Source organism: Leptospira ellinghausenii, from assembly GCF_003114815.1.
Lineage (GTDB): Bacteria > Spirochaetota > Leptospiria > Leptospirales > Leptospiraceae > Leptospira_A > Leptospira_A ellinghausenii.
On the sequence record NZ_BFAZ01000012.1, the window covers coordinates 1 to 57671 of the forward strand.

48 protein-coding genes and 2 pseudogenes (1 of these 50 running past the window's edge) are annotated in these 57671 nt (G+C 34.8%); 19 read left to right on the top strand and 31 right to left on the bottom strand.

From position 1 onward, the window contains the following. A partial coding sequence (gene merTP, locus DI076_RS18715) for a mercuric transport protein MerTP (protein ID WP_108961382.1) occupies positions 1 to 569 on the top strand: 569 nt, incomplete at its 5' end. 2 nt (positions 570 to 571) lie between these two features. Then, positions 572 to 790, top strand: a complete 219-nt coding sequence (locus tag DI076_RS18720) for a GDCCVxC domain-containing (seleno)protein (RefSeq protein ID WP_108961383.1) — start codon at positions 572 to 574, stop codon at positions 788 to 790. A 210-nt stretch (positions 791 to 1000) separates the two neighbouring features. On the opposite strand, the gene DI076_RS18725 is transcribed toward DI076_RS18720, so the two are convergent. The 26 genes and pseudogenes from DI076_RS18725 to DI076_RS18850 form a co-directional block, all read right to left on the bottom strand. Then, entirely contained in the window at positions 1001 to 1918 is a 918-nt protein-coding gene (locus DI076_RS18725) for a tellurite resistance TerB family protein (protein ID WP_108961384.1), read from the bottom strand. A 200-nt stretch (positions 1919 to 2118) separates the two neighbouring features. Next, complete coding sequence (locus tag DI076_RS18730; protein ID WP_167396561.1) at positions 2119 to 2730, bottom strand: hypothetical protein; 612 nt, start codon at positions 2728 to 2730, stop codon at positions 2119 to 2121. A gap of 46 nt (positions 2731 to 2776) precedes the next feature. Continuing rightward, positions 2777 to 3205 (bottom strand): hypothetical protein, encoded by a 429-nt coding sequence (locus DI076_RS18735; RefSeq protein ID WP_108961386.1) that lies wholly within the window; start codon positions 3203 to 3205, stop codon positions 2777 to 2779. 223 nt (positions 3206 to 3428) lie between these two features. Further along, a complete protein-coding gene (locus DI076_RS18740; RefSeq protein WP_108961387.1) occupies positions 3429 to 4526 on the bottom strand; it encodes a hypothetical protein in 1098 nt (365 codons plus the stop codon). A 217-nt stretch (positions 4527 to 4743) separates the two neighbouring features. After that, on the bottom strand, positions 4744 to 5229 hold the full coding sequence (locus DI076_RS18750; protein ID WP_108961389.1) for a hypothetical protein: 486 nt from the start codon (positions 5227 to 5229) through the stop codon (positions 4744 to 4746). 291 nt (positions 5230 to 5520) lie between these two features. Then, positions 5521 to 7209 carry a P-loop ATPase, Sll1717 family gene (locus tag DI076_RS18755; protein ID WP_108961390.1) on the bottom strand — a complete coding sequence of 563 codons (1689 nt, stop codon included), beginning with the start codon at positions 7207 to 7209 and terminating at the stop codon, positions 5521 to 5523. Between the two features lie 252 nt (positions 7210 to 7461). Next, complete coding sequence (locus tag DI076_RS18760) at positions 7462 to 8793, bottom strand: integrase catalytic domain-containing protein (RefSeq protein WP_108961391.1); 1332 nt, start codon at positions 8791 to 8793, stop codon at positions 7462 to 7464. 201 nt (positions 8794 to 8994) lie between these two features. Continuing rightward, the gene (locus DI076_RS18765; protein ID WP_108961392.1) at positions 8995 to 10197 is read right to left on the bottom strand and encodes an integrase core domain-containing protein; all 1203 of its coding nucleotides are present in this window, start codon (positions 10195 to 10197) and stop codon (positions 8995 to 8997) included. Positions 10198 to 10341: 144 nt separating this feature from the next. Beyond that, positions 10342 to 11502 (bottom strand): annotated as a pseudogene (locus tag DI076_RS18770) (integrase core domain-containing protein). Positions 11503 to 11784: 282 nt separating this feature from the next. Then, on the bottom strand, positions 11785 to 14118 hold the full coding sequence (locus DI076_RS18775) for a heavy metal translocating P-type ATPase (protein WP_040917522.1): 2334 nt from the start codon (positions 14116 to 14118) through the stop codon (positions 11785 to 11787). A 75-nt stretch (positions 14119 to 14193) separates the two neighbouring features. Beyond that, the gene (locus DI076_RS18780) at positions 14194 to 16884 is read right to left on the bottom strand and encodes a cation-translocating P-type ATPase (protein WP_004788207.1); all 2691 of its coding nucleotides are present in this window, start codon (positions 16882 to 16884) and stop codon (positions 14194 to 14196) included. A gap of 3 nt (positions 16885 to 16887) precedes the next feature. Next, positions 16888 to 20286: an efflux RND transporter permease subunit gene (locus DI076_RS18785; protein WP_108961393.1), complete on the bottom strand. Its 3399-nt coding sequence runs from the start codon at positions 20284 to 20286 to the stop codon at positions 16888 to 16890. Between the two features lie 14 nt (positions 20287 to 20300). Next, positions 20301 to 21632: a heavy metal-binding domain-containing protein gene (locus DI076_RS18790; protein ID WP_004788249.1), complete on the bottom strand. Its 1332-nt coding sequence runs from the start codon at positions 21630 to 21632 to the stop codon at positions 20301 to 20303. Positions 21633 to 22371: 739 nt separating this feature from the next. Then, entirely contained in the window at positions 22372 to 22557 is a 186-nt protein-coding gene (locus tag DI076_RS18795; protein ID WP_004787956.1) for a hypothetical protein, read from the bottom strand. A gap of 1323 nt (positions 22558 to 23880) precedes the next feature. Then, positions 23881 to 25134 (bottom strand): adenylate/guanylate cyclase domain-containing protein, encoded by a 1254-nt coding sequence (locus DI076_RS18800; protein ID WP_040917520.1) that lies wholly within the window; start codon positions 25132 to 25134, stop codon positions 23881 to 23883. 243 nt (positions 25135 to 25377) lie between these two features. Then, positions 25378 to 25821: an LIC13259/LIC11441 family protein gene (locus DI076_RS18805; protein ID WP_040917519.1), complete on the bottom strand. Its 444-nt coding sequence runs from the start codon at positions 25819 to 25821 to the stop codon at positions 25378 to 25380. 62 nt (positions 25822 to 25883) lie between these two features. Further along, the gene (locus DI076_RS18810; protein ID WP_108961394.1) at positions 25884 to 26225 is read right to left on the bottom strand and encodes a hypothetical protein; all 342 of its coding nucleotides are present in this window, start codon (positions 26223 to 26225) and stop codon (positions 25884 to 25886) included. 37 nt (positions 26226 to 26262) lie between these two features. Next, positions 26263 to 26913, bottom strand: coding sequence for a class I SAM-dependent methyltransferase (locus DI076_RS18815; RefSeq protein WP_108961395.1), 651 nt, complete (start codon positions 26911 to 26913; stop codon positions 26263 to 26265). A 34-nt stretch (positions 26914 to 26947) separates the two neighbouring features. Then, complete coding sequence (locus DI076_RS18820; protein ID WP_004788124.1) at positions 26948 to 30217, bottom strand: efflux RND transporter permease subunit; 3270 nt, start codon at positions 30215 to 30217, stop codon at positions 26948 to 26950. Further along, entirely contained in the window at positions 30201 to 31001 is an 801-nt protein-coding gene (locus tag DI076_RS18825) for an efflux RND transporter periplasmic adaptor subunit (RefSeq protein WP_004788048.1), read from the bottom strand. Before DI076_RS18825 ends, DI076_RS18820 begins: the two co-directional genes overlap by 17 nt. Before the next feature lie 105 nt (positions 31002 to 31106). Next, a pseudogene (locus DI076_RS20495) lies at positions 31107 to 31256 on the bottom strand (heavy metal-binding domain-containing protein); the annotation flags it as partial. Between the two features lies 1 nt (position 31257). Then, on the bottom strand, positions 31258 to 32514 hold the full coding sequence (locus DI076_RS18830; protein ID WP_004787990.1) for a TolC family protein: 1257 nt from the start codon (positions 32512 to 32514) through the stop codon (positions 31258 to 31260). Positions 32515 to 32652: 138 nt separating this feature from the next. Further along, entirely contained in the window at positions 32653 to 32991 is a 339-nt protein-coding gene (locus DI076_RS18835; RefSeq protein ID WP_134152084.1) for a hypothetical protein, read from the bottom strand. Between the two features lie 846 nt (positions 32992 to 33837). Then, complete coding sequence (locus tag DI076_RS18840; protein ID WP_108961396.1) at positions 33838 to 34392, bottom strand: helix-turn-helix domain-containing protein; 555 nt, start codon at positions 34390 to 34392, stop codon at positions 33838 to 33840. Between the two features lie 753 nt (positions 34393 to 35145). Further along, on the bottom strand, positions 35146 to 35442 hold the full coding sequence (locus DI076_RS18845; RefSeq protein WP_245918588.1) for a hypothetical protein: 297 nt from the start codon (positions 35440 to 35442) through the stop codon (positions 35146 to 35148). Between the two features lie 97 nt (positions 35443 to 35539). After that, entirely contained in the window at positions 35540 to 35854 is a 315-nt protein-coding gene (locus DI076_RS18850; protein WP_108961398.1) for a hypothetical protein, read from the bottom strand. Positions 35855 to 36632: 778 nt separating this feature from the next. Between DI076_RS18850 and DI076_RS18865 the strand changes: the two genes are divergently transcribed. From DI076_RS18865 to DI076_RS18905, 8 genes are all read left to right on the top strand, one after another. After that, complete coding sequence (locus tag DI076_RS18865; protein WP_108961401.1) at positions 36633 to 37367, top strand: ParA family protein; 735 nt, start codon at positions 36633 to 36635, stop codon at positions 37365 to 37367. Beyond that, positions 37364 to 38224 (top strand): ParB N-terminal domain-containing protein, encoded by an 861-nt coding sequence (locus DI076_RS18870; protein ID WP_108961402.1) that lies wholly within the window; start codon positions 37364 to 37366, stop codon positions 38222 to 38224. Before DI076_RS18865 ends, DI076_RS18870 begins: the two co-directional genes overlap by 4 nt. A gap of 450 nt (positions 38225 to 38674) precedes the next feature. After that, a complete protein-coding gene (locus DI076_RS20395; RefSeq protein WP_245918590.1) occupies positions 38675 to 39031 on the top strand; it encodes a hypothetical protein in 357 nt (118 codons plus the stop codon). A 509-nt stretch (positions 39032 to 39540) separates the two neighbouring features. Beyond that, entirely contained in the window at positions 39541 to 39963 is a 423-nt protein-coding gene (locus tag DI076_RS18880; RefSeq protein ID WP_108961403.1) for a hypothetical protein, read from the top strand. Between the two features lie 618 nt (positions 39964 to 40581). Continuing rightward, positions 40582 to 41112 carry a helix-turn-helix domain-containing protein gene (locus tag DI076_RS18890; protein ID WP_108961405.1) on the top strand — a complete coding sequence of 177 codons (531 nt, stop codon included), beginning with the start codon at positions 40582 to 40584 and terminating at the stop codon, positions 41110 to 41112. A 98-nt stretch (positions 41113 to 41210) separates the two neighbouring features. Next, entirely contained in the window at positions 41211 to 41804 is a 594-nt protein-coding gene (locus tag DI076_RS18895; RefSeq protein ID WP_108961406.1) for a type IV toxin-antitoxin system AbiEi family antitoxin domain-containing protein, read from the top strand. After that, on the top strand, positions 41797 to 42666 hold the full coding sequence (locus DI076_RS18900) for a nucleotidyl transferase AbiEii/AbiGii toxin family protein (RefSeq protein ID WP_108961407.1): 870 nt from the start codon (positions 41797 to 41799) through the stop codon (positions 42664 to 42666). Before DI076_RS18895 ends, DI076_RS18900 begins: the two co-directional genes overlap by 8 nt. A gap of 101 nt (positions 42667 to 42767) precedes the next feature. Continuing rightward, positions 42768 to 42956 (top strand): hypothetical protein, encoded by a 189-nt coding sequence (locus DI076_RS18905; protein WP_245918591.1) that lies wholly within the window; start codon positions 42768 to 42770, stop codon positions 42954 to 42956. A gap of 751 nt (positions 42957 to 43707) precedes the next feature. On the opposite strand, the gene DI076_RS18910 is transcribed toward DI076_RS18905, so the two are convergent. After that, positions 43708 to 43929, bottom strand: coding sequence for a helix-turn-helix transcriptional regulator (locus DI076_RS18910; protein WP_167396562.1), 222 nt, complete (start codon positions 43927 to 43929; stop codon positions 43708 to 43710). 70 nt (positions 43930 to 43999) lie between these two features. Here DI076_RS18910 and DI076_RS18915 point away from each other — a divergent pair, with 70 nt between their 5' ends. Both DI076_RS18915 and DI076_RS18920 read left to right on the top strand, forming a co-directional pair. Continuing rightward, positions 44000 to 44509 carry a hypothetical protein gene (locus DI076_RS18915; protein WP_108961408.1) on the top strand — a complete coding sequence of 170 codons (510 nt, stop codon included), beginning with the start codon at positions 44000 to 44002 and terminating at the stop codon, positions 44507 to 44509. Further along, on the top strand, positions 44484 to 45500 hold the full coding sequence (locus DI076_RS18920) for an MORN repeat-containing protein (RefSeq protein ID WP_108961409.1): 1017 nt from the start codon (positions 44484 to 44486) through the stop codon (positions 45498 to 45500). The genes DI076_RS18915 and DI076_RS18920 overlap by 26 nt, the downstream gene beginning before the upstream one ends. A 76-nt stretch (positions 45501 to 45576) precedes the next feature. On the opposite strand, the gene DI076_RS18925 is transcribed toward DI076_RS18920, so the two are convergent. Next, a complete protein-coding gene (locus DI076_RS18925; protein WP_108961410.1) occupies positions 45577 to 47628 on the bottom strand; it encodes a hypothetical protein in 2052 nt (683 codons plus the stop codon). Positions 47629 to 47817: 189 nt separating this feature from the next. On the opposite strand from DI076_RS18925, the gene DI076_RS18935 reads away from it, so the two are divergent. Beyond that, the gene (locus DI076_RS18935) at positions 47818 to 48105 is read left to right on the top strand and encodes a helix-turn-helix domain-containing protein (protein ID WP_135358410.1); all 288 of its coding nucleotides are present in this window, start codon (positions 47818 to 47820) and stop codon (positions 48103 to 48105) included. A 150-nt stretch (positions 48106 to 48255) separates the two neighbouring features. Then, positions 48256 to 48870, top strand: coding sequence for a tyrosine-type recombinase/integrase (locus DI076_RS18940; protein WP_282432611.1), 615 nt, complete (start codon positions 48256 to 48258; stop codon positions 48868 to 48870). A 29-nt stretch (positions 48871 to 48899) separates the two neighbouring features. Here the strand turns inward: DI076_RS18940 and DI076_RS18945 are convergent, their stop codons facing one another. Further along, positions 48900 to 49142: a helix-turn-helix domain-containing protein gene (locus tag DI076_RS18945; protein WP_108961414.1), complete on the bottom strand. Its 243-nt coding sequence runs from the start codon at positions 49140 to 49142 to the stop codon at positions 48900 to 48902. Between the two features lie 524 nt (positions 49143 to 49666). Between DI076_RS18945 and DI076_RS18955 the strand changes: the two genes are divergently transcribed. Together DI076_RS18955 and DI076_RS18960 are read left to right on the top strand one after the other, a co-directional pair. Then, complete coding sequence (locus DI076_RS18955) at positions 49667 to 50404, top strand: hypothetical protein (RefSeq protein WP_108961416.1); 738 nt, start codon at positions 49667 to 49669, stop codon at positions 50402 to 50404. A 163-nt stretch (positions 50405 to 50567) separates the two neighbouring features. After that, complete coding sequence (locus DI076_RS18960) at positions 50568 to 51581, top strand: tetraspanin family protein (RefSeq protein ID WP_108961417.1); 1014 nt, start codon at positions 50568 to 50570, stop codon at positions 51579 to 51581. A gap of 273 nt (positions 51582 to 51854) precedes the next feature. Here the strand turns inward: DI076_RS18960 and DI076_RS18965 are convergent, their stop codons facing one another. Beyond that, positions 51855 to 52577, bottom strand: a complete 723-nt coding sequence (locus tag DI076_RS18965) for a hypothetical protein (protein WP_108961418.1) — start codon at positions 52575 to 52577, stop codon at positions 51855 to 51857. Between the two features lie 508 nt (positions 52578 to 53085). On the opposite strand from DI076_RS18965, the gene DI076_RS18970 reads away from it, so the two are divergent. The 3 genes from DI076_RS18970 (at position 53086) to DI076_RS18985 (ending at position 56654) form a co-directional block, all read left to right on the top strand. Continuing rightward, positions 53086 to 53685, top strand: coding sequence for a hypothetical protein (locus DI076_RS18970; RefSeq protein WP_135358411.1), 600 nt, complete (start codon positions 53086 to 53088; stop codon positions 53683 to 53685). 309 nt (positions 53686 to 53994) lie between these two features. After that, positions 53995 to 54687, top strand: coding sequence for a metallophosphoesterase (locus DI076_RS18980; RefSeq protein WP_108961421.1), 693 nt, complete (start codon positions 53995 to 53997; stop codon positions 54685 to 54687). A 446-nt stretch (positions 54688 to 55133) separates the two neighbouring features. Beyond that, the gene (locus DI076_RS18985; RefSeq protein ID WP_108961422.1) at positions 55134 to 56654 is read left to right on the top strand and encodes a hypothetical protein; all 1521 of its coding nucleotides are present in this window, start codon (positions 55134 to 55136) and stop codon (positions 56652 to 56654) included. 540 nt (positions 56655 to 57194) lie between these two features. On the opposite strand, the gene DI076_RS18990 is transcribed toward DI076_RS18985, so the two are convergent. Continuing rightward, positions 57195 to 57671: the end of an ATP-binding protein gene (locus tag DI076_RS18990; protein ID WP_108961428.1), read on the bottom strand. It continues 1485 nt past the right edge of the window; only the last 477 of its 1962 coding nucleotides appear in the window; its start codon lies beyond the right edge, outside the window; the stop codon is at positions 57195 to 57197.

The following is a 57671-nucleotide window of genomic DNA, read 5'->3' on the forward strand; positions in this document are numbered from 1 at the left end:
GTTTTCATCTGAACTGGAATAGTATAACTCCGGTATTGGGAGTTTTAGGTGGGATAGGAGGCTTAGCTTCTACATTTAGTTGGCTGCAACCCATTAGACCTTATATTATTTCTCTAACTACTATAGTTTTAGGTTTCGCTTGGTATCAGAAACTTAAAACTAGAAACAGAGACGAAATAGCTTGTGAATGTGACGTAAAAGAAAATCTTTCTTTTTCACAAAGCAAGTTCTTTTTAGGAATTGTAACTCTTTTTGCAGTAGTTTTATTATCATTCCCTTACTATTCTGATATTTTTTTTCATTCTTTGAATGCAGATGCAATTATTGTAGAACAGGAAAATTTAGCGACTACCCAAATGAAAGTTGTAGGGATGACTTGTTCCGGTTGTGAGCATAGTGTCAACAAGGCTATCAAAGAACTTACTGGAGTCATAGAAGTTGTCTCCCATCATAAGACTGGTCTTCTCAGAATAAAATATGATAAAAGTAAAGTTAAACCAAGGGATTTTAAAAATGTAATCGAAAATACTCTTGGATACACCGTTTCTAGCATTACTGAAGGAGAATAACAATGGATTTAAAAAATGAAATAATGACCTTATCTGTTTTAACCTGTCCTAATTGCGGTAATCAAAAAGAAGAAGAAATGCCAACTGACGCTTGTCAACATTTTTATACTTGTAAAAATTGCAATTTTTTCTTAAAACCAAAAGTAGGTGATTGCTGTGTATTTTGTTCTTATGGAACAATTCCCTGTCCTCCAAAACAAATCGAAAAAAAATGCTGTTAAAAAAATAAAAGCGGGCACGGATGCCCGCTAAATTTTAAAATTAAATTGGGTTGAGAAAATGGCAACTAACGAACTAGACTTACCGANNGTTAGGGACTGGCATGTAGCTTGCGTAAGCAAGGCGAATGCCAGAAGGGGAATTTGGCGTAGCCCGAGCGAGGCCTTGTGCCGACGCGTAGCGGTAAGTCGCTGTTATGCGCAAGTTTAATGTTACAGGATTTTAACTTTTATCTTCTCTAGTGCAGCTAATTCCATTGGATCAACTTTTTTATCAGCTTTTATTATGGAATCTAATGTAGCGATAAAACTATTTTTTTCACTTTCAGTAAGAGATTTAGTTTTATTAAGGTATTGGTTGAATTCTTTTAAATCACAATAGAGATTTTTTATTTCAATGTCTACTGTATTAAAATCCAAATCATCTTGTGCTCTTTGATTTGCATATTCAAATATTATTTTCCTTTCTCTTGCAGTCATTCGACCGTCAACTTTTGCTACAAATACCAGAATTAATATTTCTTTTTCAAATTCTGATAGGAATTTTGTCCATTTTCCAAGGGGACTGTCTTGAAATCTTTGAACTAAATAGTTATAAGGGTCTGTAATTAATTCACCTGTCTCCAAATCACACATTGATTTTATGCCAGAAAGTTTAAATGTTCTGTGGCTTTGTCTTTCATGACAAAATGCTAATAAAGCATACTCATTTGCCCATGGTACCATTCTTTTAATTGTAATTCGTCTCTTGCTATATTGATTTTTTGCATCTACATATTCAATCAAAGTAAGAAGATTTACAGGAATAGCATTTTCTTCTTCTATTAAATAATCGGTTTCCCAATTGTCCTGTTCTGGTAAACTAATGTTACCTTTAGATATTTGTGGAATATTAATTTCATTAGAATATATATGTTTATCAGTTTCCTGTATTTCTAAATCTTGTTTTTTCGAATCAAAGTTTGATTCAGAGGATCTCTCTGAATTTTTTCCTAGTTCATTTCCCAAAAAGAATAGAGTGAATGATATGGAGAATGTAATAAAGAAAAATCCAAATCCCTCTGATTTCAATGTTCCGACCAAACAAATCAGTCCTGTGAATGTTCCTAAAAGATAAAATATTATTTTCATAGTTTTCCTTATTATTCATTAAATTTGCGCATAACGTAACTAGCTAACCAACGTAGGCTGACCCTGAGTCCCAACGAGACGTTAGGGACTGGAACGACACTTGCGGAGTGCCAGAAGCCTATGTGTCGAATACCGAGCGAGGGCTTGTCCCGAAGCGTAGCGTTAAGGCGCTGTTATGCGTAGTCCTACATGTTACATCATTAGTCATGCCTGTTGAGTTTGCCATCTATTATCCAATTTCTTAAGCTCGAATAATAATTTGAATTATTTGGATCATTGATCCATATAATGTTAGTGCTAGTGTCCTTCGGAGGTGCATAATCGACGAAAGGGTATAAACCAAGATATTCTTGGCCTTTAAAACTATGATTTTGTCCTTTTATAATTGGGCAAATTGCAACCCTGTTAGTTTTTGCATCCATATATCCACATTCCCAAGGCATCCACTTAGATTGAGTAGAATTTTCTGAAGTTGCAAAGAATAATACCTTACAGCTATTCATTCGAGTTCTAAGGACAGAAGCTGTTTTTGATGAAATCAAGCTTCGTTCTAATTGTTTATCTTCAATCCAATCAATATAGACAGAAAATCCAGATTCTTCTATAAAGGCTTTTAATCCTAAAATAAGAATTTTGTCTATATAACTATGTGATAGGAAAATATCATAGCTAGTTTGCGCATTAAAAGCCTCAGTAGATTCAGTAAGAATAGATTTAGCCAAATTACTTTTGGAAAAAATTCTAGCTCGATAGTCACGAGACATGAGAGTATCTGCTTTTTCAGTTAGGAAGGATTCCGTTAATAAAGTCACTTACACCACCTTATATTTTTTTTATCTAGTCTGGAGGAGGTCAGTATCATTCAATAAAGCAGACAGTAAGAAAAATTGTAACAGATAAGAGTAGATAGAATGGACTAGTTGAAAAAGAAGTAAAAGCTTTTAATGTAGCTTTTATATTTTCGGAAGGCTTGGGAACTCTATATACACTTGAAAAATCAAATTTTTTACTATCTAATTTAATTAAAAATTCATCATGGCAACTTCTAAAAAAATTTTCTAGGCCAAAATAATAAGCATCCAAAATCCAAAGAAAGCCTAATGGAATATAGCTAATCCAAAATAAACTTAACCTAGATTTATCTATGAGTAGAACGAGTATAGCTGCTATTAAAGTTAATGCCCAAGCTTTACAGTTAGCACTGTTGCTTGCCATTCTCGAGATAATATTTTGTAGAATAAGTATATGGGTTTGAATTGCAGTATTTTCCCTAAGTTTTTTTGACATTGTGTTTCCTTTCTTTAATATTTATTTGTAGAATTACGCATAACGAACTAGACTTACCAAGGTTGTCCGACCCAGAGTCCCGGAAACGCGACGTTAGGTACTGGCACGCAGCTTGCGTAAGCAAGGCGAGTGACAGGAGGACAATTTGCCGTAGGCCGAGCGAGGGCTAGTTCCGAAGCGTGGCGGCAAGTCGCTGTTATGCGTAGTCGTTTGGTAGAGTAATTTATCCAACTTGGATGTAATTTAAATTTTCCAATGACTGGAGTAATTCTAAATTTTGCACTTCTAAATTAATGATATTATTGTCATTAATTTTTGCTAAGAATTTGGGTTGATACTCTGGTATTTCATTTATTTTAGTTAAATCTTCATATTTTCTTATTTCGGAAAAAATAGATTCAACTATCTCTATTGATCGTTTTTCATTTTTTCGTTCATTTTTGTCTAATTCAGAAAGTATATTCTGAATTCTCGGTTCATTGACTCTGTTAATTGAGACTTCAAATAAATTTAGAATATATAATTTAAAATTCATTAACGAAAGTTCGAATATTTCAATATATTCGATATTAAGTCTGTTGTTTTGAAAATATTTTATGAAATCTTTTGTTACTTTTAGAAAATTTAACATGATTATATCTGTAAATATTTCTTTAGAGCTATCTCCTTTATTAAATTCAAAAAAAGTTTGGTTTACTTCGCAACGTTCCATGTTTTTTTTACATACTCTAAAATTATGTTCTTGGTCTTCTTTAATGTAGATTGGGGGGTTCTGATTTGCAGCTTGTTTATCTATTTCTAAAACAGAAATAAATTTTGTTTTAGAAATTATTTTGCCGGCATTATTTTCTAAATCTTCCATACTTTCAATGAGTGGTAGAGCATAAACCACAGCATTTCCTATTTTACTACCTTCAGCATTTGCCAGATTTTTTAATAAAAAATGTTGATTAGTTGTAGTACTATTTATTTTAAAGAGGTAATGTTCGTGTGGGGAATTTGAAAATATGCTTTCTGGACTTGGACTTGATTTTACGAGATCACCTTTTTTATACTGGATGAATAGCAAATGTCCTCCTAAACCTGCTTTTATTCTTACATCATAACCCCCTCCAGCATTTCCTGTTGGGTCATTTTTTCCCTCTGTAGTTATATGAAAACCTCCAGATGTTGATTTTTTATAATTTAAAAATGGAAGTTTCCATTCCGGACGCCAATATTTCCACAAGCTAATATCGTATAGAAACCAATACCATGAATCGGCAAGAGTGAGAAGTTCGTGTGTTATGTTTAATTCTAAAGTTTTTTCATGAAATTCCATTTTATTACTCTTGTTAGTGAAATTTTTTCAAACGATTACGCATAACGAATTTGATTTACCAAAGTTCCCCGACCCTGAGTCCCAACGGGACGTTAGGGACTGGCTCGACACTTGCGCAGACAAAGGGAGTGCCAGAAGCCTATGTGTCGCAGACCGAGCGAGAGCTAGTCCCGAAGCGAAGTGGTTAGCGGAGGTTAGCCGAAGGACGGTAGTTTATTTATTTTAATTTTTTAATTTCTTCAATTTTATTTTCTAATTCTTTGATTTTGTTATTGTATAATTCTATTTCATTCTTTCCATTTTTTTTTTCAATGTATGTATTTAAATTAATTCCAGTTATTGTGATAATTGTTGATAAGATTGTTGCTATTGTGATTGCAATTGGGTTTATTCTTTTTTCCAACCATTCCCATCTATCTCTATATTCTTTATAGGAATAAATTTCAATATGTAATGGATTTTTTTTGTCAAAATCGTCTGTGAGATACCAAGTATTCTCTCTAAACCTGTTATAAATTCCGGCTTCTTTGTTTCCTACTCTCATAAACAATAATTTTGTTCCGAAATTTTTAAAAAAATCTCTTTCGAAAGTAATCAATATTAACTTCATATTTGTATCAATCTGTTGGCTTTCTATTTTTGAAAATGCAATAATTTCTTGAGTCTTACCTTTTTCTTTAATGATGAATTCTGTCTGTAGCATATAATCTATTGGTTAATCCAAGTCTATTTTTGTTATTTTATATTTAGAATTGTTAAATTTTGGAAAAAATGAAAACTTCTTTTAAAATTATTTAAAAACTAAATCGTAAATATTTTTTTAAGTTTGAGAAAAATTTCACAGTCTTTCGGCTAACGAACTTGCTTACCGACGTTCCTCGTAGCTGAGCCTCTGAAGGAGGCGTTAGCGTCGGCACGACTTCTCGCCAAGCAAGAAGCGTGACGGAGAGGAAGGTGCCGAAGCGCAGCGTTTACGTGCCGTTATACGCCGTAATTAACGAAACAAAATTGGTAGCGTATATTTTCTTGCTTCGAATGTTTTATTTAGATTATCACAGCTAAGAAATCCTACGTGATTCACAATTGCTAAAAATCTTTTGAAATCATCTTCTTTTTTCCTATCAATTTCTAATAGGGAAATTAAGTCTTTGTAAAGAAACGAATATCTTTTTCCTTTTTTCTCGTGAAAAGTGTGTATTAAATACTGCCAATCACCTAATTGTTTTAAGTATATTTGAAATGTATCTGATTTAAATTTTTGATAGATTTCTATAAAACTTTTCGGATCAAGAATTGGAAATTTTCCATCTACTTTTTTTATATTTTTGATATCATGATTTTTTTCGTAGTATTCAAGTATAAACTCGAAGACTGCATTGAAAAAAGAGATAACTAATCTGGGATTAAGTGCATTATCTGCACAAGATAAATGAGTTTTTATGAATTCTTTTAGCGGAATTAATATCGCTTTTGAATTTTGATCTAAGTGGAATACCTTATTCGGTAGCAAAGATTCTATTATATCCCAACTCATTTCTTCTGATAAACTAACAGTTCTTCTTTTTACTTGGTTTGTTGCTTCTTTTGAAAATAGGTGAGACAAAATTCTGGAAAACCTATTCTTGTTTTTATTTTCCTCTGATTCTTCGATATATTCATTTTGTCTTTTATCGATATATAGTGATTTGGTTTCAAATTCGACAATAATTTTCGACAAGTTGAATGCCGAGAAATAATTATAGGATATCCTTTTGGCTATTAATTGGCTAATGTCATCTAATGACCAGGTGATATTGATTTTTTTGGCAAATACTTTATCGCTGCCGTATTCATCAAGATTTAATCGATTAAACAAATCTTCTCTGATGAATAGAAATAATCTTATATTGGAATGTTGGTAATAGTTAGATTCAACTTCTAGTAACGCTTGAAATATATTCTTTTGAATTTCATATTCTTCTTTTATCACGAAATCATCTAGTTTATCTATCATGATATCTAGTGCGATATTGTTTTCATTCAAAAATGAGTTTATCGATTGGAGAATATCGTCGAATACAATTAAAAAGTTGGCAGCTTTTGGATCTTCTGGTTTAGTTCCACGTTCGATGGATGCATAAACATTATGAACAGTTGGTTGGGAAGTATCAAATTTAGTGCCAATTGTCTTCTTCATATTTAACAATGCATCAAGTATGTTTGTATTGTTTTTATAAGAGAAGATGGATTCCAATTTCTCGCTGAAATGTTTTAGTTTTTCCGGCAATTGAATGTGAAGTTTTGACAGGTCTTCGAATATTTTTATCATTAAATAAATTTCCCATGTTATTCTATATTTGAGTAACAGGGAGCTTTTCTTTGATTGAAGGTTAATTCTATCTAATACGAATTCTTTTAAAGATTTTAAATTTAAGTCGGCTTGAATTCCGATCGTTCTCAATTCTTCCGAATCGCAATGAATCGGAATTTTTTTATCTCTCATGAGGCGAAACATTGCTGTTTTTCCCGATCCTTTCGGTCCAATGATTATTCGCTTTCTGGCTTTTGAAATTTGTATAAATGGAGATGTTCCGCAAAATACATATGCATGATCTAGAAGTTGATCATGTATGCCATCTACATCGCCAAAATGGAAATTTTTTAATTTTGATATTGGAATTGAATTTGGTAAATTTGAGATCATTTGATTTCCTTTTAATTATGGCATATAACTGCATATCACCGAATTTCCTTATTTCTGTGAATAAAGTAAACTATGCTAGTTTCTCTTATTTCCTTCATTAGGAGGATATGCCTTGGAATACTATCTATTTTGAAGCAATATGCAACGCGACTTGATCCAAAAAAATAGCATTCAAACGTAGGATTGTTTCTTCAAAACCTCGGTATTCAAAGTTAACGAAGATTATCCTATCATTTGAGTTTTGTATCAAGTTTATTTTCGTTGCTCCCAAATTAATTTTGCTGCTCTTCTTAATTCTTCAAATTTCTGTCTTTCGAGAAATGGATTTGGATTATTAAGATTATGATTTCTTTCTTTTGGACTCATTGTGTGAGTAACCATTTTCTTCCTACGCACTTTTACAATTTCATTGGGAGCACGGAGTGGGGCAGCCAAGTGAATCAAACGATTTTGACACTCATTGATTTTTCTTTTGAGATCTGCAGGATTTAAAGTCTCGTAGATAGCCTTTTCTTTTTGTTTGGTTTTCTTATCAATTTCCTTTGATTCGATCAATCTTTGATAAGGAGTTTTCGGATAATCATATTTCCTGATTGCCTTTGCCCCTTTTCTATGTTTTTCCAACAATATCATAATGGGTTGGAAGTAATTTACATACAAATTGAGATTATGATAAAGTTCCCTTAGAATTTCAGCATGTTCGGGTTTGTCATATCGCAAGTAACCTGTGTTCCTTCTTACAATTGTGTAATTCTTTTGCTCAATATGTGGATTATCATTTTTCTTATAAGCTCTTCCTCTGGTAAATTCAAGTTGATACTTTTCTTTAAACGCAACAATAGTTTCATTTATGAACTCAGCGCCATTATCCGAATGAAATCCTTTCAATGGGAAAGGAAACGAGGATTTCATTTTTATAAATGCTTTTAGCATTTGAAATTGTGTTTTATCTCTGACGAGGGTGCACGTTGTCCATACAGTAGAAACATCTGTTGCATTTAATGTCGACAGAAACCCTCCATAGGTATTGCCACCATTATGAGCAACCAAATCAACCTGAACAAATCCTGGAACCGTATGATCCCATTCTGCGAATGTTTTGATTGGTATTTGATCAATTAGATAATATTTTCCATGCCTTGTCGTTGAGTATCCTTTCCTGCCGAGTTTACGTTTCGCATCTTTCAAAAGACGATCAATACTTGAGGCACTGATTCTCATGAGTTTCTCTTTCACGGAAAGTGAAAATTCGATCTCATTAAAGGATTCCAATTTGGAGATGATTTCAGGAAGGAAAGGTGCCAGTCTTTTCCCACAAATATAATCCATGATGACCCAAATCTTCTCTAGAGCCTTTTTAACATCGTCACCATAAATAGTGGTTCGTCCAGATCGTTTCACGGACTTTGGTCTTTGTGGATTGATTGCATATTGCCTGAGAACTCTTGTGGCATAGGTCCGATTAAAACCAGACAAATAAACAAGTTCATCGACTAGATAAGATTTTTGTTTTTTCGAGCTAAGGCTGTACTTCCTCGAGAGTATCTTAATGATTGCATGTCTTTCGTCCAAAGTAAGCTCCATTTTGAACCTCCCTTTGAGTGTTTGTTTGCTTTACTTAAAGAAGAGGTAGAATGTTACTTCGAATACTTTTACTTTTGAAGCATTATTTTGATTTTAGATACTATTAATTATGAAGCAATATGCAACGTGCGATAATATAGATTATGTCGTTTAACAGGTGTTAATGCTTTGTATAGAAAGGCACATCGGTAACACATTAGATCACTCACATGGGTTACACTTTGATTCATCAATTCTATACAAAAGCTTCTGGTATTTCAACACTTTACTCGTATACAAATCTAAAATTCCAAGAATTGCGTTCGCAAAATAAAGGCGACAATGCCTGTCTGAGATCTCTTCAAAGCCAACTACCTCTCCAATGAAGGGATTTCCAAAGAAGACTCGATGGGGCCCGTACTGCGCAAATCCACTTTCGTGAACTTTATCAGTAACGATATGAGTTGGATATGCAACCTCTAAGATCTTTTTGGGAAACTCGCGAATGGACCTTTTGTATTCTTTAGCTGGAGTTAGAAATCCCAATGCTTCATGAGGTCGAACATGATTGAACTCATATCGAAAGTTATCAAAGGAAATCTGTTGAGCTTCAAGGCTTGACCTTGGTGGCAAAGCAGTTTCTTCTTTTAGAGTTCGGTGCATTCTTTCATGACGTCCATTCTGAGATGGTTTCCCAGGTTGGATCCGTTCCGGTCGAATCCCTAGTTTCAACCACCAAACAGAAAGACTTGTGAGGCCACCAATCGCCTTACTTGCAAATGGTGCACCATTGTCCGACTTTATAGCAACTGGAAGTCCATATTCTTTAAAAACCCTTTCAAAGACGGCTTTTGTTTGCTCGACATTCGTTTTGCTTAAGATTTCGCAGGCAAGTAGATAACGACTATGAGCATCGGTTATCGTCAATGGATCACAACGATGCCCGTTTCCTACGGTAAAATGCCCTTTAAAGTCGACACACCAGACATCATTAGGAGAAGCAACATCAGAAAATGGAAAGAGAGATTGTGGAACTCTCGGTCGTTTCTTCTTTGGTTTGATAAGTCCTTTTTTCCTTAGGATATTACCAATTGTTGTTTCACTGGGAATGTGTTTTAGTCTGTGGAATCGTGCTTTTAATATGGGCCGAAGTTTCTTAGGTCCCCAAGATGGATGTTCTTCTCGTAAATCTACAATCAGTCGAACAATTTTTTCAGGAGTTTCATTGGATTGAGTGATTCGTTTTCTGGATTTATCTTTGAGTCCATCGATTCCTTCCGACTCGTAGTTCTTTAAATACTTATATCCAGTTTTTCTTGAGATGTTGAAGTCTCTACAAAGATCAGCAAAACACCATTTGCCACTTTTAACAGCTGCTATAAACTTGATTCTTTCTTCTATCACTTTGGTTTCCTTCCAAGGCATCGGATTGTCCTCCGATACTCATTGTAGGTGTTACCTATGTGAGTTGTCTCTTTTGTTACCTATCTGACCTTCCCATACCCGTTTTGAGTGTACTCGTACATCCTTTACAGTTTTGTCTTAATACATACTTTACAAAAAGTATGATTAAAATCCTGATTCAGACGTTAAAGAGGATGGCATTGGGTTTTTAAATTGCAACAATTTTCCGGTGTATAAGTCGATTACTCCAAGACTGACTCCATAAAAATGAATCTTCACATGTCTATAAGAGATCTCTTCCAGACCAACTTCCTCTAATGCAAGAGCGGAAGATAAAAAGATCCGATGTCCTTCAAAATGTAGATTTCCAATATCATTCACTTCACCAATCATGATGTTTGTTGGATAAGAACCTTTAACGATCCTTTTGGGAAACTTTCGTTTGGACTTCAGATAATGCTTCGCTGGAAATGAATTCTGGATTCCTTCATGGGGTCTCAGATAGTTGAACTCCTTTTGAAACTCCCGAAATGCTTTCTGTTGGGCATCTAAACTCGATCTTGGTGGCAACGCAGTTTCTTCTTTTAACGTTTTATGCATTCGTTCATGCCTACCATTCTGCTGTGGTTTCCCGGGCTCGATTCGCTCCAATTTAATTCCAAGTTTGATCTACCAAACAGAAAGTTTACTGAGTCCAGCAAGTGCATTGGATGCAAACGGAGTTCCATTGTCCGTTCGGATGGCAAGAGGCATTCCATATTGAGTAAATAACTTCGTAAATTCATTGATTACATTGGCTGTATCCGCCTTAACAACAATCTCACAACAAAGTAAAAAACGACTATATGCATCAGTTACGGTTAACGGAGTCCATCTTTCTCCATTCCCAACAGTGAAATGACCCTTAAAATCCGCGCACCAAATATCATTGGGACCAAGTGCATGAGAAAACGGTTGTTCGATACTTTCCCTTCGGATCCTTCGTTTTGGGGCTTTGATTAGGTTGTGATTTTTAAGAATGCGACCGACAGTGCTTGGATGAGGCCACTTCTTTATCATATGAAGTCTAGCGGATAAAGAAGCCAAAAGTTTCCTTGCTCCCCATCTCGGATGTTCTTTCCTTTCCTGTAAGATTAGTTCTATGATCTTCTTTCGGGTTTGGTGTGGGTGCCGTTTGGGTTTTCTACTTTTGTCTTTTAAACCATCAAGACCATATAGCTCATACTGTTCTAAGTATTTATAGCCAGTGACCCGACTAATATTGAATTCATGGCAAAGGTCTGTGAGAGACCAACCTCCACGTTTCCACGCGACAACAAATTTCATTCTCTCTTAAAACACGTTTGTCTCCTTCCAAGCCATGACACACCCCTGGTGTGTACATCGTGTTCTGGATCGAAGAATTAAAATCTAGTGTGTAAAGGATGTATTGAGATCAATTTGTAAGGGAAGAAGCAAGTAATTGATGAGATCCCAATTTTTTCTAAGTTATGTGAGTCAAGGAGAATCTGAATTAAAGCATTATGTAAATGTTCCGAAAACGTATGCAGGTTGCCCTTGATCAGCATCCTATTGATAAAAAATCCATTTGAAAGATAGTTTAAGAACCTACACATTCATAACTTTTAATCTTAATGCGTTACCTATTACAGATATCGAACTTAAACTCATGGCAAGTGCGGCAATCATTGGATTTAACAACATTTCAAAGAACGGATATAATAATCCTGCTGCTATAGGTATTCCGATAACATTATAAGCAAATGCAAAAAAAATGTTCTGCTTTATATTCAGAAACGTTGCTCGACTCAATTTAATTGCACGAGCTATACCAGAAAGGTCTCCTTTTATCAAGGTAATTCCAGCACTTTCCATTGCGATATCGGTTCCATTTCCCATTGCAATTCCGACGTCAGCTAATGCTAGAGCAGGAGCATCATTAATACCATCACCAGCCATCGCAATTTTCCTCCCTTTTTTCTTTTCTTCGTCGATAAATTTTTTTTTATCTTCAGGTAGCACCCCTGCATGAATTCTTGTTATCCCAAGAGTTTTGGAAACGTGCTGGGCAGTCTTTAGATTATCTCCCGTCAGCATTACTATCTCTATTCCGAGAGATTGCAGTTCCGTGATTGCTGCTGGAGTATTAGGTTTTATTTTATCACGAATTACAAATATTCCAATGGGCACTTGTTCTTTTGAAAGGAAAACAACAGTTGAACCGTCTTCGCGAATCTCATTCACTTTATCTGCAAATTCTTTAGAGAGATTTTCTGTAAAAATATCTTCTGATCCGACAAAATACATACTGTCACCTATCTTTCCTTTTGCAGCCTTACCTGCCATTGCAGAAAAATCTGTGACCTTGGTTAATTCTAATTTATCTAATTTTGCTTTCTGGACTATCGCAAGAGCTAAAGGATGTTCGCTGTTCGACTCTATACTTGCGGCAATAGCGAGTAACTCATTCTCTTTTCTTCCATTTAATGGGATTATCTCTGTTAAAACGGGTTTCCCTTCAGTTAAGGTTCCAGTTTTATCCACAAATAAAGTATTTATTTTATGCAATATTTCAAGTTGTGCAGCATCCTTAAATAAGACACCTTCGGATGCTCCACGGCCAGCCGAAACCATAATAGAAATTGGTGTTGCAAGACCTAATGCACAAGGGCATGCGATAATTAAAACAGCGACAGCATTCACGAATCCGTAGGAAAGTTTTGGTTCGGGCCCTAAAAGATACCAACCGATAAATGTAGAAATTGAAATCAATAAAACTAAAGGAACAAACCATGCAGATGTTATATCAGCAAGTTTTTGAATTGGAGCACGAGACCTTTGTGCATCATTCACCATTTTAATAATTCTCGACAAAACGGTATCTTCACCTACTTTTTCTGCCTGTAAAATGAAACTGCCTTCCCCGTTGACTGTTCCTCCAATCACTTTATCCCCTGCTACTTTGGAAATTGCTAGAGGTTCTCCGCTTATCATTGATTCATCAACATCACTTGATCCTTCTAAAATTAAACCATCTACCGGGATTTTTTCCCCAGGTTTTACTCGAATTTGATCACCAGTAAGTAAAGATTTCAATGCCACAACTTCGTCGCCTGATTCCGTTATTTTCGTAGCAGTTGGCGGTGTAAGGGCAAGTAACGAACGAATTGCAGCACCTGTTTGCGTGCGTGCCTTTAATTCCAAAACTTGACCGAGTAACACTAATGTAGTGATTACAGCAGCAGCTTCAAAATATAAGAATGTCATACCCCCATGTCCTTGGAATGCAACTGGCAGTAATCCCGGAAATAAGAGAGCAATCAAACTATAGAAGAAAGCAGACAAAGTTCCGATGGCGATTAATGTAAACATATTGGCACTTTGATTTATAATCGAAAGATAAGCGCGAACAAGAAACGGCCAACCTCCCCAAAAAACGACGGGAATACTAAAAAGCATTTGCATCCAATTCACATTGTTGGCTCCAAGAAAATTGGAAAGATTTAAGAATGAAATGAGATCGCTCATTGCGCTTAAAAAAATAGGAACCGTAAAAATTGAACTTACTATGAATCTTAACTTCATAGATTTGTATTCTGAATCATCAGCCTTTTCACCGCTAGTAATAACTGGCTCTAAGGTCATGCCACATTTCGGGCAGCTTCCTGGAACACTTTGAATTATTTCAGGATGCATCGGGCAGGTATATTGGACTGGATGATTTTTTTTCTCTTGTGTAGAAATACTATGCAAGGTTTGGTCATGAAATGGAGGGATATCTTTTACAGCTAATTCCTTAAATATATAACTTGTAGGACTTTCTAAAAATTTGGTCATACATTTTTCACTGCAAAAGAAATATTTCTTTTTTTCAAAAACCTGTTTGAAATTTGAAGTTTCTGATTCTATGTCCATGCCACAAACGATGTCTTTAACTTTCATATTCTACCTTCTTAGATGATTGTCGAAATTGGTTGATTTCATGTGAATGATCAACCGAGAGTTCCCCTTCTGACTTCAAGAAAATACTTTATTATCGCTTTTGATTTTCGAAATGGCAACCTTATACATTTCCAGTATGAAGATTGGAACAATAGAGACACCTAAAAGCATAAAGCAATCTACCCAATCCAGAATAGAGGTTTTGAGAATACTCCGGAAAAATTCACTATGATGACCAAAAATCTGTACACTTGCTGTTATTAGAATCAATATTAGTAATTTCATATTGCCAAATAAATTAGTTCTCCAAATTGGTTTCTCACTTCTAATGGAAAGAGAACGAAATAATTCTATAAAAACGAGTACTGCAAAAGCATGAGTTCTTGCAATTTCTTCCGATTCATATTCCAATCCATACAAGTATACTCCCAAAGTAGTTAAAGAAGTTAATACTCCTGTTAGGCACATATTAGTTATAAAATCTTTATTGATGAGATTCTCTGTGCTTGATTTGGGTTGTGCTTCCATCACGTCCGTATCTATCGGATCTGATGCAAGAAATAATGCTGGAAGTCCATCAGTTACGAGGTTGATCCAAAGTAAATGCACTGGTAAAAGGGGAATTGGAAGACCGATTAATATGCAGAATAGCATTACTAATAATTCAGCTATATTTCCAGATAATAAATATTGCAATGTCTTTCTAATATTATTATAGATTCCCCTCCCTTCCTCAATTGCATTTACTATCGTAGCAAAATTATCGTCATTTAAAATTAAATCAGAAGCTTGTTTTGTTACTTCTGTACCATTCTTTCCCATCGCAATCCCTATATTGGCTGCCTTAATCGCTGGTGCATCATTAACACCATCACCAGTCATTGCTACGATGACGTTTTGAGACTTCCAAGCCTTTACAATTCGGCTCTTATGTTTTGCGGATACTCGGGCATAGACACATATTTCTCGAACTGATTTTTCTAAAGCCTTTTCATCCATTGTGTCTAATTCAGAAGGAGTCAGAACCTGTTTTTTATCAGATGCAATATTTAAATCTTTCGCGATTGCAAATGCAGTATCAGGATGATCGCCGGTAATCATGACTACTTTTATTCCAGCTCGATTGCATTTACGGATTGCTTCCTTTACCTCTGCTCTCGGTGGATCAATCATTCCGGTCAATCCAAGAAAGACCAAATCATCTTCCGGTAGAGTATCTTGATTACCATTAGTTACTGAATCTATTGCTTTATAAGCAAACCCTAATAGACGCAAAGATTGATTTGCAAATTCTTTGGATTGCGATTCGATTTTGGACCTGATTTCCGAAGTAAGTGGAAAAATTCCCTGGTCTGTTTGGATATCTTTACACCTCTTAAGTATTATATCAGGTGCCCCTTTTACAAATGAGTGATTTACTTGATTCGAATTTATACAGATTACGGACTGCATTTTTCTATCTGAATCAAATGGGATTTCAGAAACTCTTTCCCATTCTTTGTTACAAGCTTCAAAATTGAATCCAAGTTTTGTTGCCAATGTCAGAAGAGCTGTTTCCGTTGGATCACCAATACTGATCCATTCTCCGTTTTCATTAGAAAGATGCGAATTATTGCAAAGTATCATGCAAGAACCAAGAATTTCAGGAATTCGATCTTTCGATTTAATCTGACCTTCTAAATCGGTAATTTCTCCTTCCGGATTATATCCGCTTCCAGTGATCTGAAAAACTTCACTGTTCGTAAATATAGATTTAACAGTCATTTGTCCAACAGTAAGAGTCCCAGTTTTATCAGTACATATTACGCTTGCCGAGCCTAAAGTTTCAACTGAGGACAATTTCCTTACTAGAGCATTTTTTTTTGACATTCTCACGACACCTAGAGATAAAGCCACTGTAATGATTGCAGGCAAACCTTCTGGGATAGCAGCAACGGCTAAACTAACTGAAGTAAGAATAAGAGTAATTAACGGAATCTGCCTAAGAACTCCAATAATAAATAATAAGAAAACAACACCGAGACAAAACAGTAAAAGGAATTTACCGAACTCCTTAATTTTCAATTGTAATGGAGTTTCCTCTTCAATATTTTCATCTAACATCTGTGCAATGTTTCCGATTTCAGACTTCATTCCCGTTGCAACGACGATTGCCCTAGCTGTTCCTGTAACAATAGTTGTTCCTAGATGAAGCATATTTTTTCTTTCACCTATCGATAAACCAGTGCCAGATAACGAATGATTGTTTTTAGAAACAGCAACAGATTCTCCAGTCAATGGAGCTTCGTTGGTTTTCAATTCTGAACTTGAGATTATCCTTGCATCAGCAGGTATGATGTCACCTGACTCAAGCTCTATAATATCACCGGGGACAACTTCTAGATTAGGAATAGATTTAATATCTCCATCTCTTAAAACTTTAGCATGAGGTGTAGTCATTTTTTTCAATGCTTCCATAGATTTTTCAGCATTGTATTCTTGATAGAAACCAAGAATTCCATTTAAAACTACAATTGAGATAATAACAATACTATCAATATATTCGCCGAGAAATCCAGAGAGAAAAGCAGATCCAATTAAAATCCAAATAATTAAACTTGTGAATTGTGAAATAAATATTTGAAATCCAGAAACCTTCTTTCCTTCTTTAAGCGTATTTTTGCCAAACTCTTTTTGTCTTTCAATGACTTCATCTCTAGTCAGCCCTTGCAAAGTGCAACGCAATTCAACTAAAATAGATTCAACTGTATTTGCGTACCATTCCATACTTTAATTTGTCACTCCGCTTCTTTTCCATTTCCATTCTTCGACCGCGCAAAATAAACATGGAACAATGAATAGTGTTACTATGCTGATCAACATTCCACCGACCGATGGTATTGCCATTGGTTGCATGATATCAGATCCCCTTCCATTTGACCAAAAAATAGGGGCAAGTCCAAAAATTGTAGTAGCTGCGGTCATTAGACAGGGACGAATTCTTTTCAACCCTCCCTGCAAAACTGCTTCTCGAATTTCATCTATATTATTGAATTTTGCATTTTTAAATATGCTTTCGAGGTAAGTAGAGATGACAACTCCATCATCATCCACTACACCAAAGAGAACTAGAAATCCGACCCAAACTGCAACAGATAAATTTACATGCCATAAGGAAAGCATTATGAATCCACCAGATGCGGATACAAGGACTCCAAAATAAATAATGAAGGCGATCCACTTTCTTTCAAAACCCATATATAACATCAAAAACATAAGAAATAAACAAACAGGAATTACGATTTTCATTCGAGCTGTTGCTCGTCTTTGATTCTCAAACTGACCAGACCATTCCCAATAATAACCGGCAGGTATGATTAAGTGACCAGCACGCAACGCACCTTGAAGAGCCTTTTCGGCATCTTCTACAACACCAATTTCATCTCTGTCTCGAGTATTCAAAGTCACATAACCGGTAAGCAATCCCTTCTCACCTTTGATTTCTTGCGGACCTAAAACACTTTTTATGGTTACCAATTGAGATAAAGGTATTTGCGTAGATTTATTAATAGTAGGAACGAATATTTTTTCAAGTTCCGGAATATCATTTCTGAACTCTCTCAAGTAGCGAATTTGGACAGGATATCTTTCTCTTTCTTCTACTGTTTCAGTGACGTTCATACCACCGATTGCAATTTCGATAGCATCCTGAACATCTTTAATATTAATACCATACCTAGCAATCTTTACTCTATCAATATTAAATTCCAAATAAGGTTTCCCTACGATTCTATCAGCAATCACATCAACAGTCCCTGGCACTGACTTCAGAATGTCTTCCATCTGCAATCCAATCTTTTCGATTTCTTTCAAATCCTTACCGTAAATTTTCACACCCATCATCGCTCGAAATCCTGTCTGTAGCATGACAATCCGAGCTTGAATTGGCTGTAGAAATGTAGGGATTACACCTGGGATGGAAGAACGTTCTTGAATGTCTTTTAGAACTTCATTTTTAGTAATTTGTCTTTCTTCTGGAAAAAGAAAAACAAGTGGTGCTTTCAAAAATTTTGGCAGTCCCGAAAACCATCTCTGTACTGGAATTTTCCTCCACTCTGATTCCGGTTTCAAATTGATTATAGTTTCAACCATGCTAATTGGAGCGGGGTCGAGAGCTGATCCAGATCGACCAATCTTCCCTACAACAGAGTGAACTTCTGGAACAGCTCCAATCGCTAAATCTTGTTTACTATTTATTGATACTGCTTCAGAGAGTCCAGCTTGTGGTAGTAAGGTGGGCATATACAGGATAGACCCTTCATCAAGGGGAGGCATAAATTCATTGCCTGTCCTGGACCAAATAGAGATTCCTGTTACCAAAATCAAAATCGGTAAAATCATAAAAACAATTTTATGCCCAAGAACCCAGCGAAGTGAAATGGAATAGTATTTTCCAATAAATTTTGCGACTCCATTTTCTTCCATAGGTAGAAACTTTTCTTGCAACATTCTGCTAACGAGTAATCCGATAATACAACCGATAGTAATCGCGATTGGCCATCCAGAATATTTACCAATGTCTAATTGCAATAAAGCAAATTTTGAAATAAAAATTGAAAGAAATCCAATTCCAGCAGCTATCAATCTAGAAATTTCCTTTGAGAATTTTGAGGGTTTAAATAGATGCAAACAAATCGTAGGGACAACCGTTATTGCTAATATTACCGACGCACTTATGGCAAAGGTTTTCGTAAATGCAAGTGGACGAAACAATTTACCTTCTTGATCTGTTAGAAAAAAAACTGGGATAAAGGAAAATATTGTATTTGAAACTGCGGTTATAATCGCTCCTGCAACTTCAGTTGTACCTTCATATACTTTTTGAAAATGCGATTTTTGATTATCTCCATTTGCGATATGTCGGTATATATTTTCTGTCATTATAATACCCATATCACCTACATCACCTATTGCGATGGCTAGACCTGCAAGCGACATGATATTGGAATCAATTTTAAAAAAATACATGAGTATAAAACATAATGAAAAAGCTAATGGGAAGGTAACGAGAACAGATATTGTACTTCTTACATGCATTAGAAAAACTAAAATTACAATACTACAAAGAATTGATTCTTCCAAAAGTGCATCTTTTAAAGTATCTAAAGTTTCCTTTACAATAATTGTCCTGTCATAGAATGGAACGATCTTTACCTGGGACACTTTCCCATTCGCTAGAGTTTTTTTAGGAAGGCTTACTGAAATCAAATTGATTCTCTTTTTGACTTCATCAACTACTTCTTGTGGATTGGCCCCATATCGCATAAGAACAATGCCACCAACTGCTTCAACTCCCCCTTTATCAAGTGAACCCCTTCTAAAATCAGGACCTATTGTTACTGTTGCAACATTTCGAACAAAGACAGGAGTGCCTTCTTCTTCCTTTACTACTATATTTTCAATATCTTCAATTGACTTAATAAACCCAACACCACGAATGAAATATTCCATTCCAGCTTTTTCAATCACCTTCGCACTCACATCGAGATTAGAACGCATTACAGATTCATATAAATCTATATGAGAAACTTTGTAAGCTCGGAGCTTATCTGGATTAACATTGATCTGGTATTGTTTTACAAACCCTCCAACTGTTGCGACTTCAGAGACACCTTCAACAGAATTTAATTGATAACGGATGAACCAGTCTTGAACTGAACGTAACTCCGCCAGATCAAAACCTTCTGCTTCTACTGTGTACCAATATACCTGTCCCAGAGCAGTTGCATCTGGACCAAGAACTGGAATCACTCCGACAGGTAATCTTTGTTGAGCTACATTGAGTCTTTCTAATACACGAGACCTAGCCCAATAGTAATCCACTTCATCCTTAAAAATGACAAAAAGCATGGAGAATCCAAGTCCCGACATGGAACGAATTGTTTTTACTCCAGGAGTTCCACTAAGGCTAATAGAAAGCGGATATGTCACTTGATTATCAATATCTTGTGGCGAACGACCCGGCCAATCTGCAAATACAATCACCTGTTTCTCACCAATATCTGGTATTGCATCCACAGGAGTATTGATCATTGCATAATAACCTGCACCTACGATCGCAATACCAAAAAGAGAAACTAAAAATCCGTTTTTAAGACACCATTCGATGAGTTTATTTAATAGATTCATTTTCTTTAAATACCTTAATGCGAATGTTTTATATCTTGTTTTTTGCCGGTTTCATTCATAACACTTGGAAGACCTTTGATTTGGAACTGACTATCCAAAAGAAAAGTACCCCTTACTACTACCTTTTCATTTTCTTCCAGACCACCTAAGATGGGATAATAATCTCCAGCTTTTGCTCCTAGAATTATTTCTCGCGATTCATATACTCCTGCAGATTTTTCAACGTAAATGATTTTACGAATTCCCGTATCAAGTACAGCCGACGCAGGAATTACTAGTACATATTTACTAGCATTCCTATCATCCAAATCAATCTTAGGAATTTGCACTAGAGTCATTCCGCAAATAGGACATTGACCTCGGGTATCACGAATGATTTCGGGATGTTGGGGGCATGTATATTTACCTTCCACACCAGAAGGAGCCGCTTTTCCATTTGATAAAACAGGTACGCTAATGTTTGCACTTACATACATACCGGGTTTCAATCTTCTATTTTTATTGGAAATATTCACGATCACTTTAATCGTTCTGGATTCTTCTGAAACCGCAGGTTTAATGAGCCAAATTCTTCCTTTGAATTTTTCTCCTGGAAAACTCTCGGCGGTAATTGAGACAGATTGCCCATAACGTATAAATGGATATTCTGATTCATAGATATCAATTTCTGCCCAAACAGACTCTAAGTTTGATAACTTAAAAAGTGTATCGCCGGGTTTTACAGCTGCCTTTTCCAAAGCCATTTTTTCGATAACGGTTCCAGAAACGGGAGAATAGATTTTTACACCTTCCTGAATCTTCTTTGTTTTAATTAAATTTTCAATTTGTAAATCAGTGATTCCTAATCTGAGAAGTCTCTGCTTCGCAGAAGAGGCAAGATCAGGCATGGACTCCATGTCCTGAGATAATAATAATTCATTTTGCGCAAGAATCAAATCCGGGCTGTATATTTCGAGAATATGATCTCCCTTTTTTACTTCTACGCCTGTAAAATTTGCAAAGATTTTGTTGATATACCCATCAATTCTGCTCGTGATAGTTGTATAAGTTTCTTCATTGATTTGAATTTTCCCAAATGATTTCAGCTGAGAAGTGAGCTGTATTCTCTTTGCAGGAACTGCTTCCACTTCTGCCATTCTAATTTCTCTTTCGCTTAATGTAAGTTGGTTTGATATTTCTAAGTCTGTATCCCTAACGGCTTCGGTTGGTAATTGTCTCGTTTTAGTTTCATGGCTAGCATGTTCATTGATCACTGGTTTTTGTTCTGTTTTGTTGCATAGGACAAAAATCGAAAATAAAATCGCTACAAAAATTGTCTTTAATATATCACAAAAAAATAATTTCATTGCCTATCCTATCCTATCCTAAAGATCACTATAAATATTTTACTTTTGTTCCAGAATTTCCCAAGCTAAAATCCAGCCAATATACCAGGCCTATCCTTCTTGACTGCACTTGATTAGTCTACTCCATGAGTTGACTAATCATATGTTAACTCTTAAAAGCCGGCAATTGACCGTTTAAATCAAGTGAAATATTTTTACATTTGTTTCAGACCCAATCAATCTGCCAACTTCCAGATCTTTGAAGAAATTTCAAAATTGTTTATACCACTTACCTTTCACTACCATGGCATCTTTTTTTGCAAAACCGATGATCGTTCTAGATTTTAATCTTTAAGAACCATGTTCAAGAAGAACAAAATCTGAATTGAATTATTTTTTGTTATGCGCAACCTCAAAAAATAAAATTAGATTCGTTCTAAATATAGTTTGGAGATAACAATAAATTACCGACTTGGGAAATTCGCTTTTTGTAGCTGAATATACACTTGATTCCAAATCATAATCTTTGGATATTAAAAACGATTTAAAGAATTTGAAAAACAAGATCCTACCTTTACAACTGCAATCAATTTGATTTCCATATAAGACATCGGGTATTCCTCAGCAAAACATTGAGAGTATGACCGAACCAATTAGTCCGTTTTTTCCCATATGACGTTGCCATACACTGAATGAATGGAACCATTTTCCATTTATATTATTTTCTCGGAACCTTCCTTTATTAGGTCGCTAGATAAGGTCATTGCCAAAATTTTCCGAATGTCTTCATTGCAACAGTTCTATTCTCGTCAACACGAAAGATAATGTCTTTATTTGAATTCTTAGATTTAATCGCAAGTATAACGGCACCGGCAATCAGTTCCAAAACACCACCCAAACTCATTTTCCATCTAACAACTAATGTATAAAGCAAGTCAAAAATCATACATAGCTAAATCCATAAAAATAAGAAATTGATTTATGATACATAAGGCAGGCCGTTCTTTACTTTAATTTCGAAATTAGACCTACAAGGAAATAAATCAGGAGCGATCTGTTTTAACTGATTCGAGTTTGTCGTAATTATTATCCTGTTTGTCTGATATCTACTGCAAATTTTGGCTTTTCTAATTTTCTTGCTCCATAGACAAAGATATTTCCTTTAAACTTCATATAGAATTTCAATCAAACATTAGCTTTTCATATTAGGAGACCACGCCCAATTCTCTTATAAAAAATCTGTTAGACCTTTATTAATGTCTACAAAGGGATGGTGTAACTGTTTAACATAGCCAAATGATTCTGATCTAGATACATCTAATTTGGCAAACGAAACCCAATTCAAGCTGTTATTCTCGCTGGAGCAGGCTCTTAAGCTTTTAGAATAGAATTTCTATATCCTTATGCGAATGTTTCTTTGATTTGTTTGTTTTTACTCGGATGAGTATACTGTGCCTTAACTCTTAACGCCTCTTTTTTTGCAAGAAAGGTTAGCGTTTCTCTGTTATTAGGAATACTTAAATTCGAGTAATTTCTAAAAAATTGATCTAGTACTGCTTATCTAACGAATTATGCATCCTTGTTCACTTTTCTCCAAAACTCACTTCAGGCAATATCCGAAATTAACCCTTCCGCCGAATTTTCTTTCATTCCAACACGCAATGAATTTTTCATTTTTATTTATTTTAATAAACATTACATTGTATTCAAAAAACTAAACCGATTTTTAAGTTAGTTTTCTCCGACAAGAAAGAAGATTAAGGAAATTAATATATTCCGAATGATACAAGAATCAGAATCCAGTATTCCAATAAAGGACGTTCAATAAAAATAGAAATCACAAAACAGACCTTTACGTTTGGTTTAATAAATTTGGAGGTATCGAGCTAAACGAAATCAAGAAGATAAAGGCTTTAAAGAAGGTTACTTGAAATTATAAACGCCTAGGCGCAAATATGGCTGTGAATTTTCAACCGATATAAAAAACGCCGGGTGAAATGTTTTTTATATCTTACATTGTCTTGTGAATGCATTAGGATAATTTTATTAGCTTAAGTATGAAGAACTATTCACAAAGTGATAAAAAAATTATATAAATTTTTCGAAATATTTTTGAAGTTTTCTCCGAATCCTTTCCCAATAAATTTCTATTTCATAAATTAATCGCCAACACTCCGCTGCACGAATAAATATAAAAAATATGTCATTTGATGAAATTTCCTATTCAAAAAAACATAATCCATAATTGAGGTTTTCAGCATGGCCTACTTTATTTAACTTTAAAATCATAAATTCCATCCCAATCATCAACATTGCCATTTTTCAAAATTTCTATCCTATCTAGATATAACTTACATACATAGTCGTTTGGATTTTGAAAGTAAGCATCTTCGAAAAACATCTTAGCTTGAGGAAAATTGCCACTTCTGAAGTGTGCAAGCCCGTCCAAAAAGCAAGTTCGATTATTTTCTTTACTGATAATTTCTTCAATGCCCAAATGCGAATAAACTTCATATATTTTGCATGAATTCGTTTTTCCCTTCACTCGTACTGAATCTATTTCTCTTATATTAGAACATTTGTTTTTTATACGTTGATAGACGGTATCAGTAATCAATAATGAAGAATTATAAAACTTATTCAAACCCTGTATTCGGGCCGAAAGATTTACATTATCTCCGATAATCGTATACTCTTTTCTTTCCGATGAACCAACATTACCTGCAACCACCTTTCCAAAATGAATTCCGATAGTTATTTCTAGTTTTTCATTCCCAAAGTAATTTTCGCCGTTAAGCTGCTTCAATCTCTTTATCATTTCAACTGCAATTTTAACAGCAGTTTCATTATCTTCAGATTTAGCTTCTGGTATTCCAAAAACGACCATAAGAGCATCTCCGATAAATTTGTCTAGATAGCCATTATTGCGTAAAATGATATCAATCATTTCGACGAAAAACCGATTTAGCAGAAAGATTAAATCTGTAGGCTTTAATCTTTCTGCTAATTTTGTGAAATCCTTAATATCACAAAATAAAATAACTACCTCTTTCTCTTCTCCTTCGGTATTGATATTTTTGTTAATTATATCATCTACTATTTGAGGTGATACATACTTTCCAAATAGATCTAAGATTACATTCTTTTTATTTTTTTCGAATATCAAAACATCTCTGAAATATCCAGCAGATAATCCTAATATGACAAGAAATGGAGTTTCAACAAAATGCTCCAACATCACTGTGTGAAAATGATTTTTTGCGGAAATCATTGTGAATAGATGTGCAGAAGCCACAAGAAAACTGACACCAGCGCTAGCGATAAATCCAAAAAAGATTACAGCATATAGTATAGGAAAATAATACAATCTCATGGAAATCGCTGTCCAGATTTCATTATTGCCTTTGATTGATAATGTATGTAAAATGAAAATTGAGATTATTAAAGAAGCAATGATTGAGAATTTTGAGAAACTTAGATTTTGCTTTAATTCGGTAAAATGAAATTCAATTAATTCTTTCATTTTTTAGCCGAATGCACTCCATGAATATTCAAATATCCGACGGGTTTTAAAATACCAGATAATTTTAAAACCCGTTTCCAGAAAACTTAATAATAAGATAAAGGTTGTTACTATCATCTTTAGTACGCAAAACTTTTTTAAAATTCCTTTTCAATTCGTTATGACCATTTGACACAACGCATTCAACTTTTTCCTAGGAACAAATACTTTTGCTATTATCTGCAAAAGTATTTGTTGCTGTATTTACAACTTTTCTCCGCAATCCCTCATATCCTTCAAATACGGATTCACTATGTTATCCCCTTTAGCAATCCATTTCTTTTTTTCCATTGGGCAATAGAATAGATTTGCTTTTGATTTATCGTGATGTCCGACAACAGATGCTAATCCATCGACTAATAAAGAGTATGCATTCTTTTTATCTTGCAAGCTTTCTGCTTTACCTAATTTTTCCGCAAGAGGAATTGCTTTTTTAAAAACTTCATTGTCTTTTTTATCATCCGACCCTTTTGTAAGAAGTTCGGTCAAATTTTTTGTGTCAATTTTACCGGAAGTTTCTTTTACTAGTGCTTCATGAAATTTTATCATCTCTTCCATGACTTTTGTTGTCTTACCGTCATGTGCCCATGCCTGTGTTGTAAAAAGGCATATAATCCATATTAACATTGTTTTAAATATTGTATTCATTGTTCTCTCCTAAAAAGAATTCAGAATTAAATTCTTATATTTAATTCTGAATTCTTATAAATTTATTTTTTATCTAACCCTTTTGCTAAAGAATTATGCATCACAGCCATCATCTCAAAATTAGCTTTTTGAGATTTAGCATCTGCAATGATTTTATCGCAATGAGTTTCCATTTCTTTTATTTTTAACTTTGGGCTTAATTTTTCATTAATCCAATATTTTTTTTGAAAATCGTTTTTCATTTTCGAATGATCTTCTATAATGTTTTGTTGTGCCTTGGCTAACTCTTCATATTTAGAAGCCTGTGAAAGATGCTCTGCTTTTACTTTGGAAACATCCTGTGCCCAAACTGTCGTTTCAAATAGGATTAGAAATCCTATTCCCATTAATTTAATTTTATTCATTGTTTTCTCCTTTTAATGAATTCAAAAATTTTCGCATCTATTTTTCTGCTTTATAATAAGAGTAAGTTCCAATTTTGGTATTGATAAAATCAGTCTCTGCTACATTTCTAAATCCTGCTTGCTCTATAAACTTTGGTAAAAGTCCATTTACATTGTCGTTTGTTGTTTTAAAGCCGTCCAGAAGTTGGACAATATAAAATGCAAGCCGCATCATTCTGGATTTTGCTTTTCCCCAGTCACCGATAATAAGTTGCCCATTTGGTTTCAGCACTCGGTAAATTTCTTTCAAGGAGGCTAATTTTGTTTCTGCGTCAAGTTGATGAAAAACTAACGAACTAAAAACTTTATCAAATGAGTTATCTGCATATGGGAAGGCTGTTCCTTCGTAGAGGTCAAGAGGTATGTCGAAACCTAGTTTCTTGATTTTATATTGAGCAATTTCTCTTACTTTTGGATCAATATCAAGACCACTTAGTTTAGCTTTCGCATTACGCTCGTGGGCAAGAATAATATTTTGCCCTGTTCCAAAACCAAATTCTAAAATAGCTTCGTCGTTCTTTGGTTTTAACTCATCTATGAGTTTTGTTCTAAATTTTTTCTCAGGCATAGTTAACTTAATTGTTAGGTCATAGAAACCGGTTAACCATTCGTAGCCTAAGGCTGGTATAAATTCTTTTTTGTCGTTCATTGGATTTCCCCTTTAAAGAAATTAGTCATAAGACTCAAAGCTCGCTCAATTCCCTTCGTTTCCATAAATAATAAATGGCAGGATAAACCAAAAGCTCTAATGCAAAGCTTGAAACAAGACCTCCGACCATCGGGGCAGCAATTCGTTTCATTACATCTGAGCCTGTCGCTGTTGACCACATAATTGGGAGTAACCCCATCATCGCACAGAGTACAGTCATGATTTTGGGACGAACTCTTTTTACTGCACCGTGTAAGATGGATTCTTTTAGTTCATTGTCATTTTTCAAAAGTCCTTTCTTTCTTGCGTCTTCATGTGCCAAATCAAGATATAACAGCATGAATACGCCCGTTTCAGCGTCTAGTCCCATAAGCGCAATCATTCCCACCCAGACGGCGATCGAGATTTGATAATCCAAAATAAATAAAAGTCCTACAGCCCCAATAAGGGAAAAAGGAACCGCACACATGACAATCATTGTCTTCATGTAAGAACTTGTATTCATATAGATTAGAAAGAAAATAATAAAGAGGGTAATAGGTATTACATACATCATTCTCTCTCTTACTCGAATGATGTTTTCATACTGACCAGTCCAGAGTAGAGTATAACCAGTCGGAAGTTTCACTGATTCGGATACTATAAGTTTGGCTTTTTCTACAAAACCACCTATATCAGATTCGCCTGTGTCTAAGTATACATAGCCGGTGAGAAATCCATTTTCATCTCGGATCATAGCAGGACCTGTTTTAAATTCAAGGTCAGCTATTTCGCCGATAGGAATATGAGAATCTGTGAGCGTTGGAACTAATATTCGTTTTAGCTGGTTTATATTCTCCCTTAGCGCCCTTGGATAACGGATATTTACAGTATACCGTTCTCTCCCTTCTATTGTTTGAGTAATTGGTTCTCCCCCGATAGCGGTCAAAATGATATTTTGTGCACTCGCAATCGTGATTCCATAGCGGGCTAATTTCTCTCGTTTTAAATTGATATCTAAAAAATAACCGCCGGCTGTTCGTTCAGCAAATACAGACCTAACTCCAGGAAGAGACTTTAAAACTCCTTCGATCTCTATACCTAATCGTTCAATTTCTTCAAGCGACGATCCTTGTATCTTTATTCCTATTGGGGTTCGCAGTCCAGTAGACAACATATCAATCCTAGTTTTAATTGGCATGGTCCAGGCGTTAGACACACCAGGAAAAGAAATTTCTTTGTCCATGATTTCTATTAATTCTTCTCTGGAAATTCGATCTGGTGCGAAGCTTCTAAATAAAAAATGAGTGAAGTCTGGCAATATCGAATAAAATCTTTCTTTTTTCCTCCATTCATTTTGAGGCTTTACGGAAACAACCGTCTCCATCATGGAGAATGGTGCACTATCTGTTGAGGTATCAGATCGTCCGGCTTTACCAAACACGCGCACTACTTCGGGAATATTTTTTAACTTTCTGTCCATATTTATCATAAGCCGCTCTGCTTCAGCAACTGAGATTCCAGGAAGCGTTGTTGGCATATAAAGTAATGACTCTTCATATAGTGGTGGCATAAATTCAGAACCAAGATGAAAATACAAAGGTATTGTTAGTAATACTAAAGTTACTGAGGTAGCGATTACTTTTTTCGGGTGCGCTAAAACCCAAATGCAGGCCGGCTCGTAGTATTTAAATAGAATTTTACTTATTGGATGATTGTCTTCTTTGTAGTATTTTCCAACGAATAAGGTAGTAGCGACCTTATTTAATAATTTATTTTTATAAGTAAATGGATCCATTCTTGTAAAAAGCATTCGAAAGGCTGGATCGAGAGTTAAAGCAAGAATAGCAGCGATTGCCATCGCCAAATTTTTCGAATATGCGAGTGGGCGAAAAAGCCTTCCTTCTTGATCGACTAAGGTGAAAACGGGTAGAAAAGCGACAGCGATAACTAACAGTGAAAAAAATACGGATGGTCCTACTTCTAACAGCGCCTCAAGCCTGACTGCATGGTAATCGCCAACTCGACCACCAGACTCCCACTCCTCTAATTTTTTGTATGCATTTTCTACTTCTACAATTGCTCCATCTACCAAAACTCCAATGGAAATGGCAATGCCAGAAAGAGACATTATATTCGAGTGAATTCCGAAAGTGTACATTGGTATAAACGAAATGAGAACAGAAATTGGAATTGTTAGAATAGGCACAATTGCAGAAGGAAAATGCCATAGAAAAACCAAGATAACTAAAGAAACTACAACCATTTCCTCGAGCAATTTTTCTTTTAGATTCGTAATCGCATTCATAATGAGCGATGAACGATCATACGTAGTGACTATTTCCAATCCTTCAGGGAGAGATGGAGTTATTTCTTTAATCTTTTCTTTAATCTTTTCAATTACCGAAAGAGCGTTCTCACCATGACGCATAACAATGATTCCACCAACGGTGTCTCCATTTCCGTCTAAATCAGAAATACCACGTCTCAAATCAGGGCCTAGATCTACCTGTGCAACATTCTTTACGAGAATTGGTGTTCCGGTAGTATCCGTGCCTAAGCTAATCTCCTCTATGTCGCTTAGGTTACGAATATATCCTTTGCCTCGGATCATATACTCAGCACCACTCAATTCCATTAGACGTGCGCCAGTCTCTTGATTAGATTCTCGAACTTTTTGCACAATCGATTCCATGGAAATGTTATACGCTTGCAAGGCAATTGGGTTAACAGTGATTTGATATTGTTTTTTGAAACCGCCAATGCCTGCTACCTCTGAAACTCCCGGGATCGCGTTTAACAAGTAACGCAGTTTAAAGTCTTGAAAGGATCGAATATCGGCTAATGAGTTTATTCCAATCTTGTCTACCAAGGCATATTGAAAAACCCATCCAACACCAGTAGCATCGGGGCCCAATTCAGTTTGCACACCTTCTGGAAGCCTGGATTGAATTCGAGATAGGTATTCTAATACACGAGATCTAGCCCAATAAATATCAGTCCCATCTTGGAAGATAACGTAGACAAACGAATAGCCGAAGTCGGAAAACCCGCGAATAACTTTCACTTTCGGAGCACCGAGTAAGCCTGTGATAATTGGGTAAGTAACCTGATCTTCAATAATATCAGGACTTCTATCCCAACGAGAATAGACTATGACTTGCGTATCCGACAGATCAGGAATTGCATCAAGCGGAATATTAGTCATCGAATAATAGGAGCCGATGAGCATTACCCCGATTACAACTAATACTAAAAATTTATTATGAGCGGAGAAACGAATGATTTTAGAAGTTAGCGAATTTGAATCAATGGGAGTGTTCATTTGACGAACCTCCTAATTTAATTTTACTTTCGGAGTCTAACAGGAAATTCGATTCAAATACTAATTCATCACCTTCAACTAATCCTTCCAAAATTTCATAGAAGTCATCGGTTTCCATTCCAGTCTTGACCATAACTGGAGTAAACTCCGTTGTGGAAATTTTCTTGTAGACTAATTTATGTTTACCTGTATTCAGAACCGCCGATTTAGGAATCGAAAGAGTTTTTTTCAAAGAAATGGAAATTTCGATATTTCCAAACATTTCCGGTTTAAGTAAGTTCTCCTTATCAACGACGTAAGAGCGAAATCGAAGGGTCCTGTTTTTTTCATTTAATATGGAATCTATACTCTGAATTTTACCTTTAAATACTTTGTCAGGGAAGGAATCGACTTTCAAATTTACTATCTGACCTTTCTTTACAAAGTTAATATCAGATTCATAAATTGAGGAGTATATATAAGCTTTGCCATTCTTACTCCCCAAAATCAATTCATCTGGATTTCGGGTAGCATTTCCCCATTCGGCTATTTGAGAATCGGAGAGGCCTAGTTGTTTGAGCCGAACTATGCTTGAACTGACAAGCGAATTCGATAATGTTGTTGGATTCTCTGCGAGCAACTTCGTAGCCTTTCGAGCTTCTCGAAATTCTAAGATTGCTGTATACAGCTCTGGATCATAAGCCACTCTAGAATAGGCCATGATTGACTTGGAAAGATTTCTGATTTCCGCCTTTGTAGTTTTGATTCCGATTAAGATTTGTTTCTCTTCCGACAGTGAGATCATATTCTCTTCCTTAGGATCTCTCAAAACGGAAGTTTCATCGTTATGCTCATGTGATGCAAGATGGTTTGATTTAGAGGACGAAACTGTTTTTTCCTTCTTTACCAAGGACATATTACATATAGGACATTGACCGGGTCTATCGGAAGTATAGGTCGTGTGCATGGGACAATACCAGGTTTCTTTTTCTTTCTTACATAATTGCAAGAAAGAGAATATCAGAAATATTACGATGATAGAAATTGATTTCTTTTTCATATTAATTGTTTTTTGCCTTAAGTAGAGAGTCGGTGAGTTCCAAAATCAGAATTACAGTTAGATCTTTCTTTTCTTTCACTTCCTCGAGCATGACGTATGCCTTCAATAAATCAATTTTAGACGCCAATGCTTCAATTAGATTACTGCTACCACTTGCATAACCAGCCGATGAAGCTGATAAACTCTTGTTCAATTCGGGTATTAATTTATTTTCATATAATTCAATTTGAGATTCCAACGACTCAAATGTTAAAAGTAATTTATCAAAGTTTGATTCTAAAAAGAGTTTATTTTTCTCCAGCTCGAAACTTTTGGATTTCGTATTTTCATTCGAACGTTCCGCTAAATCATGTGCTGAAAAAAAAGACCAAACGGGAACACGAACATTTATTCCGACTGAAAATAAATCTCCTCTATATTCTGTTTGATCCATTACTTGATAATTCAGTGGCCCATCGTCTACTGCAATAATTTGATTTCGGCGGCGCATGTATGCAAAGAAAAGTTCTGTATCAGGAGCATGAAGAAGGCTAGAAAGTTTACTTTCGTTCTTAGCACGTTCAACGGCAACCGAAGATAGTTTGTAATTGGGGTTTTCAGTTAGGTTAAGCCTTAGATTTGCTTTATTTGTTTTAATAAATAAATGTTTTTCACTGAGATATTTGGTTAAGTCTGTTTCTAAAATTTTTGTTAGACTAACAGAATCGCTTACATAATAAGATAAAAACGCCTTTGCATTGTCTTTATCTCGAGTTAGTTCAATTTGTCGGTCTAGTGAGATTGTTCCTTCGATTTGCAGTTTAAGTGTTTTATCTAGAGCAGAACTCCCAGTGGCAAAATTGGAAGCAGAAATAACTTTTTGGCTCTCTAAAGTCTTTTGAATCTGGCTGTTTAAATTAATTTTTAAGTTCGCACTTCTAAATCGAATTAATTGGGAGAGATACTCTAACAAAAATTGATTTTTTCGAGATTTGGAAAAATGTAAAAACTCAATTTCCTCAAGTTTCCTCACTTTCCCCTGCAAAGTCAACCTTCCCGGAAAAGGGATCTCCTGAGAAATGCTATACTCAATGCCTGTCATACTTGGTGTATCATATGCCCTGTTGTTAAGGGAGTAAGATCTCGTTGGATAGTTGCGAAACGAAATCCCTATTTTCGGATCAGGGTATGTGGTCTCATGGCCTGCATTCGCATGTTTGGATTTTAGCTCTGCATCCAGCGCGCGAATTTCAGGATGAGAAGAAATTAAAGAATCCAAGAAAGGCTCAATTTCTTGCCCCTTAATAGACGTCGCAAATTGTAAAATCGAAATAATAACCAGACGCTTCATCAAAATCCTCCAGTGAAACATACATAATCAACTTAACAGACTAAAAGTCAGTGTGTGAGAATATATTCAGAGAAGTAGATGAATCGTTTCTAAATATGAATCGTCTGAATTTCTTAATCGTATTTTTGGTACAAAGACAAATTCAAGAAGGGGTTTTTCTAAGTCAAAACTTACATAAGTTGAAGTGATAAAAGTAAGCTGAGCAAAAAATATACTTACGAAATCAGAAGCAGATTTAGAAATAATAACAGGTTTCGACTTGGCACACTCACAACTATCTTTGGCTGTTTGATTTTCTTGATGGCACTTAAGAATACTTTTTTTAACATTGGCTTTGGTGAGATGACAAATTCCAGTAAGCTTCATTTGATCGCTACAATCCGAGCCAAAAGGAATAGCAATCATTAGAAATAGAACCAGAAACCTACGCATGGTGTTAGTATGTGGATGTTTCTGGAATTTGGCAACAAATTTTCAGAAACATCTTAGAAATTTTTAAGACTATAAAGTAACTTTGAACAATTAGGTATTTTGGAGAGTATTTAGTTTGGAACCGTTTATTACATCAGGATGCCATCGTGAAATTGTTAATTTAAAGAATTGACATCTAAAGATAGAAGAGATTTTCCTATATGCTACATTTTGATCCAAGTTTGTTTATCTTTTATGCTCTGGCCGATTTATATACTCGTAGATCACTTTTCGTTTTAGTTGCGTTATTATCTACAAACTCTGTTAGGAAATATTTGGAGAGTTTTATTTCCTAATTGCATGTTTTCCATTTGTATTAGCCCCAACAGGATCATTAAAGTATGAAAGTACCTTACAAACGAATTGAGATTAAACTAAAGTTAACTTGCAATTTCTGCATACCCAGGATTATTATTTTTCAAGTTAACTTTAGTTTAATTTTCTTTCTGATGAAGGTACGATTGTGCATCAATTAGTTCCATCTATTTCAGTTAACTTACACGTTCGCTCATACAAAACCCGGAATATTTTGTTTATAAAAATTAGTCTGTATTTTCCAAATGTTTTTTTGAGAATCCTTTCCTACCTAACTTTCGATTTACATCCTTCAAGACAAAACCAATAGTATAGACATTGGCTCTCATTAGTCTTCCTTTCACTAATTGATCTGTACATTCGTCCGATCAATAAATCCTTCTCAAAGGAAGCAAAACTTTGAAACTACCTAATAATACTTTTGGTTTCCGTATTCTTAATATTGAAGGTTATCTGTTGTTCCACCTAACTCCCAAACATAGGCCGAAGTCTCACCGTAAAATTTTCCCAAAAGATCCGATCCTGTTTGGTCAAACTCTCTGGTCCAAGGGCCGACTGGATCCGAATGCGAGTGGATGGTGCCAATTGGTTTGTCCAATGCAAAAACTCTTTCCAAACATCCAAAGGATTCTTTGTACTTATGTTATGTACTTTTGTTGTACTAGGTACAAAAGGAACTGCTGAAACTTCCGAATCTGCCTTGGATTTTTGTAAGGGAGCACTCGTCTTTGTTTCCACTTCCGGTTCGGATACAATTCCTAAGCAGTAAGACAATTCACGTCTCCTTCCATCGAAGGAAAGTTGTGCGATATAGTTTCGTTTTCGAAGTTTGGAGATCATGCGAGAGATGGTATCGGGTTTTTTCCCAAGCAGTTTCGCAAAGTAAGTATTCGATGCAAAACACCCTTTCGCCAATGTTAACGATCGAATTTCTGAAAGCAGATACTTTTCAGAAACACTCAAATCCACAAGGCATTCAATCTCCCTGGGAATCCAAATTCCTGTTCGGTTGGTTTTCATTTTAGGTTCCTTCTTCCAAATGAACACTGACTCCGGCTACGAGCATCTGGTCGTTTCTATGCCAATGCATTCATCGAACGCATACCTCCCCTACTCTACTTGCCATTGGTTTTTCAAAATGAGACAAACCTTCGGTCCAAGTAAAATCGAGAGATGGGAAAGTTCTTTCGAACGTTCCGTCGGAACTTTTTTTAAGAATTCCGAGTTAAGTCAAAACGGCTATGTGGTAGAGCCGTGTCCGGCAGTGTCCACCGAACGATCCCTAAATGTACCGATGTCGATAAACTGTCAATAAGTAAAAGAGACATAAATCTGAAATTTTCACTGTGACCCAAACGAAAGTTCGGAGGTGGTGCAAAGGTGAGTTGGTTTTGAAGGAGAAATTTGCCCTGGTTGGCTACCACACCTTCCAGGGCGTTTGACTTAACCCGATTAAGGATTACTTACAAACAACCCTAACCGAAGTACCAAAACAGTACAAGCATTTTTTTTGTTAAAAACGTCGGTAAGCCTAGTTCGTTTGCGGCCGTTATTTGAGTCACTGAATCAGAAGGGCACCTCACATTAGTTAGTATTTATGAAATGGATTTTCGATGTGACCGCGCTTTCCGCTCCAATCTTTCCGAATCAAAATTAAAATCATAATCGGATTCTTTACCGGAAAGGATTTCCGCTGCAATCGCTGGCGCATAAGCTCTCACTCAGCATGGAAGTTGAAACGATTTTTTATCCATTACGTGATCTCGCAATGGATTACTTTTTATTCTCTGGCAAACAAACAATCCGATTGCAATCCGCAATACAACCTTGGCGTGCCGACTCCAGAGATTTCCCCCGGTTCGTATACACATACACCGAACTTGTACAATTTGACATACACTCTTGTTTCTCTTTGCAGTTCATGTTACCATTCCCACTGTATGACTCATAAAATGGATGAACCGGTGCTTCCTTGGAAAAATCAATTGGCCCATTTCCTTTCTGTTTGTCCGAAAAAACGGCAAGTGGGTATAGAAAAACGAGGATTGGAAGAAGGATGCATTGTTTCATAAGTTGTTCTCCGGTTTTCCTTATTTGTTTGAAGTTACGGCTTTCTCTTGGTCTTTCGAGGAAACGGTTTTTCGCTCTCCATCATTTCCAGTCCGACCTATAGATATGAAATGATACCGCAGATATCAGGTTTTCCTTCAAAGTCAATTGTAAGTATCTGACCAACAACAGAACAAGACACCTTATGGGTGATACCTTTGCAGGGGGCATCCAATGGTTTTAACAAACTATACTCAACTTCATTGTCGCTGATGATTTTAATAAAACCTGATATCTTTCGGATTCCATATTTTTTAGCCATCATGGTTCCTTCTTCATAAGTAATTGTATATTCGATATTCTCTCCATCGAACGTATATTCTACTAAAGTATTTGGGTTTTCAATCACACCCTTTCCTTTTAAAAGATCCATTACTTACTTCCATGATTTTGCCTGTTTCACTATTTCGCAGGGGTGATCCTTTTTGTTTTTTAAACAAGAAGGGTATTCTTTTTCGTTACCTTTTCTATAGACTTCACATTTACCGCTATCAATCTCTTTCGATATGAGAGGTTGTATGGATAAAACCAAAACAAGAAATAATATATATACTTTCACAGGATTCCCAAAATAATTAATTTCTATGTAAAGAAATATCTCCCAATCGAATTTAGCATCCTTTTGGTATTGTAACTTCCTGAAATTGATTTCATATCAGTATTCTTTCGCATAATCTAGAGATTTATTATTAGCCTTGGTCAATTAACAATTGAGTAAATGTCTATGTTTTCAGATTTTTTATTGCATTGTTCGAGTTTATAAGCATTTTAAAAACATTCCGTGTAGACTTGGTCTAGGCTATTTCCATCGGGATTCACAATTGGATTTTAAATCAAACCACCAATACAAAAATCTCGGAATCGTTTTTTCGCATCGTATTTGCATTTTTCTTCGCTATTATTTCTGCAGTTTAACAAAATTGAGATTTGGATTGCAAACAGGAAAATCAGAACTAGCAATTTCATGGTTTCGCAAGTTAAACTTAGGTAAAAAAATCTTACAATCCAAAAACAAAGGTTACTTTGAATAGAAAGATGAATGGCGGATTTCCTAGTATCCTCCCAAGGTATCACCGTGATCCTTTGGTTTTTTGCTCTCCAGAAGAATTAAAATTTGAATTTATTCTGATTTCATTCTAAGTTGGTTTTCAATGAGAATTATCACTTCGGCAAGTTTGAAAGGTGGCGTTTCCAAAAGCACAATTTCTATTTTTTTGGCATTGGCAATCAGCCAATTGAAGAAAAAAGTTTTAGTGATCGACTTGGACCCTCAGTCATATTCCCTTACTGACTTTTTCCTTCGTGATCTTTCCATCGAAGAAATTGATAAAAAAAATGCCTACCAAGCCTTTTCCGATCGTAAACAATTAAAAGAATGTATGTTTCAGTCTCAAGGGATCACGGTGATACCTTGCTCTCCGGATTTACAAGATTTAGGATCCGAAACTCAAAATGATCCGGGTTTACTCCTTCGTTCCAAAAAGGAAATTTCTGCTTTGCCTTTTGACTATGTCATCATCGACACTCCACCATCTCCAGTATATGAATTCAAAATTGGACTCTATGCCGCCGACATTGTTCTCTCTCCACTCACGTATGATCGTTGGAGTTTGTCTGGTCTTCTTAAAGCCAAAAAACAAGTGGAACTCATTGGTCGATCAGGATTAAAAACTCCGAAACACATTGCTGTTCCTTCTATGGTTTCTGAGAAAACTAAAGATGATGTTGTCGACATCCTAAAAGAAGGGAAATTTAAATACACAAAATCGTTTATCACAAGATCGGCCGCTGTGCAATCGTCGATCATGAAAGGCAATCTTCTCAAATCAGGATCCAAATCCGAACAAGAATTTAGTTCCTTAGCAAGTGAGGTGATTTCTTTATGAGTGCAAAAACAAAAAAGTCTGCCATGTTCGAGTCCCTTGGACAGAACATTTTAGTATCCAATAAGGATTCCTTTTCACTCCAAAACCAAACAAACAAAAACTGGGAACTGAGTCCTGTTCGAAATGCCAATGTTTCGGAACTTCTCGACCATCCCGATAACATCAAGTTCTTTGACTATTGGGATAAATCCAAAAAAGAAGATGAATTGGCTTGGTCACGTTTTGTCGACCGAATCAAAAAGGGGGGAATCCATGATCCTCTCATCGTATTTGGTCCAAGAGCAAACGCCGTTGGATTTTCTTTAAAACCAAACACTCTTATTACTGGCCACCGCCGTAAAAAAGCCCTGAAGGAACTCGGCATCACAGAAGCACCAGTTCGTTACATCGAAGGAAAAATCACCCTTCGGGAATTAGAAGTTTTGATGTTGTCGGACAACTTTGACAGACGGCAAATCAAAGACCCGGCACAAGTCATCTACATCTTAGTGAATCTTTTTCCCGACACATTCCAAAAAGATAATCGTGGTGGAGATTTATCGTCAAAGGATAGCAAAACTCTTGCCGAGATTTCAAAAACACATGGAATCTCTGTTCCTCAACTGAAACGTTACAAGGCCGTTTACAGAGAAGCCTTACGTCTGGCACAAGGTGCAAAACAATCTAATCCTGGACCAACCGAATTCAAACAAGCCCTAAAAAACTTGGCAAACAAACGAAAGGCCACTCCCAAACAAAAACCAAAAGTGGACATCAAATCACAGTTTCTGAAGAAGTTTCCATTTTTACATTCCAAACTGACGAAAGCGGAACAAACAAAACTATTTCAAGCCATCGAAAAAATGGTCAATGTATAGAGTTGGAAGTGTGTCTTCTATAAACTAAAAAATACTATCCAAGGGAGTCTGAATGAGGCCCGGATTTGATTCGGTTTGTTTCTTTTAAGATATCATGCTCAATTTTTAAAGTCAGAGCGAGGGAGAAAAATGAAAAAGATTTTTGTATTCATAGTAGTTTCGAAGACCTCTTGTAGTTCGTTGACCTTGGTCTCTCCGGGAATCACTTCGGAACATCGATTGATCTAAAGTTCCAATCTGAAATTTGAAGAATCTTCCTTTTATGGAACGAATCTGTACCAATTAAATGGCTTCTATTTCGAAAAAGAAAATACGAGCCTGGTTTTAAATGATCCAAATAATATTCATCATTCAAAGTTTAAGGATCAATTTGAAGCGAATATTTCAGAAGAGGAGACACTAATTCTAGTTGAAGTCTGTTTTGATAAAGATAAATTCAAACAAAAGGCATTGGATTTAGATCTATACCAATTTGAACTGAATGGGAATCCTTCGAATGATACATTGGAAGTCATTTATCCATACTCCTTTCTTATAATGGGGAATCGAAACCAGCTTGAAAGACCAATACTGATCAATGAAAATTATCCGAACCAAAAAAATGTGATCAAAACCGCAGATGAATTTGTGACCTGTTACAGAACATTTTTGAAATTTAAGAAAAAATTCCAGAAGGATGGAAAGAATATTCTAAAAATTATGACTCCAAGAAAATCTTTTATATCCTTTGATTTTTACATTCATAATGGAAAATTTATCATTCAGAAAAGTAATGATATAGATCTAAAAGTCAAAAGTGAAGTGTAAAGACCTCGGGCATTATTACGAGGGAATGCGACGGAATTAATTCGGATAAAATCAGCCGGTTCATTTATATGTGAGTTACATTTCTTCTATGGAATTATGTCTCTTTAGTATATGCTTTTGTATAGAAAGGCACATCGGTAATACTCTAGATCACTCACATGGTTGACACTTAATTTATTAGGGGAGGGGATTTGGCTATAGTATTGAATACTATTTCTGAGAAATTTAATTTGCTTCTATTGTTTAAAATAATTTGTTCAGAGAATATTTAAGTGGAATTTTGTACTTTTCAAGAACAAATAAGTTAATTGAGAAAAAGGATTAGTTCGTATTTTCGAAATAAATTTTTCCAAATTGAAAATCCATTATTTCAATTCTTTGAATTCGATATTGTCTGTATGAAGGAACACTCTTGCCAGAAAAAACTTTAAATTGCGTTCTGATCAATTTTTTTACTATTTTCTCTAATCATTTTTCAATGCTCCTCACCTATATACAAAGAGCATGAAATGGAAGTGATAAACGGTTCCAGTTCGGACTACGGCTATCTTCGTTTCAATAATAACCTCAATGATGGAGTCGCGGTGATCCAAACTAAAATTTTCAAAGATCTAACGAAATGCCATGGGGATTACATTTGTTCCGGAGAGGATCATATCAAGCAATATGCGAACCTTCGTCCCACCAATACTTCTTTTGCGGTTCCCTTAAAAGTTGGTGAGTATTATGCCAATTCGAAACTCATATACAGTGAAATGTCATTTTTTAACTGCAGGAAAAGTGAAGTAACAATTTATCACGGTTTCCGATTCAAAGAAGTCTATGACCCAAACCATCCATCCGATCGATACTCGAAAAATATTTGTGAGTTATTAGATCGAAATAAAGTCGTTTGTCCTTCAGTTAAAATTTCCAAAAAAAGGGATCCATGAGACAACAATCACAAAAGTAGAAGAGAGAGGTAGATCGTTATCCATGGGTCATTTGTTAGATGCCAATATTGTATTTTCTACATTTAATTTTCTGTTTTGTGGGCCGGTATCGAGACAGATTGATTTTTTGGAGGTGAGGAGTAATGTATTTCCTTAGTTGGATATTCGAAAAATTGCTAAACCAAAAATTGTTCTCAGAAAATATCATGATAATGTTGCCAGAGCTTGATATTTCTCATTAAACGATAATAATCATTTATTATTCTTTGTGCCATAGAATGTAATTTATTATTTCTCAATAACAAAAAAATTCTTGTACTTTTTCACATTCCATTGTTTCCTTGAATTGTCTTAGGTGAAGATCCAAAAAGACGCGATTCCCCCTCGAGTTTGCCCTCTTGGGGGACCTTTCTCCTTCCCCCGAAATCTCCCAAATTATGTCTCATTGTGGTTGACAAAATCCGACCTTTAGATTTAGGTTTTACTGTCCGGTAAAAGGCATTTGTCGGATGAGGTAGGCAAAGACCTCGGATCACTTCACCTAACTTGATCCCCCGCCACAAAAAGGAAGTTAAATGGTTTGGCCGAAGGCGTGTCTAGGCAAACCGAAGGGACAATATGAGACAAGGAATTTGGATCCCAGCTCGCATTGAGAGTAGGAGGGACCTTTCCATTGCGGAGAAGGTAATTCTTTCTGAAATTGAAAGTTTTACCTCGAGTGGAAAGTGTTTTGCATCGAACGAACATTTTGCGAACCTCTTGGGTTTGAAACCAGATACAATTTCGCGTATGATTTCCAGATTGAAAAAACGAGGATTTGTCGTTCAAACAGGTTTTGATGGCCGAAGACGCTTCTTATCCTTGGGGTCTACTTTGGATGAAAGTACGAAGCTAACAGAAAAGACGATTATCACTTCACAAGCCAGCTCAATTGTCTTTTCCTCTCCAGCCTTGGATGAAACAATATCTCCTCTACAGAAGAATTCAATAATTAATAAAAAAGATTTGTATAAAGAGATGTTAGACAAATTCCCTGACGCTACTCGAAAAGCAGTGGAACGTGTTTTATTTGAAGGAGAGACTCCCACTTCGAAGCACTTGGCAAGAATCGTAAATTCGATAACTGCCGTTGTTGTAGGAGATGGGTAAAGATCGGATAGAAACTTATTTTTTCTGTCACGATTGTAATTTTTGCTTTCCAATCTCCAGTAAGTATACTAAAATATACTTACTGGAGATACTTGTGAATGTATAAAACTCACCAACTTGTCATGGAAGAACTTTCTTTTTATTCCGCTCCAAAAGCAAAATTGAGTAAAATGATCAAATCAAACGAGATCATCCATCTTAAACGAGGAGTATTTTTAGATAAAAATGATACATCGTATTCTTTGTTTAGTATTGCATCGGTTTTATATGGTCCATCCTATATATCATTTGAATCTGCTCTGGCCCATTATGGTATGATCCCTGAAAGGGTAAAAGGCATCACTTCAGCAATATATAACAAGAAGAAGAATAAGAAATACCATACTCCAATAGGTGACTTTTATTATTTCTATCTTCCAAAGTCTGCCTATCCATTTGGAATCGTACGGAAAGCAGAAGATGGTCAGGGTTACTTAATCGCAACACCAGAGAAGGCAATTCTTGATGTAATTTACAAAAATTCAAAGTTGAAAGGGGTAAATGAACTTAGGGAATTTCTTGTCGAAGATAAAAGAATTGAAGATGGAATGTTATCTCGATTAAACAAAATTGAAGTCACTAAACTTTGTCCAATTTACAACCAACGTCAATGTCTATTGTTACCTAAAATGCTAAGAAAATTCTATGCATAGTGCTATTGAAAGTATGCTTCAAAAGTATCAGTGTAAGACCACTGATGATTACAAAAATGCTCTAAAAGAAATCATACAAGAAGTTGCCCTCCTTGGGCTTTTTAGAGGCGGCTTCTTTAAATATGCAGCATTTTATGGAGGAACAGCACTTCGAATTTTTTATAACTTGGATCGTTTCTCCGAAGACCTGGATTTTAGTTTAGTTCGTAAAAGCAATAAATTTAAATTCCAAGATCATTTGCGATCTCTCGAAGATGAATTGGGATCTTATGGTTTTGATATGTCTGTCGAAGTAAAAACAAAAAAAATAGAAAGTCAGATCCAATCTGCTTTTATTAAAGGTGGAACACTGGTGCACCTAATTAAGATCAATACCAATCAGAATCTTGGACTTCAAATTCCAGAAAATGAACAATTGAAAATTAAATTAGAAATTGACATTGATCCACCGGCAAAGGCATCTTATGAAACAAAATACCATCTAACGCCTATTCCTTTTCCTGTTACCTTGTTTACCAAGCCATGTTTATTTTCAGGCAAAGTGCATGCAGTTTTATGTAGAGATTGGAAATCTCGAGTCAAAGGTAGAGATTTTTATGATTACGTTTGGTATTTAAAAAACAAAACACCGGTTGATTTAGACCATCTCAAAGCGAGGATGGTGCAATCTGCTCATTTAAAATCAAAAGATAAATTCAATATATCGATTTTAACGGAAATGCTTATTGAGAGATTCAAGTCCGTTTCCATTTCGCAAGCTAAGACCGATATTCTGCCTTTTGTTTCGAACTCTCAGGAATTAGATGTCTGGTCAACTGAGTTCTTTATACAGATTACAAAAGATCATTTAAAGTCCGAATAGAGCGAAAATTACAGCAATCCAGCTAAGTGGACTTGTTACCACTAAAGGTAAGTTTAAAAATTGACCAGTAAAATGGTCAATTAACTGGAATTAAATGCATCATGAACATAACAAGAACCTATTCTCGTTTGGCAAAAAATGCCCGTTCTCTTTTAATAAAGGAAATCCAACTGACACGGAAAGAAATGGCTTGGTCGGAACGAATACTCGCTGAACGGATTGGAATCTCTCGGATTACCTTACGAAAAATTGAAGTAGTAAATATGACTGTGGCTATGGTCATGTCGTGATAGCCAAATAGAATGCTATTCGCTTGGCCAAGTTGGTTGGGATTAATGTCGCCGATGTCAATCCAACAAAAGCCGCAAAGAAGGTTTGAAGGACTAGGAAACGAATAGTAGTGGCACGCATTCTCCTTGCGACTCGGTGAAATGTTAGCGTGTGGTGCAAGTTAGGGAAAGCTAAGTGAAATCATCTGACACCGATTTGCTTCTCCAAAGGAAATATTGGAAGAGCTTTTAAAGAGATTGGTCTTCAATATACTTTCAGAAAATACCTATGATCATGCAAGTAACCACTGTGCCTTTTGGGATGCGAAACTCTGATTTTGACACTACTCTATGATATATATCCACATGCAAGATAGGGTAACGAAGCAACACAAGCTAAGCTCGTCACAGGGGAAGATAGAAGGAGATAAATTCATTTATGTATACAAGCTAGAAATCAGCTCCTTCTACAGAAACAATAGGTAATTGAATTCGTTAATCAACAAATTCATATAATCGAAAAAAGGAAAACGTTATATGAGGAAGAAGAGCTAAGCCAAATCGATCGAAACTTACTTTGGAGAAGACAGTTTTTAAATGTGTATTCAATATTCGGTTAATTATAAAAATTATTCGTATATACTATCTTAAATCATCACCCAGCGTAATTTTAAGGAAACTATTCAAATCTATTTCCGATTGTAATGAAAGAAAAATATTAATCAAATTGAGAAGGATTATTTGGTTCACTAAATTATTTATGAAACAATTTTTAAACATCCAACAGATCTTTTGGTTTCACTTTCAGTTTCTTTGAAATATTAAATAATGTTTTTATAGTAAAATTCGATTTTCCTGCTTCAATTTCTTGTAAGGTTCTAACCGGAACTGAGTTCTCTCCCAAATCATCAAAACTTTCCTGAGTTAAGGCGCGTTCGGCTCTAATTTTTTTTATTTTTTTACCAATTTTCAATAAATATTCATTTAATTCCACACGCAATATAATGTGTGTTAAGAGAATTATGGAGGAACTGATGAATAAAACTTGAATACTGTTGTAAATATTGGTTAGCTGCAAATCTTCTTTTCAAAGCCGAGAAGCTGCTCAGAAAGAATCTGAGACTAATCCAGCTATTTTTGAAGATTCACTTTTTATTAAAGGTAAGCTAGCAGGAAGAGTTGTCTCCTGGGGTAACTTCTCTGATCCAAAACCTGAGTCAAGACAGAAGTATCTGGGGATGCTTATGGGAAATTATCAAGCTACTCCAGGCTTTTCTGAAGTATTCCCATATGATTCTTGCGGAAATAAGGATACTAGAGCATACAGAGGTAGTGAATTTTATGATCTTAAGGGAAATTTGAAGTTAGTGATCATTGAAGACATTGTTGATGCAAAATTATGCAAAGGCACTGGTCAATATATAGTTCTTACTTACAAAACCAAAGGAGAAGGTTATTTCGCTCGTTCGAATGATTTTTTAAATATCTTTAGAAAAATCCAAACACTTTATGATGATTCATTTGCATATATCGCGATTTTGAAAAAGCATGAAGATTTATTTACTAACGATTAGTCTCATTTTCTTCAACTCATGTCAAACGACAAGAGAGAAATTCTGGAAGGAATCAAATCAGCATAAGCTTGTTGCGACCTGTAGAGACATTACTGCAGTAACTGCTAAAACTGGTGAGTGCATTCAGAAAACATGTAAACCTGGAGTTTGCAAGACTGGTGATTGTCTTAATGGGAAAGGTAGTATGCTTTTCCCAGAAGGATCTAGTTATGTAGGCAGTTTTGTAGATGGTGAATTCCAAGGTAAAGGCACATTAAATTTATGTGATGGAGCTGTTATTGAAGGAACATTCCAAAATGGATTTGCCGTTGGAGAAGCTAATTTTTTTTTAGCTGATGGCAGTAGATACAAAGGGCCGGTTGTAAATAGTAAACCACAGGGATATGGAATGTGGGTATCTGCAGACAGATCTCTTCTCTATGAAGGTGATTTCTCAGACGGTAAAAAGAATGGATATGGAATTCTGGAGTCTAGCGATGGTGGAACATGGCAAGGTGAATTTAAAAATGACCAACTAGATGGAGAAGCTAGATTCAAGAATAAGGAATTCAGTCTAAACGGGGAGTGGAAAGCCGGTAAGCAGATTGGTGAACACAAATACCTGGATATGAATGGTCCAGGTTATGTTCGATTTTCTGATGACGGAACAATATTAGAGGCGAAAACTGCAGAAGATATTAAGAACGATAGAGTTGCGATGCAGATTTTTGCAAGAGCACTCAAAGACCAGAAAAACCAATCTGATTTACGAAAAGACAAAGATTTTTGTAACAAATTAATGTATCAGTTGGCTGATTTTGTTGGAAGTTCTAAACATACTGGTTGCAGTGCTCAGTGTAGATCGGCGTGTGGAAATATGTGGGACATCAATTCCAAAGAGGGTGATAGGTGTGAAAGACAATGCAGATTATGTTGGCAGGTTCTAGAATTTGAACCCAATGATTGTAAATCAGTAAGTCCTTATCCGATGGTAATGCCTGATAGAATTTAAGGCAGTTCACATAGTAGATTAGATTCGGTTCTTCTTTAAAGAGTTGTTTCTGATCTACTATATGTATCATTCTGAGTTAATCATATTCGGGAATTTCTAAAATGGAGAAAATAATGATGATGGTTTCAAATTCATGTGGTCTTGATCTACCTATTGCTTGAATGAGTTCATTTTTTGCCAATAGGTAGTAAAGTTCATTAATTTCATCCTTCTTCGATATTTTGTAATAGTAGGTGCTGTTGTAAGACTTAGATGAATTTTGGTTCGAAAGTTTAATTCTAGTTTTCTCAATCAGATCAAAATTGCAGTCCTTTCCATCGCCAATTCCAAGAGCAGTTACGAATAATTTGAAGTAATCACTACCTGGAATTGGAGTTCCTAAGATAAATAAATTTTCGCCTTTGATGTTATTTTGAGATGTCGTTGCATAGAAATGTAAGTCTGCTTTTAATCCTTTGTAGGAAATTACTTTGAAACCGTTATTTCTGTAATCAGCTATAAATTTCTGTGCTAATTCTTTATTCTCTGGCTTAAGTAGATCTGTTTTAGAGATATTGTTTTCAGATATTCTTGTGATTTTACTTGAAAGTTTTGGAGACTTAATTTTCAAAACCCTCAAATCGTCTTGAAACAGTTTCTCATAAAGTGGGAGAAGGGGAGTAGCAGAAAGAACAACGTATGTTTTGTCTGTTGGTAGATGTGATTCTTTAAGGATACAATATTCGTTACCTTTCATTAGAATATGAACGGGATTTAGGAGCATCTCTAAAAATCTAAGTTCATTTGATTTAAGATTAGGATATTTTTTTGAGAATAAAGTTGGGTTACTGATGCTGATATCTAAGATTGATAGGACCAGGATTTTCTCATCCTTTGAGAGTATTATAGTTTTTGTCTGACCTTCTTGAAGGCTTAAAATTTCAGACGTTCGTTTCTTTGATCTTAGGAATTTGAAATGATTTAAGCAATCTGGAAGATTGATTTTTAGTGTTTGAAATTCAAAAAAAGAATCTAAGATACATTCATCAAAGATAATGGTATCGAATTTTTCTTTTGAAAGATTGCTTTTGAAAAATTTAGCGTGTGTCGTGACTATGAACTGATTATTGGAGATTATTGAATTGCATTCTTGAATGTAGTCTTGGTAAGCTTGGTGAATTTTTAACTCTAAATCATTTTCTAGATTCAGTTGATCGAGCCATTTAGTTGTGTAAACTGAATCTTTTGATTTAGCTTCTAGATATCTTTTTACAGAAATAGGAAGAGAGGGTAGAGCTGTGAAGTTTGGAAATTCAGCTATGTTTTCAAGACGTTTTACCAGAAGAAGTATTTTCTTGTTTTTAATTGTTTCTGGTAGTAGATTAACTGCAAATGATTTTCCGGTTCCTACTTGGGATGATATGACATTCATGTTGTGAGTTGGATTCTGGATCGTTTGATGGAGTAGATTTTGAAGTTGAGTTCTAGCTTCTTCCAGAGATGGAGAAGGAAAAGAGATATCTAGTTTTTGTTTAATATCTAGGTGTTGGTTCGTAAAATAGAAATCGGTATAAGAGATATTCTGTTGAAATTTTGTTCTTGGCGATCCGTAGAAAAATCTTGAACATTCGAATAGAACTTCATCGTATACTGACTTATTCTCCCCAAAGAAACTTTTCCTTAGTGTATAGCTGAGGAAGTTTTTGCAAGAATCGTAATAGCGAGCAATGTCCAAGTTTGGAATTGCTCTCCCTACCTTTTTCAGTAAGATTTCTTGGTATTTTTTAGTTAATTCTTCTATGAGATATTCAGGCATTATTACAAGCATGTGGATGTGATTGCTGGTATGGAAATTCTCAGTTGTGTGAATAATCGCTATTTTTGGAAAACATAGGTAGATTTGATTTCTTTGAGAGTTTTTAAGTTCGCTGTTAAGGTATTTGTTTTCTAGATTTTGGAAGGTTTGCGTTACTATTTCTATTATTTTTTGAACTGAGATTGGGTAAGGGAAGATGGGATTAAAAGTTAATTGGAAGACTTTGTAGTCAAGGAATGGTGCTTTCTCGATTAGGTAGTCGAATTCTTCTCTTAGTTTCTCTAGTGAGTAACGTTTTGTATTTGGTTTTAATTTAGATATTGCTTCGCCCATATGCTATTTTCCCTTTTCTTTTTTTTGAGAAATTTCATTTGTTAAGGCAGTCCAGTAACAAATTAATTTTTCCTTCTAATTTATCTTATCCCTCTCTACAAAAAGTTTGTTTGGAAATCGCTGAATTTGTTGGAAAAATTAAAAAATTTTTAAAAGAAAAGGCAAATAGGGGATTTAGCTTCCGAAATATTGGTCGATTCAGAAGCAAAAAAAAAGAAAATGGTGTTATCTAGGGAAAACGTCCATTTAAATGGACAGATGAAGCTGATAAAAGAAAAAGCCGAATTAATTCGGAGGATTCAAGCTAAGATGAAAACTGACGGACGGACTATTCGTCAGTTGGCAGCTGATACAAATTTATCCAAATCTCAAATTCACAAGCTCGTTGTAGACGAGCATCCGAATGTCTCGCTTGATCATGTTTTAATAGTGTGCCAGGAGCTTCGAATTCCCTACGAACTTAGTTATAAGCCTTAATGAATTGACAAGACTTAAATGTCCATTATAATGGACAAAAGGAGATAGCTCAAAATGGAAAACTCTAATATTGTCTACTTTCCTTTGCGTAACGATAACAATCATGCAGCTCGAAAGTCTAAAACTCAATCCGATCCTGTTTTTGGAAGAATGTTGGGGAAGGGATTGACTGACGAAACTATGCGAAACCTTTTTCACAAATTTTCTAGTCCAAAAGATGAAAGGCAATTGAGAGATCGTATCATATTTCTTTTGGCTTCCTCAACAGGGCTTAGGGCAAAAGAATTGGTGAATCTAAGGTTTTCTAATCTAATAAAAAGTCCTGAAGGAGAAATCTTAGTCAAATACGTAAAAAAAGGAGGGACATACGGATTTTCTGTAATTTTGAAGGAATTGATTTCAGAAGTGAAGGAATATCACAAATTCATCAATGTTGAATCTGATTTCTTTATTCTCAGCTTAAAAATGAAGAATCGGAAAAATAGAAATCCGTTAACAACAAGAGGACTACAACTTATAATCAATGAATGGAACGTCATGACTGCTTCTGGTAGGAAAATTCATCCTCACTCTCTACGACATACAGTTGCACAAAAAATATTCGATAATTTTGGTTCCATTGCAGCACAGAAAGTTCTTGGTCACAGTTCAGCCAATACAACATCCAATTACTACACAAGACCATATTTTAACGCCGGTTCAGTCCTTAATTGGAAAAATCCTGATTCAATGAAAGTTAGAATAAGCAAAAAACTACCAACTTAAACTTTTGGCTAGAACTGCGGAATTCTAGATTAATTCTTTTTAGTTTTCGGCGAGTTAGATGGAATATCAAGTAGGTCTCGTGGTTGAACACCTAGAGATTTTGCAATTTTGAAAATGGATTCCAAATTTGGTGGATTAATACCGTTTTCAATACGCTGGTAGGTTCGGACACCCATTTCTAGACCAGAAACTTCTTCCTGGGACATACCTTTTTCTGTTCTAATTTTTTTAATATTTTTCGCTACTTGGTCTGCAAATGACTTAAAATCCATTCATCATTGTAAATAGAATTTGCCATTTATACCACGTCATGTATGTAGCGTCATTAATGACGTTAACGAGAAATCACCTTCACTCGGGCTTTGAACTTTGTTAAACTTCTCAATCTGAGGGAAATGTTAAATTGGTTTGACATATATGACGTGTCAGATATAACACGTCATATATGGTGAGCAAAGTAAAATTATGTTTTTAAGAGAGATCATTTTTTTAACCCAAGCTACGCTACGGTTCTTTGCTTTGCATATGTATAATCAAATTTGCGAATCACTTAAGATGAATTTCAAGAAATGGTTTATACAATTTGCGGATTCACTTTTTTTCAAAGGTAATTTGGCATCAAAAATCGAGAGCAGGGAAGGTAAAATTTGCTCAAATCGAAAATTCAGTCGAAAAGATTTGCTTTTGCTAAATCAGAGCAATTCAGGTATTGAAGAAATTTTCCTTCAAAAGCTCTGTAGTAGCAAACATGAGAGAACGGTTTCAAAATAATTAGACACAAAATAAAGGAGTGAGTATGTATAAAAAAAGCTGTATCTTAGGTGCTTTAATTTTTCTAACTGGTCTAGCACAATGTGTTACCATCAAGAAAATGGTAGGGAAAGTAAGTGGAACTTCATATTTAAATCTAAATGAAACTATCGAAGAATCGATGGAAAGGCCAGCAATTTTCGAAGAAGACATTTATTGGCATGGAAAGAAAGTTGGAAAAGCGAAATTTTTAGCTGCAGCAAAAGGTTTTGCAAGCTTGAAAGATGCTTTCAATGCAGAAAAAAGAAAGCTAACGGAAATATATGAAACTGCAAGTTTTAAAGCTTTTCCACAAACATACAACTCCATAAGTGTTCCCGCTTGCAATGAAAAAGAAAAAGAAAGAGAAGAAAAATCAATGTTCTATCAAGGAATCGCTGCCCTTGACTTAAATGGGAAAGAAAAATTTACCATTGGCGAAATTTCGAGACCGGATGGTGTATCTTGTTCTGATTGCTCGACAGAAGATGACAAAAAAAAGGGAATTTCGAAGCAATGTGCTAACGTGAAAAATACTCAGTTCACTATTTTTTATAATTTTGAGAACAACCAAGTTTATCTTGGGGAAGCTGATGAAAGTATAAAAAGCCTAAGTGCTGGATTAAATTATGAAGAAAGCTGGTCAGAGAAAGCTCGAGATTGGATAGTTTGGAATGGAAAGCCAGCAATCGAAATGCTCAAAGCAGATACTAGTCCTAGTATGCAACAAGCACCTAAAAAATAATCTTATCAAAGCCAAGAAGAGCTTCAAAAAAGTTTCACTATTTTGATCTTTCTTGGCTACTTTCAAGTTCATGTCGATAGCAATATCGGTTTTGTTCGCATAAAATTGAATTCTCAAGGACGGACTGTCATAGGGAATTTAGGCACTTTAGAGGAGAGCAACCATGGGTAACAATTCTTTTAACACACTGTTAGACCTTTATCAAACAGCCAAAATTTCTGAAACTAACCGAAATACAAATTTATTGTTTCAAGCGGCGATGGAACAAAATGAACTTATTCTGCAATTACAAAAGCAGATAGAAAACGCACAAGCTCATTCAAATCGAATTGCAGTTCAGCAATTAGAGGTTCAGTTACGTGATGAGATGACCAAACATGAACAAAGATTACTTAAAGCATTTATTTTTAATATTGAAGTTATTTTAGAAGATTTGTCGCAACTGACTAAGTTAGAAGAGTATATTTTTTTAAACAAAGAATTCACGCCTATTTTAGAGCACATGCCAGATGCAATAGAGAGACTTGAAAACATTGAAGATAAGAGAGTTGCAAATAAACTTTATAAAAAGTTAGATGAAAGATTAAAATTGTCAAAATCTGCAGAGAAGGATTTCAAAAAATCTGATTTCTATACGTTAGAAAAAATAGAAAACGATATTCAAAACTTTGTGATACCTGATGAACCCAAAAAGGAATATGTTCCTGATCCTCAAAGAATCCCATACCTTGGAAAATACGGAGTATCGACTTATCTTTTAATTTTAGGTTCAACTATAACATTCCTTTCATTTTTAGGTCTTTTTGACTCTATCAAAGAAACTGGTATAAGAGATAATCTAGTAAATATTTTCTTTTGCCTATATTTGATGGCTCAAATTGTAATTTTGCCTTTTTATTATGTTATTAAACGAAAAAATAATCATAGGACTAGAGATGAAATTGAAGCTGAAAATCAGAAAATAAAGGCAAAAAACGATGAAATTAGAATGGAAAAGCAAAAAGTTTACGATATTGAAATACAAGCTTTCCGCGACAATGAGACTGAATTAAAACAGCTCAAATTGCAGAAATCTGAATTAGAAAATAGAATTAAATCTGAGCATTCAAATTATATACATTTTCTAAAAAAGGTATTGAAAATGTTTTCTCCAAATAAATTTGAAAATTTAAAGTAATTTGGCGATTTGATAATTGTTCTCACATTTTTAATAAGTCACTTTTAATTAAAAATTTTTAAGAAATCTCTTTGAGAGAGAATCGATAAATTACTAGAGTTTATTTAATAATCAATAATATAAATAAATGATATTTAAGGTCGGAAGAAATTGAAGAATAAAAACTAGCCTGCGGCATGAATTTTTGTATTGGTTCAATAGTGAAAGCGGAGAGATTAATTTCCCTCCGCTCTTACATTATAGGTCAAAATTAAAATAGGCTATCATTCTAAACTAACTGAATAATGCTTCAAGCCTGTCCATGATAATGTCGTCTTTATAGTCTCTTTCGCCATTGACTCGTTCATGAATTGAGTCATTTAGAAGCTTATGACATTGGAATTCGTCCGAATCAAAATTTAAATTGTCAGTTTCATTTTTTGCAGTGGAGAAACTAACTATCGACAAAGATTCTCGGTATGACTGTTTAGGATTATTCAGAAAATATTCGGAATCAAACATCCAATGTTCCATCAATAAATCGATTGTTGGAAATTCAAAAATTTCATTTTCTATGATTGTTCTAATTCCATGAAAAGAATTGGTTTTTACTGAGTAGGTACTGAATTCTCGAGCAAAATAACCTTCCAGCATAAATATAAGATGCTCTGGTATATAGCAAATTACTCCAATGATTGGTTGATTGTCTCCATATTCATTTATTAACATGAAACCAATTCTTGGAAAGCATGCATTTATAGGTTGGTTTTTTTTTCTGTTATTGTGATTGATTGAATAACTAAAAATGAAGCTCTCCATTTTTTTAAAGACTCGATTTACTGCTTTTTCCAATATAGGATGCTTGATTCCCTTTTTGGAATCAGACGGGTTGGTACGAAAGCAAAGAAATACTTTCCTGTAATTTAAAAGTTTAGAGGATTCGACGATTGAGTCAAATTCCCTTGCCTTCTGCCTGATTAAATCTAAATGTTCTTGTTTTAATTCTATTGTTTTCATTAAAAAACTCCATTGCTTTTAGATTATTATAGCCAACTAAGATTAGAGTTTGTTTGAAGATTGAGAATAATTGAGCTTCCGACTGATTCTTTTGCTCATTTTCTGATTATTTTCCATTAATCGCTGAGAAAAATTATCTTATTTCGGTCTCTTAAGCTGATTTTAGGTCTTCTGCTGACTAAAATTCCACTATTTTCAATATTCCATGAATTCTCTCAATCTTTTGGAACTAGATAAATTTGACAGCGCACGAAATTATCAGATGTGATTTTAGATCGGAGGTTATGATTTTTTCTAAGTATATTTTTTAGAGTGCCTTGGGCTTTTCAATGCGGCATAAGTTTGTATATTCAATCTCAAAATATTTATCACTGATACCTTGTTAGCTGCCAAAATTTAATAGAAGCCCGACTAAAAAGAATCTATTTTTCGAAAAATACTTTCCTAAAAATCACTTTGTTAATTGTTATGCTTTCTTCATAAGGCTTTCATAAAGTTCAGGTGGCGTATGAATTCACAAATTATTGAAGAGTTAGATCATTTTATCAGGACTTCCATAGGTATAGATTATTCGGATGAGAAGACGATCGCTAGGTTGAAGGGAGAGTATTGTGAAGAATTTTTTGATTTTTCAGATCATTTTCAATCTGAATTGAAAAAAGAGAAGTATGCAGAATTTTTACAAAATTTTGATAAATATGCTCCCTTGGTTTTTGAAAAATACAAAATAAAACCAGAGTCAACGTCTTGGACTGATCCGAACTTTTCCCGTATTTTCTATTATTTTTCTCAAATTATTCCAGATAATGAGATCAATTTAGATCTATGCCGAGTCTTCTTTTACAGTATCAATTCTCTGTCAGCTCATCTTAATCCAGGAGACTGTAATTACACGATCGAAGATTTAGCAGAGCGGGGAAAACTTCATATGATTCTTGAATACTGTGAAGATGCGTTGATTTATCTTTGGGAGAACGATGCTAATTATTTCTATGATCGTCTCGAAGAACATTTTTCTTTCTGCGAAGAGAATTTTCCTGAAAATATCGATGCCTTTAAAGGCACGGAATTATATCAAAATTGGCTAGAGGATCGAAATCATGAGTAGTCAGTTTTCGTATTCAGGCAAGAATATATCGGTTTCACTTCATTGGTCGAACAATAACCTTTCTTTTTCAGTTTTTAAAATCAATCCAGAATATGAAAATGGAGATTTGTTTTTTTCAGACAAATTCTTAGTCGATCAAGATGGGAAATTTTTGAACTATCTTTGCCTTCCTTTGGAAGCGATAAAAGCCACTCCGAAAAAACCAGCTACTTATCAAATTGGTAACATCGATTATAATATTTTCGAAGCAATCTGCAGAATTATAAGAGAATTCGACCAATTATCGATAGAATTTGAGATTAAAGATTTATGAAAGTATTGGCGATTGGCGATATACATGGGCGTGATGTTTGGAAGAAAATTGATTTTGAATACTATGATGAAGTTATCTTTGTCGGTGATTATTTAGATTCTAGAGAAAATTTGTCAGACAAGGTAATTCTAAAAAATCTAGCGGGATTGATACTGCTTCAAGAGAAATACCAGCATATTCATTTTTTAATTGGTAACCACGATCTTCAATATACAGACGTCGAATTTTTTAATTCTGTCACTGAATACCGAGAATCATATGCTAAGAGAGCACAGAAGCTTCTGAAAAAACTAAAATGGAAGTTTGCGGTACAATTCGATGACGTTTTGTATACACATGCAGGATTACATCGAAAGTTCTATGATTTGATTTCTGAGCCAAATTCAAGGATTGCAGATTCAATTAACTCGTTTGGATTTGAGAATCAGGAAATTTTCTTATTCACAATAGGTAGCAAACGTGGGGGAAGTGCAGAAGCAGGTAGTCCCATCTGGTGCGATTACGGTGAATTATTGGAAGAAGAAAATCCACTCCCCATAAACCAGGTTTTTGGTCACACCGCGACAAAAGGTGGGAGAATTGCATTTAAAGGACAATTCTATCGGCAGTGTATCGATATTCTCACAAAGTATCCAATGGTTTATGAAATAATAGATGGTGGAATTCCAATTCCGATGCTAATCATGTAGCGGATTGGAATTGAATAAGAACTAAACTTAAGAAAGAAAACAACTAAGGTGAAGAAATTGATAGGTTATATGGGTAAATTAAATGCCAGAAATGCATTCAACAGGCGATTTAAAGATTCCCGGCCTTTTGAGTCTTCGAACCCTATCCCAAATTTGTGATGATATGTTCAATAAATGAATTATCCAGAAATTACAGAAAATTAAATTCGAAAATTTGCTAACCAATTCAGATTCAACTTATAAGTGTTATAAATGGATGAAAAATAGTAATCAGTAGCGAATGCAGGTATAGGAAACCAACCATGGTGCCAAACGGCACCATTAATTTATGTTTCCTACCAAATTCGAGTATTTAATTGAATTTACTGGGAATATTTAGCCTAAAAACGACACTTTTTTCTTGAATTGATAATTACCTTTGAAATGTTTGTAGTTCGAGATTAGAAATGAAAGAGCCAAAAAAAAGAAGAGTTAGTGTTTACTTTGATATCCGCGAAATTGTTAGGAAATTAGCTATTTCTAGAGAGGATAAAGAAATCTATACACTTTTTCTTTCTGACGCATACAAGCATCTTCGAAAGGAAGAAAAAGAATACCTACATTCAAAATTTATCAAACATAGGCTCGGAAATGGATATTTAGAGAAAATAAAATTTTTAGAAGATAATAAGATTATAAGTAGAGACAATCGCTATATTGTCGGCAGAGAGTCGAAAAGATTTTTTATAAGCGGTATGAATAAATTTTCAGAGAAAAAAGTAAAAATGTATGTTAGTGAACAGACTAGAATCTCGTCGAAAAAGAAATTCATTTTCAGTTATTTTCCAGAAATTGAGTTCAACAAGAAGAATTTGTTACGACTTTCACTCCGAATTGATCAGTATCACCAGGATTTCAAGAGAAAGATTTTAAACTTTCCAAAGTCTGCAGAATTTGAGCTTTATAATAAATTAGTCAATTCAATCTCTCTCAAAAATCCTAGAATTACAAAACGAAATGAAGGTTCGAGACTTTTTCATTTCGTGACATCATTGAAAAAGGGTATGCGATATTTGCTTCTAGCCGATGGAGAAGAAGTTGTCGAAATTGACATGTCCAGTGCCCATTTTTATTTCTTGATTTTACATTTGTCAAAATTGAAAGAATTTGATGGTTTTGCTCAAAAGAAGGAGTTGGAACAATTTAAAGCATTAGTTTTAAATAAAAAACTTTATGAATTTTTTTTGAACGAAACTACTATTAGAAATTATACTTTCCCAAAAACGAGAGGAGAAATTAAAAAGAGACTTCTATCCTATTTATATTTGCATCCTGATGAGTATAAAAAAGTTAGCAAGAAAGGATATAAATATATTGCTCATCATGTTCAAGGTGCTTTCGAGGAAATGAGAAGACATTTTCCACTTATTCATCGATATATTACAAAAATTTCTGGTCGCGAACTTCAAAAGCACCTAGTTGTCTATGAATCCAAATACATGCTCCGAAAATTTGCGGAGATAGTTAAACGCGATTGCCCACATTTATTCTACGTAAACATCCATGATGCGATACTTTGTAAAGAATCTGAGAAAGATATAGTTTTTGAAATTTTAAATCAAATTTTCTCGAATGAAAAACCAGATTTTAAAGTTGAAAATATTCGGGATGCTTTTCTCGAATTAAATGAAAAAGTAGTTCTTCGTAAATCAAGAGCAAAAGAAATTAAAGTTAAGAAAATAAATACGTTGAGAGTGCAGGTAGTAGAAAATAAATTTATAGATACAAATTTTAAAATTACTAAAGAACCGAGAATAGGAGATACAAAGAACCAGACGTTGGCAAAGATTAAAAAGATCAAGGAATTAAAATTTAATTATGGAAAGATCTTAAACGCTTACAAGGCAAGTATTCTTCAAACAACATTTACTTCTTATCGATCATTTATAGGGCATGGTGAGTTTCAAATTATTATCAATAATGTTTAAAAAGATTGATACTTATTTTTGAAAATTGAAAGAATTTGGAGATTTTTTCATTTTTATTCACGGAAATTTATCAATTTAAAAATTTTTGCAATTATTTAGGATTTAAAATCGAAGTTTTGATTATTGGAAGTTTTTAATTTTAATGAACCATCTTTTCCTCGGAAAAAACATACTCTTCCTTTATTTCCAGAGTTCTTAGAAATGAAATATTTTACAAAATGCTGAGTAAATTTAACGCCAATTTGGAAGCTAACCAGAACGAACAGATATCAAAAAGCCACGGTATTATTCTCCTTTAAAGGCATTCCCAAAGCTTTCCTGTAAAGGTGATCTAAAGGGAATAAAAACCTGAAAGTTTTACCCATATCCTAAATCATACAAATCAACTAAAGCAATTTACGAACTAGTGGACACGACTTTTCTCATAGCTGAGCCTCGCAGAGGCTAGAGAGTAGGTACGTCTACTCGCAAAGCGTGAAGCCTGACGGAGAGAAATGTTCCGATGCGCATCGTATCCATGCTGTTATACGAATTACGGATTTAATTGTTATCAGCAGGTTCTAAAGCGTATTCACTATTGAGTAATTTAAAGAATACTGTGTTTCTATTTAAGGCCAGTTTATATATATCTTCATAAGAATAGATTTCTATTCGTATGTCGACATAGTCAGGTGCGGAAGTTTTATTAAAGCCAATGGAAAATTTTTCATTAAAATAATATGAGGATTCTAAAAATGGTATTTTATTTGGAACACCTGCTATATTATTTGAACTTAGTTCTTTATAAATATCACTTTTTCGAGCTAGTATAATTCCTGAATATAGGACTTGGCTTGGATTAATATCCCAATCGAGTAACTTAACTGGTTCCTTGTAAAACTGAGTTGCATATCTTTTTACTTGGGCAACCATACTTTCATATTTATCGCCTGAATTATGTGCTTTGGATGTAGATTTTAACTCTAATATTAATAACTCTTTAGTCTGTTCAGGGTCATCTAGCCATAAATATATATC

Coding starts and splice junctions, on each gene's coding strand:
- DI076_RS18720 (WP_108961383.1), top strand. CDS start 572: ATGGATTTAAAAAATGAAATAATGACCTTATCTGTTTTAACCTGTCCT.
- DI076_RS18725 (WP_108961384.1), bottom strand. CDS start 1,918: ATGAAAATAATATTTTATCTTTTAGGAACATTCACAGGACTGATTTGT.
- DI076_RS18735 (WP_108961386.1), bottom strand. CDS start 3,205: ATGTCAAAAAAACTTAGGGAAAATACTGCAATTCAAACCCATATACTT.
- DI076_RS18740 (WP_108961387.1), bottom strand. CDS start 4,526: ATGGAATTTCATGAAAAAACTTTAGAATTAAACATAACACACGAACTT.
- DI076_RS18750 (WP_108961389.1), bottom strand. CDS start 5,229: ATGCTACAGACAGAATTCATCATTAAAGAAAAAGGTAAGACTCAAGAA.
- DI076_RS18755 (WP_108961390.1), bottom strand. CDS start 7,209: ATGATCTCAAATTTACCAAATTCAATTCCAATATCAAAATTAAAAAAT.
- DI076_RS18760 (WP_108961391.1), bottom strand. CDS start 8,793: ATGGAGCTTACTTTGGACGAAAGACATGCAATCATTAAGATACTCTCG.
- DI076_RS18765 (WP_108961392.1), bottom strand. CDS start 10,197: ATGCCTTGGAAGGAAACCAAAGTGATAGAAGAAAGAATCAAGTTTATA.
- DI076_RS18775 (WP_040917522.1), bottom strand. CDS start 14,118: ATGAAAGTTAAAGACATCGTTTGTGGCATGGACATAGAATCAGAAACT.
- DI076_RS18780 (WP_004788207.1), bottom strand. CDS start 16,884: ATGGAATGGTACGCAAATACAGTTGAATCTATTTTAGTTGAATTGCGT.
- DI076_RS18785 (WP_108961393.1), bottom strand. CDS start 20,286: ATGAATCTATTAAATAAACTCATCGAATGGTGTCTTAAAAACGGATTT.
- DI076_RS18790 (WP_004788249.1), bottom strand. CDS start 21,632: ATGAAATTATTTTTTTGTGATATATTAAAGACAATTTTTGTAGCGATT.
- DI076_RS18795 (WP_004787956.1), bottom strand. CDS start 22,557: ATGATTTTTGACTTGCTTTATACATTAGTTGTTAGATGGAAAATGAGT.
- DI076_RS18800 (WP_040917520.1), bottom strand. CDS start 25,134: ATGAAAGAATTAATTGAATTTCATTTTACCGAATTAAAGCAAAATCTA.
- DI076_RS18805 (WP_040917519.1), bottom strand. CDS start 25,821: ATGAATACAATATTTAAAACAATGTTAATATGGATTATATGCCTTTTT.
- DI076_RS18810 (WP_108961394.1), bottom strand. CDS start 26,225: ATGAATAAAATTAAATTAATGGGAATAGGATTTCTAATCCTATTTGAA.
- DI076_RS18815 (WP_108961395.1), bottom strand. CDS start 26,913: ATGAACGACAAAAAAGAATTTATACCAGCCTTAGGCTACGAATGGTTA.
- DI076_RS18820 (WP_004788124.1), bottom strand. CDS start 30,217: ATGAACACTCCCATTGATTCAAATTCGCTAACTTCTAAAATCATTCGT.
- DI076_RS18825 (WP_004788048.1), bottom strand. CDS start 31,001: ATGATCTCACTGTCGGAAGAGAAACAAATCTTAATCGGAATCAAAACT.
- DI076_RS18835 (WP_134152084.1), bottom strand. CDS start 32,991: ATGATTGCTATTCCTTTTGGCTCGGATTGTAGCGATCAAATGAAGCTT.
- DI076_RS18840 (WP_108961396.1), bottom strand. CDS start 34,392: ATGAAAACCAACCGAACAGGAATTTGGATTCCCAGGGAGATTGAATGC.
- DI076_RS18845 (WP_245918588.1), bottom strand. CDS start 35,442: ATGAAACAATGCATCCTTCTTCCAATCCTCGTTTTTCTATACCCACTT.
- DI076_RS18850 (WP_108961398.1), bottom strand. CDS start 35,854: ATGGATCTTTTAAAAGGAAAGGGTGTGATTGAAAACCCAAATACTTTA.
- DI076_RS18865 (WP_108961401.1), top strand. CDS start 36,633: ATGAGAATTATCACTTCGGCAAGTTTGAAAGGTGGCGTTTCCAAAAGC.
- DI076_RS18870 (WP_108961402.1), top strand. CDS start 37,364: ATGAGTGCAAAAACAAAAAAGTCTGCCATGTTCGAGTCCCTTGGACAG.
- DI076_RS18880 (WP_108961403.1), top strand. CDS start 39,541: ATGGAAGTGATAAACGGTTCCAGTTCGGACTACGGCTATCTTCGTTTC.
- DI076_RS18890 (WP_108961405.1), top strand. CDS start 40,582: ATGAGACAAGGAATTTGGATCCCAGCTCGCATTGAGAGTAGGAGGGAC.
- DI076_RS18895 (WP_108961406.1), top strand. CDS start 41,211: ATGTATAAAACTCACCAACTTGTCATGGAAGAACTTTCTTTTTATTCC.
- DI076_RS18900 (WP_108961407.1), top strand. CDS start 41,797: ATGCATAGTGCTATTGAAAGTATGCTTCAAAAGTATCAGTGTAAGACC.
- DI076_RS18905 (WP_245918591.1), top strand. CDS start 42,768: ATGAACATAACAAGAACCTATTCTCGTTTGGCAAAAAATGCCCGTTCT.
- DI076_RS18920 (WP_108961409.1), top strand. CDS start 44,484: ATGAAGATTTATTTACTAACGATTAGTCTCATTTTCTTCAACTCATGT.
- DI076_RS18925 (WP_108961410.1), bottom strand. CDS start 47,628: ATGGGCGAAGCAATATCTAAATTAAAACCAAATACAAAACGTTACTCA.
- DI076_RS18940 (WP_282432611.1), top strand. CDS start 48,256: ATGTTGGGGAAGGGATTGACTGACGAAACTATGCGAAACCTTTTTCAC.
- DI076_RS18945 (WP_108961414.1), bottom strand. CDS start 49,142: ATGGATTTTAAGTCATTTGCAGACCAAGTAGCGAAAAATATTAAAAAA.
- DI076_RS18955 (WP_108961416.1), top strand. CDS start 49,667: ATGTATAAAAAAAGCTGTATCTTAGGTGCTTTAATTTTTCTAACTGGT.
- DI076_RS18960 (WP_108961417.1), top strand. CDS start 50,568: ATGGGTAACAATTCTTTTAACACACTGTTAGACCTTTATCAAACAGCC.
- DI076_RS18965 (WP_108961418.1), bottom strand. CDS start 52,577: ATGAAAACAATAGAATTAAAACAAGAACATTTAGATTTAATCAGGCAG.
- DI076_RS18970 (WP_135358411.1), top strand. CDS start 53,086: ATGAATTCACAAATTATTGAAGAGTTAGATCATTTTATCAGGACTTCC.
- DI076_RS18980 (WP_108961421.1), top strand. CDS start 53,995: ATGAAAGTATTGGCGATTGGCGATATACATGGGCGTGATGTTTGGAAG.
- DI076_RS18985 (WP_108961422.1), top strand. CDS start 55,134: ATGAAAGAGCCAAAAAAAAGAAGAGTTAGTGTTTACTTTGATATCCGC.